Annotated in this window: 40 protein-coding genes; 20 read left to right on the plus strand and 20 right to left on the minus strand. The window is 64.4% G+C overall.

What is annotated here, in order from left to right:
- Nucleotides 1-178: 178 nt before the first annotated feature.
- Nucleotides 179-1,228, minus strand: coding sequence for a substrate-binding domain-containing protein (locus ACREBX_RS10330; RefSeq protein ID WP_431561659.1), 1,050 nt, complete (start codon nt 1,226-1,228; stop codon nt 179-181).
- 331 nt (nt 1,229-1,559) lie between these two features.
- Here ACREBX_RS10330 and ACREBX_RS10335 point away from each other — a divergent pair, with 331 nt between their 5' ends.
- The 3 genes from ACREBX_RS10335 (at nt 1,560) to ACREBX_RS10345 (ending at nt 4,733) form a co-directional block, all read left to right on the plus strand.
- A complete protein-coding gene (locus tag ACREBX_RS10335) occupies nt 1,560-3,251 on the plus strand; it encodes a retron Ec67 family RNA-directed DNA polymerase/endonuclease (protein WP_431561660.1) in 1,692 nt (563 codons plus the stop codon).
- 27 nt (nt 3,252-3,278) lie between these two features.
- A complete protein-coding gene (locus ACREBX_RS10340) occupies nt 3,279-3,587 on the plus strand; it encodes a putative quinol monooxygenase (RefSeq protein ID WP_431561661.1) in 309 nt (102 codons plus the stop codon).
- A gap of 597 nt (nt 3,588-4,184) precedes the next feature.
- Complete coding sequence (locus ACREBX_RS10345) at nt 4,185-4,733, plus strand: hypothetical protein (RefSeq protein WP_431561662.1); 549 nt, start codon at nt 4,185-4,187, stop codon at nt 4,731-4,733.
- A gap of 1 nt (nt 4,734) precedes the next feature.
- Here ACREBX_RS10345 and ACREBX_RS10350 read toward each other — a convergent pair whose 3' ends face one another.
- From ACREBX_RS10350 to uvrA, 3 genes are all read right to left on the minus strand, one after another.
- The gene (locus ACREBX_RS10350; protein ID WP_431561663.1) at nt 4,735-5,205 is read right to left on the minus strand and encodes a nuclear transport factor 2 family protein; all 471 of its coding nucleotides are present in this window, start codon (nt 5,203-5,205) and stop codon (nt 4,735-4,737) included.
- 122 nt (nt 5,206-5,327) lie between these two features.
- Nucleotides 5,328-6,083 carry a hypothetical protein gene (locus ACREBX_RS10355; RefSeq protein ID WP_431561664.1) on the minus strand — a complete coding sequence of 252 codons (756 nt, stop codon included), beginning with the start codon at nt 6,081-6,083 and terminating at the stop codon, nt 5,328-5,330.
- Between the two features lie 92 nt (nt 6,084-6,175).
- Nucleotides 6,176-9,064 (minus strand): excinuclease ABC subunit UvrA, encoded by a 2,889-nt coding sequence (gene uvrA / locus ACREBX_RS10360; protein WP_431561665.1) that lies wholly within the window; start codon nt 9,062-9,064, stop codon nt 6,176-6,178.
- 284 nt (nt 9,065-9,348) lie between these two features.
- Between uvrA and ACREBX_RS10365 the strand changes: the two genes are divergently transcribed.
- Entirely contained in the window at nt 9,349-11,427 is a 2,079-nt protein-coding gene (locus ACREBX_RS10365) for a M13 family metallopeptidase (RefSeq protein ID WP_431561666.1), read from the plus strand.
- A 16-nt stretch (nt 11,428-11,443) separates the two neighbouring features.
- Here ACREBX_RS10365 and ACREBX_RS10370 read toward each other — a convergent pair whose 3' ends face one another.
- Entirely contained in the window at nt 11,444-12,940 is a 1,497-nt protein-coding gene (locus tag ACREBX_RS10370; RefSeq protein WP_431561667.1) for a BCCT family transporter, read from the minus strand.
- Between the two features lie 169 nt (nt 12,941-13,109).
- Here ACREBX_RS10370 and ACREBX_RS10375 point away from each other — a divergent pair, with 169 nt between their 5' ends.
- Nucleotides 13,110-13,508 carry a hypothetical protein gene (locus tag ACREBX_RS10375; protein ID WP_431561668.1) on the plus strand — a complete coding sequence of 133 codons (399 nt, stop codon included), beginning with the start codon at nt 13,110-13,112 and terminating at the stop codon, nt 13,506-13,508.
- Between the two features lie 33 nt (nt 13,509-13,541).
- On the opposite strand, the gene ACREBX_RS10380 is transcribed toward ACREBX_RS10375, so the two are convergent.
- A complete protein-coding gene (locus tag ACREBX_RS10380) occupies nt 13,542-13,949 on the minus strand; it encodes a hypothetical protein (protein ID WP_431561669.1) in 408 nt (135 codons plus the stop codon).
- A 295-nt stretch (nt 13,950-14,244) separates the two neighbouring features.
- Between ACREBX_RS10380 and ACREBX_RS10385 the strand changes: the two genes are divergently transcribed.
- Nucleotides 14,245-14,595: a UrcA family protein gene (locus tag ACREBX_RS10385; protein ID WP_431561670.1), complete on the plus strand. Its 351-nt coding sequence runs from the start codon at nt 14,245-14,247 to the stop codon at nt 14,593-14,595.
- Between the two features lie 65 nt (nt 14,596-14,660).
- Here the strand turns inward: ACREBX_RS10385 and ACREBX_RS10390 are convergent, their stop codons facing one another.
- The 5 genes from ACREBX_RS10390 to ACREBX_RS10410 all read right to left on the minus strand — a co-directional run bounded on the left by ACREBX_RS10390 (nt 14,661) and on the right by ACREBX_RS10410 (nt 23,660).
- A complete protein-coding gene (locus ACREBX_RS10390) occupies nt 14,661-15,392 on the minus strand; it encodes a LytR/AlgR family response regulator transcription factor (protein WP_056374183.1) in 732 nt (243 codons plus the stop codon).
- Nucleotides 15,393-15,395: 3 nt separating this feature from the next.
- The gene (locus ACREBX_RS10395) at nt 15,396-16,568 is read right to left on the minus strand and encodes a sensor histidine kinase (protein WP_431561671.1); all 1,173 of its coding nucleotides are present in this window, start codon (nt 16,566-16,568) and stop codon (nt 15,396-15,398) included.
- Nucleotides 16,569-16,663: 95 nt separating this feature from the next.
- Entirely contained in the window at nt 16,664-18,022 is a 1,359-nt protein-coding gene (locus tag ACREBX_RS10400) for an MATE family efflux transporter (protein WP_431561695.1), read from the minus strand.
- 259 nt (nt 18,023-18,281) lie between these two features.
- On the minus strand, nt 18,282-21,416 hold the full coding sequence (locus ACREBX_RS10405) for a valine--tRNA ligase (RefSeq protein WP_431561672.1): 3,135 nt from the start codon (nt 21,414-21,416) through the stop codon (nt 18,282-18,284).
- Between the two features lie 174 nt (nt 21,417-21,590).
- Nucleotides 21,591-23,660, minus strand: a complete 2,070-nt coding sequence (locus ACREBX_RS10410; protein ID WP_431561673.1) for a prolyl oligopeptidase family serine peptidase — start codon at nt 23,658-23,660, stop codon at nt 21,591-21,593.
- A 174-nt stretch (nt 23,661-23,834) separates the two neighbouring features.
- Here ACREBX_RS10410 and ACREBX_RS10415 point away from each other — a divergent pair, with 174 nt between their 5' ends.
- Nucleotides 23,835-24,536 (plus strand): HPP family protein, encoded by a 702-nt coding sequence (locus ACREBX_RS10415; protein ID WP_431561674.1) that lies wholly within the window; start codon nt 23,835-23,837, stop codon nt 24,534-24,536.
- 6 nt (nt 24,537-24,542) lie between these two features.
- Here the strand turns inward: ACREBX_RS10415 and ACREBX_RS10420 are convergent, their stop codons facing one another.
- Both ACREBX_RS10420 and ypfJ read right to left on the minus strand, forming a co-directional pair.
- Entirely contained in the window at nt 24,543-25,817 is a 1,275-nt protein-coding gene (locus ACREBX_RS10420; RefSeq protein ID WP_431561696.1) for an amidohydrolase family protein, read from the minus strand.
- Nucleotides 25,799-26,707, minus strand: a complete 909-nt coding sequence (ypfJ, locus tag ACREBX_RS10425; protein WP_431561675.1) for a KPN_02809 family neutral zinc metallopeptidase — start codon at nt 26,705-26,707, stop codon at nt 25,799-25,801. The genes ACREBX_RS10420 and ypfJ overlap by 19 nt, the downstream gene beginning before the upstream one ends.
- Nucleotides 26,708-26,858: 151 nt before the next feature.
- Here ypfJ and ACREBX_RS10430 point away from each other — a divergent pair, with 151 nt between their 5' ends.
- The 4 genes from ACREBX_RS10430 to ACREBX_RS10445 all read left to right on the plus strand — a co-directional run bounded on the left by ACREBX_RS10430 (nt 26,859) and on the right by ACREBX_RS10445 (nt 30,899).
- Complete coding sequence (locus ACREBX_RS10430; protein ID WP_431561676.1) at nt 26,859-28,016, plus strand: patatin-like phospholipase family protein; 1,158 nt, start codon at nt 26,859-26,861, stop codon at nt 28,014-28,016.
- A gap of 27 nt (nt 28,017-28,043) precedes the next feature.
- The gene (locus tag ACREBX_RS10435; protein WP_431561677.1) at nt 28,044-28,829 is read left to right on the plus strand and encodes a 3-hydroxybutyrate dehydrogenase; all 786 of its coding nucleotides are present in this window, start codon (nt 28,044-28,046) and stop codon (nt 28,827-28,829) included.
- 75 nt (nt 28,830-28,904) lie between these two features.
- Nucleotides 28,905-29,549 carry a DUF4893 domain-containing protein gene (locus ACREBX_RS10440; RefSeq protein WP_431561678.1) on the plus strand — a complete coding sequence of 215 codons (645 nt, stop codon included), beginning with the start codon at nt 28,905-28,907 and terminating at the stop codon, nt 29,547-29,549.
- Nucleotides 29,550-29,585: 36 nt separating this feature from the next.
- Nucleotides 29,586-30,899 carry an amidohydrolase gene (locus ACREBX_RS10445; protein ID WP_431561679.1) on the plus strand — a complete coding sequence of 438 codons (1,314 nt, stop codon included), beginning with the start codon at nt 29,586-29,588 and terminating at the stop codon, nt 30,897-30,899.
- 12 nt (nt 30,900-30,911) lie between these two features.
- On the opposite strand, the gene ACREBX_RS10450 is transcribed toward ACREBX_RS10445, so the two are convergent.
- Both ACREBX_RS10450 and ACREBX_RS10455 read right to left on the minus strand, forming a co-directional pair.
- A complete protein-coding gene (locus ACREBX_RS10450) occupies nt 30,912-31,787 on the minus strand; it encodes an alpha/beta hydrolase family protein (RefSeq protein ID WP_431561680.1) in 876 nt (291 codons plus the stop codon).
- 1 nt (nt 31,788) lies between these two features.
- Nucleotides 31,789-32,553 (minus strand): crotonase/enoyl-CoA hydratase family protein, encoded by a 765-nt coding sequence (locus ACREBX_RS10455; protein WP_431561681.1) that lies wholly within the window; start codon nt 32,551-32,553, stop codon nt 31,789-31,791.
- A gap of 241 nt (nt 32,554-32,794) precedes the next feature.
- Between ACREBX_RS10455 and ACREBX_RS10460 the strand changes: the two genes are divergently transcribed.
- Nucleotides 32,795-32,989, plus strand: a complete 195-nt coding sequence (locus ACREBX_RS10460) for a DUF465 domain-containing protein (RefSeq protein WP_431561682.1) — start codon at nt 32,795-32,797, stop codon at nt 32,987-32,989.
- A 68-nt stretch (nt 32,990-33,057) separates the two neighbouring features.
- Nucleotides 33,058-34,044 (plus strand): TerC family protein, encoded by a 987-nt coding sequence (locus ACREBX_RS10465; protein ID WP_431561683.1) that lies wholly within the window; start codon nt 33,058-33,060, stop codon nt 34,042-34,044.
- A gap of 144 nt (nt 34,045-34,188) precedes the next feature.
- Here ACREBX_RS10465 and ACREBX_RS10470 read toward each other — a convergent pair whose 3' ends face one another.
- Complete coding sequence (locus tag ACREBX_RS10470; protein ID WP_431561684.1) at nt 34,189-35,781, minus strand: isocitrate lyase; 1,593 nt, start codon at nt 35,779-35,781, stop codon at nt 34,189-34,191.
- Nucleotides 35,782-35,918: 137 nt separating this feature from the next.
- Here ACREBX_RS10470 and ACREBX_RS10475 point away from each other — a divergent pair, with 137 nt between their 5' ends.
- From ACREBX_RS10475 to ACREBX_RS10485, 3 genes are all read left to right on the plus strand, one after another.
- Entirely contained in the window at nt 35,919-37,307 is a 1,389-nt protein-coding gene (locus ACREBX_RS10475; protein WP_431561685.1) for a helix-turn-helix domain-containing protein, read from the plus strand.
- A gap of 87 nt (nt 37,308-37,394) precedes the next feature.
- Nucleotides 37,395-38,744 carry an HD-GYP domain-containing protein gene (locus tag ACREBX_RS10480; protein WP_431561686.1) on the plus strand — a complete coding sequence of 450 codons (1,350 nt, stop codon included), beginning with the start codon at nt 37,395-37,397 and terminating at the stop codon, nt 38,742-38,744.
- Between the two features lie 212 nt (nt 38,745-38,956).
- The gene (locus ACREBX_RS10485) at nt 38,957-39,910 is read left to right on the plus strand and encodes a L,D-transpeptidase family protein (RefSeq protein WP_431561687.1); all 954 of its coding nucleotides are present in this window, start codon (nt 38,957-38,959) and stop codon (nt 39,908-39,910) included.
- A 14-nt stretch (nt 39,911-39,924) separates the two neighbouring features.
- On the opposite strand, the gene ACREBX_RS10490 is transcribed toward ACREBX_RS10485, so the two are convergent.
- The 4 genes from ACREBX_RS10490 to ACREBX_RS10505 form a co-directional block, all read right to left on the minus strand.
- Complete coding sequence (locus ACREBX_RS10490) at nt 39,925-40,167, minus strand: hypothetical protein (RefSeq protein WP_431561688.1); 243 nt, start codon at nt 40,165-40,167, stop codon at nt 39,925-39,927.
- A 127-nt stretch (nt 40,168-40,294) separates the two neighbouring features.
- Complete coding sequence (locus ACREBX_RS10495) at nt 40,295-40,783, minus strand: DUF885 domain-containing protein (RefSeq protein WP_431561697.1); 489 nt, start codon at nt 40,781-40,783, stop codon at nt 40,295-40,297.
- Nucleotides 40,668-42,116: a DUF885 domain-containing protein gene (locus ACREBX_RS10500; protein WP_431561689.1), complete on the minus strand. Its 1,449-nt coding sequence runs from the start codon at nt 42,114-42,116 to the stop codon at nt 40,668-40,670. Before ACREBX_RS10500 ends, ACREBX_RS10495 begins: the two co-directional genes overlap by 116 nt.
- 102 nt (nt 42,117-42,218) lie before the next feature.
- On the minus strand, nt 42,219-43,265 hold the full coding sequence (locus ACREBX_RS10505) for a mannose-1-phosphate guanylyltransferase (RefSeq protein ID WP_431561690.1): 1,047 nt from the start codon (nt 43,263-43,265) through the stop codon (nt 42,219-42,221).
- Nucleotides 43,266-43,383: 118 nt separating this feature from the next.
- Between ACREBX_RS10505 and ACREBX_RS10510 the strand changes: the two genes are divergently transcribed.
- The 4 genes from ACREBX_RS10510 to ACREBX_RS10525 all read left to right on the plus strand — a co-directional run bounded on the left by ACREBX_RS10510 (nt 43,384) and on the right by ACREBX_RS10525 (nt 50,395).
- Nucleotides 43,384-44,772: a TIGR03013 family XrtA/PEP-CTERM system glycosyltransferase gene (locus ACREBX_RS10510; RefSeq protein WP_431561691.1), complete on the plus strand. Its 1,389-nt coding sequence runs from the start codon at nt 43,384-43,386 to the stop codon at nt 44,770-44,772.
- Nucleotides 44,773-45,020: 248 nt separating this feature from the next.
- The gene (gene prsK, locus ACREBX_RS10515) at nt 45,021-47,162 is read left to right on the plus strand and encodes an XrtA/PEP-CTERM system histidine kinase PrsK (RefSeq protein ID WP_431561692.1); all 2,142 of its coding nucleotides are present in this window, start codon (nt 45,021-45,023) and stop codon (nt 47,160-47,162) included.
- Nucleotides 47,159-48,547 carry a PEP-CTERM-box response regulator transcription factor gene (gene prsR, locus ACREBX_RS10520; protein ID WP_431561693.1) on the plus strand — a complete coding sequence of 463 codons (1,389 nt, stop codon included), beginning with the start codon at nt 47,159-47,161 and terminating at the stop codon, nt 48,545-48,547. The genes prsK and prsR overlap by 4 nt, the downstream gene beginning before the upstream one ends.
- Entirely contained in the window at nt 48,548-50,395 is a 1,848-nt protein-coding gene (locus ACREBX_RS10525) for a tetratricopeptide repeat protein (RefSeq protein ID WP_431561694.1), read from the plus strand.
- The last annotated feature ends 149 nt before the right edge of the window (nt 50,396-50,544 follow it).

Here is a 50,544-nt window from a genome sequence, read left to right on the forward strand (position 1 = left end):
ACCTTGCCATCGTCATTTCACATTTGTCATCGCGAGCCGCGCAGCGGCGTGGCGATCCATCGTGCGTCTCGGCGGGTGATCGCCTGGATTGCCGCGTCGCTGCGCTCCTCGCAATGACGATCTCAAAAAGACGGTGGCCGGATCAGGCGAACCCGCTCGGCCACGAGCGAGAGGAAACTTACTTCAGCACCGAACCGTCGAGCACAGTCATGCCCTTGCCGTTCGCCGCGGCGGTCGCCGCGATGTCCTTCGGCGACACGATCAGGCCCTTGGCGGCCAGATAACCGCCTTCGCCCGCGCCCTTCAGGAACTCGGCGACATATTCGGCGAGGCCGGGGACGACGCCGACATGCGCCTTCTTCACATAGATGAACAGCGGACGCGAACCGGGATAGCTGCCGTCGGCGATCGCCGCGTAAGTCGGCGACACGCCCTGCACCGGGACCGCCTTGATCTTGTCCTTGTTCGCATCGAGATAGCTGAAGCCAAAGATGCCGAGGCTGGTCGGGTTCTTGTCGAGCTTCGAGATGATGAGGTTATCATTCTCGCCCTGCTCGACATAGAAGGGCGCGCCGCGCAGCGTGGTGCAGGTCGCCTCGTGCTTTTCCTTGTCGCTGTCCTTCAGCGCCTTCATCTCCGCATTGGCGTCGCAGCCCTTGCCGAGGATCAGTTCCTTGAACGCATCATAGGTGCCGCTGGTCGACGGCGGGCCAAAGACCGAGATCGCGACGGCAGGGAGAGCCGCGTTCACGTCCTTCCACGTCTTCGCGGTATTGGGCTTGCCATAGGGGTTCGCCGCCAGCGCCTTGTAGACATCTTCTTCCGACAGCTTGAAGCCGGGGCCGCGCTGCGCTTCGCCCAGCGCGATGCCGTCGATGCCGACCTGGATTTCGACGATGTCCTTGACGCCGTTCGCGGCGCAGGTGTCGAATTCCTTCTTCTTGATGCGGCGCGATGCGTTCGCGATGTCGGGGGTGTCGCCGCCGACGCCCGAGCAGAAACGCTCAAAGCCGCCGCCGGTGCCCGTGCTGTCGATCTTGGGGGTCTTGTTGCCCGTCGCTTCGGCGAACTTTTCGCCGACCGCGGTCGCAAAGGGATAGACGGTCGAGGAACCGACCGCGCTGATATAATCACGCGCACCGCCGCCCGAAGACGCCTGATCCTGGCACGCGGAAAGCGCCAGCGCGCACGTCGCGGCACCGGCGATAAGGGCGAATTTCTGCAGCATGGGATGATCCTGTGGTGGGGGTCGTTACCGATCCAAGCCACCACCCCCGCGGCGACTCGCTGAGTGGCCAATGGGGGATGTGTGTGACGTGTTTGTGACAGGGAGTGTCATATAAGTGTCACTGACGCTGGATCGCTTCATCGACTGCTTGACAAACAAGCTAAAAATGCGACCAAGGAATAAGGACCTGTGAGCAGAACCTTCTGCTGAAGTTTCGCGGCAGTTGAATAGTACGCGAGGATTTCTTGCTACTGGATAAATCGACAATGATGATCCGAATAGGACAATCGATGCGGATTCATCGGAATCGCATGAGAGTGCTCACAGGTCCATGTTAATTGATCTAAAGGCTTGCAAGGACAAGCGTGACTTGGCTCACCTCTTGGGATTCAAGCTGAAGACGATAACCTATCAGATTAATGTCGCATCTGACTCCGAAAAATATACAAAAATTTGCATTAGCAAAAAAAACGGAAAATCAAGAGAGATTTTCTCTCCAAACTCAACTTTAAAAGCTATACAAAAAAGTCTGTTAGAGATTTTGACTTCTTGCTATAGTCAAATTCACGGAGGAATGAAATATCCCGTAAACTTTGGATTTGTACCTGATTTGAATATATATGAAAATGCCAAGCGTCATGTAAATCGGCGGTGGGTTTTTAATGTTGATATAGAAAATTATTTCGATTCAATAAATTATGGTCGCGTCTGGAATTTCTTGCAGAAAAACAAGAACTTTCTATTGAATCCAGAAATCGCAACAATGATTTCCCAGATTGTCTGTTTTGATAGTCGTCTTCCACAGGGCGCTCCTACATCGCCAATGATGGCGAATCTGGTGTCGGGATCATTGGACTACCGACTGCGAACCTTGGCGGCGGAGCACAAATGCACATATTCTAGGTACGCCGATGATATCACTTTTTCTACAAATTTGCGGGATTTTCCTGCTGCGATAGCCTGTCACGACGAGGTTTCCGATGGCTGGTTGCCCGGCGAGGATCTTTTGTTGAGCATAAAGAGGGCGTGGTTCAGTTTAAACGATACCAAGACGAGAATGTCTTATCGCCGAAGCAAGCAAATGGTTACAGGGCTAATTGTAAACAAGAAAGTCAACGTGGATAGAGAGTATTTTAGGCTTGTTAGGTCTAACATACATCGTCTTCTGGCTGGACGCGATGTTGTAATCAAAGAATTCTGCGATCCGTATGGAGACAGCTGCGGCGACGGGGAGGTTGATAAAAAGAATGCGATGAGCCTCATCGAGGGAAGGATAAACTTCTGTTTTGACGTCGGAAACAGGGGCGATAATAGGACGGACAGCGCGAAATTCTTTAAACCTACTTCAGTTAGAAAAACTTACAGAGATTTTCTTGTATACAAGTATTTTGTCAATGGAGACAGGCCAATAATTGTTACGGAGGGAGAAAGTGATGTAATTTACATCACGGCGTACTTGAAATCTCGAAATTCCTCTTTGGCAAACTTAGTCAATGTATCGTTGCCGGACGATCGTGATATTTTGGTGGACTTCTATCGCTTCCCTAAGCGGCCATCGAAAATCCTGGGATTGACGGGTGGCACGTCGGGGGTGGCGTTCGCTCTCAAGTGGCTTGGAGAGCTTTTGCCACGTTTGGGTAAGGCTGTTCCGCGCAGGAAAGTTCTGGTGCTTTTGGACAATGACGACGGTCTGAAACCGATAACAGAAACGTGTAAATCCGTTTTCTCCAAAGAGGTGTTATCGGATAACAACGACGACTATGTGGAAATTGATCGTTTCATTAAGATCGTTAAAACCCCGCATATTGGCAATAAAAAGAAGACATGCGTCGAGGGTTTTCTTCCGAGTGATGCAAAAAAGGATTTGCAAAGCGGAAAAACCTTTAGTCCAAAAGACGATTTTGACGTTACTAAGCACTTTGGAAAAATTGTTTTTTCACACCGAGTCTATGATCAGCGAGATGTATTGGATTTTTCGAAGTTTGACAAAGTTTCTGACCGAATGTCGAAAGCTCTAAGTTAGTATGGGTACGCTTCCTGTGAAGACGCAATGATCCTCATCACCGGCCACGTCATCCTCACCCCCGAGCATCGCGACCGCATGATCGCGCTCGGCGCCGAGCATAGCGCGCGGTCGCGCGACGAGCCGGGGTGTCTGGCGCATAATTGCTATGTCGATGTCGAGAACGAAATGCGCCTCGTCTTTGTCGAACATTGGGAGAGCATCGACGCGGTGCGCGCCCATTTCGCGGTGCCCGAATCCGCCGCCTTCGTCGCCGAAATGCGCGCGCTGTCGCCGCAGCCGCCGGTGATCCGCATCTTTGCGGGTGAGGATGTCACCGCAAAGCTGATGGGATAGGGCTGTTCTCCCCTCCTGCTTGCGGGAGGGGCATTGAGACTTGCGAGCTTGCTCGCTAGGACCAATCGACATTCAGCCCATGGCGGTCTGCAAATGGCAATTTCCCGTGCTTCCGGTGCTCACGTACCAGATAGACTTGCGAGCTTGCTCGCTAGTCGCAGCGGGGTGGGCATCTGGAACGGTGCTGGCCCACCCCAAACCCCTCCCGCAAGCGGGGGCTTTCCCATCTTTCGTCATGCCGGACTTGATGCGGCATCCATTTGCGCGACGTCGATAGACCCTGGATCAAGTCGGTGACTGTCCCTTTCGAACAGCCGCTTGCATGTCGCAAGGGGATAATCGCCGATCAAGTCCGGGGGGACGAGGCGGCGGGCGGGGAGGGGCTTCGGAAAAAAGCCGCTTTCCTACATTGTCCGGTCGTGCAAGCCTCCTTGCCGCTCTTTCGCATCGCCGGTTTCCTCACCCCGCCTCGCTCCATCCGCAAGTCGCTGTTCTCGCGTGTGTAGAGGTGACAAGTTTGACAAGTTCCGCGCGTCCCCGGCTTGTCCGCCGCACCGCTTTTTGCCACAGCATCGGCGGGGCACATGCGGGGGGCATATGAGCGGGTTCGAATTCATCTTTTCGCTGTTCGGGCTGATCCTCGGCCTCGCGCTCGCCGAGGGCCTCGGCGGGCTGGCGAAGGCGCTGAAGGCCAGCCACCGTGTCCGCGTCGGCTGGCCGACCGCGCTGCTCGGGCTGTTCGTGTCGGGCGACGTCGTCACCTTCTGGATGTACGGCTGGTCCTTGCGCGACCTGTTGCCGCTGAACTGGCCGGTGCTGTTCGGCGGCTTCCTCGTCACCGCCATCTATTTCATCGCCGCGAGCCTTGTCTTTCCCGACGATGCCGAGGCGTGGGGAGACCTGGGCGCCCATTTCGACAAACATTATCGCAAGGTCCTCGGCGGAATCCTGCTCTGCAACGTCGCGCTGCTCGCCACCCTTGTGGCGCTCGCGAAATCGCCGCCGTTCGATCCGCGCAACATCGTGGTCACCTGGAGCTTTTTCCCCGTCGCACTGCTCGCAATCGCGGCAAAGGACCGGCGCGTCGTGTGTGCCTGCCTCGTCTGGCTGATCGCGCTCTACCCGCTCTCGGCGGTATGGCATTGATTTACCGGACCGCGGTGATCGCGGTGGTCTTGGCGACGACGCGCCACCCGGCATCGGTGCGATAGAGCAGGAGCTGGTCGACGTACCGGTCGCCGCCGAAATGCAGTTCATAGGTGACCGCGCTCATCGACGGCGTCGCGTCGCGGCGGTCGAGAACGCGCCCGGTCGCGGCGGGATCGGGCTGCGCCGTCCAGCCGCCGAGTACCTCGGCGAAGCGCTTGCAATCGACTGGCGCCGCCGCGCCGTCTTCGGCCAGCGTGCAGAATTGCCCGTCGGGCAGGAACAGCGCCTGCAGGCGCGCGACCTGCCCCGTGCGCAGCCCGTCGACATAGGCTTCGAGCGCGGCTTCGGGCGAAGATGGGGCGGGCGAAGACGGGTCGGGCGAAGACGGGGCGGGCGCCGCCAATGCGGGTCCCGCCGCCAGCAGCGCCGCGATGAAGGGAAGGGCAAGGCGTACAGGATCGATAGGCATCGCATGAAACTCCGCCGCAAATCATGCGCGTAGCCTAGCCGTCCCGGCGCGGTTTATCCAGCGGGAGTCGCGAAGGAAGAGGGCCCCGAAATGTCGTTCGGGACCCCCGTCCTTCGGCGCGTTCAGTCGGTGGTCGGGGTGCTGCCGGCCACGGGCGCGGCCGGGGCTTCGGCTGCGGGCGCCACCACGGCGGCGGGCGTCACCACCGCAACGCTGGCGGCGGGGGCCAGCTGCGCGGTCGGGATGACCACTGCGCCCGCCGGGATCGAATAGGCCAGCGTCTCGTTCGTCCGCGCCATCAGATGCTGGCCGTTCGGGATGATCGCCGACCTGCCGGTGACGAACGCGCCGAACACGCCGACCGCGATCGCCGCGCCGACCGCGGCGCCGGTGTTCCCTTCGCCTTCCTGCCGGTGCATGCCCGCCAGCGGCAGGCGGTGGCCGTTGGGCAGCGTCAGTTCGTTGAAGGTGACCTCCATCTTCGCCGACTTGCCGAACGCGCCCTTGCCGGTGCGCCAGGTCACCGTGCCCATGCCGCGCGTGCCCTTCGGGATCACGACGACGCCATTGTGCATCACGTCAAAGACGGTGTGCATCGGCACCGTATGCCCCTCGCGCAATTTCTTGCTGCTCGCCTCGGCATCGGGCGTCAGGATCACTTCGGTATAGGATGGCAGCATCAGGCCGGGCGCCGGCGCCGCGACGGCGAGCGTGGGTGCGGCGACGACGGCCGGGATTGAAGCCGGCGTGGCGGCAGGTTCGGCGACGGCGGCGGGCTCGGCCGCGGCGGCTGGTGCCGCGGCTTCCTGCGCCTGAACCGAAATCGAAAGCATGGTAAAAGAGACCGCAAAAGCGGCCGCGCCCCTCAGGTAATTCATTCATTTTCCCCCAAGCCGCAGAGTGCGGCCGGAAGTTATTTGCAAGGCTGTCAGTGCCTTGTCAATCGGGCCGCTACCGGGGGGCGCGGCAACTACTTCAACAATGGCGCCAGATACTGGCCGGTGAAGCTGCGCTTCTCCTTCACCACGTGCTCGGGGGTGCCCGCCGCGACGATTTCGCCGCCCTTGACCCCGCCTTCGGGGCCAAGGTCGAGGATGTAATCGGCGGTCTTGATGACATCCAGATTATGCTCGATCACGATCACGCTGTTGCCCTGATCGACGAGCGCCTGCAGCACTTCGAGCAGCTTGCGGACATCCTCGAAATGCAGCCCGGTGGTCGGCTCGTCGAGGATGTACAGCGTCTGTCCGGTCGAGCGCCGCGACAATTCTTTGGCGAGCTTGACGCGCTGCGCCTCGCCGCCCGACAGCGTCGTCGCCTGCTGACCGACCTTGATGTATCCCAAGCCCACGCGGACGAGCATCGCCATCTTCTCGCGGATCGACGGCACCGCCTTGAAGAATTCCGCCGCATCTTCGACCGTCATGTCGAGCACGTCGGCGATGCTGTGGCCCTTGAACTTCACCTCGAGCGTTTCGCGGTTGTAGCGTTTGCCGTGGCACGTCTCGCACGTCACATAGACGTCGGGCAGGAAGTGCATCTCGATCTTGATGAGGCCGTCGCCGGTGCAGGTCTCACACCGCCCGCCCTTGACGTTGAAGCTGAAGCGCCCGGGCTTGTAACCGCGCGCCTGGCTTTCGGGCAGCCCCGCGAACCAGTCGCGGATGATCGTGAAGGCGCCGGTATATGTCGCAGGGTTCGACCGCGGGGTTCGGCCGATCGGCGACTGGTCGATGTCGATGACTTTGTCGCAATGCTCCAGCCCCTTCAGGCTGTCGTGCGGCCCCGCGATCATCCGCGCACCGTTGAGCACGCGCGCGGCGCTGGCGTAAAGCGTGTCGATGATCAGGCTCGACTTGCCGCTGCCCGACAGGCCGGTGACGCAGGTGAAGGTGCCGAGCGGGATCTTCGCGGTGACATTCTGGAGATTGTTCGCGCGCGCGCCCTTGAGCACGAGGTCGAAGCCATTGCCCTTGCGGCGGTGCTTCGGCACTTCGATCTTCTTCGCGCCGGTGAGATAGGCGGCGGTCAGGCTGTTCTTGTTCGCGAGCACCTGTTCGAGCGTGCCCTCGGCAACGATCTCGCCGCCGTGCAGCCCCGCGCCGGGGCCCATGTCGACGACATAATCGGCATGGCGGATCGCATCCTCGTCATGCTCGACGACGATGACGGTGTTGCCGAGATCGCGGAGGCGCTTGAGTGTCGCGAGCAGCCGGTCGTTGTCGCGCTGGTGCAGGCCGATCGACGGCTCGTCGAGGACGTAGAGCACGCCCGACAGCCCGCTGCCGATCTGCGAGGCGAGGCGGATGCGCTGGCTCTCGCCGCCGGACAGCGTGCCCGAGGTGCGGTTGAGGTTCAGATAGTCGAGCCCGACATTGTTGAGGAAGCCGAGCCGCTCGTTGATCTCTTTCAGGATCGCCTTGGCGATCTGGCGCTGCGTGTCGTTCAGTTTCTCGTCGAGCGTACTGAACCAGCCCAGCGCGTCGGCGACCGACCGCTGCGCCGACATGCTGATGTCCTCGCCCGCAATCTTCACCGCGAGCGGTTCGGGGCGCAGGCGCGCGCCGTGGCACGTCTCGCACGGATGCGGCGCCTGATATTTGCTCAATTCCTCGCGCATCCACGCGCTTTCGGTCTGGAGCAGGCGGCGGTTGAGGTTGCCGATCACCCCCTCGAACGCCTTGTGCGTCGTGTAACTGCGTTTGCCGTCCTTGAAGGTAAGCTCGACGGGTTTGCCGCCACTGCCATAAAGGATGATCAACTGCACCTCGCCGGGCAAATCCTGCCACGGCGTCGTCAGGTCGAAACCATAGGCTTTGCCCAGGCTTTCGAGCACCTGCATATAATAAGGCGAGGGCGGGTTCGATTTCGCCCATGGCACAACCGCGCCCTTTTTCAGGGACAGCGCATGATTGGGGACGACGAGGTCGGGATCAAACTCCTGCCGTTCGCCAAGCCCGTCGCACGCGGGGCACGCACCCTGCGGCGCGTTGAAGCTGAACAGTCGTGGTTCGATCTCGGCGATCGTGAAGCCCGAGACGGGGCAGGCGAATTTCTCGGAGAAGATCAGCCGGTTCGCGGGAATGCCCGCGCCCTTCATCGCGCCGCCGGTGTCTTCCTCTTCGCGTCCGGGCACGGGGCCGTCGGCGAGATCGACATAGGCAAGCCCTTCGGCGAGCTTCAGCGCGGTCTCGAAGCTGTCGGCGAGCCGCGTGCCGAGGCCCTCGCGCACCGCGATACGGTCGACCACCACCTCGATGTCATGCTTGTATTTCTTGTCCAGCGTCGGCGCCTCGCCGATCTCGTAGAATTCTCCGTCGATGCGGACGCGCGTGAAGCCGTCCTTCTGCCATTGCGCGAGTTCCTTCTTATACTCGCCCTTGCGCCCGCGCACGACGGGGGCGAGCAGATAGGCGCGCGTGCCCTCGGGCAACGCCATCACGCGGTCGACCATGTCGGTGACCGTCTGCGCCGAAATCGGCTCGCCCGTCGTAGGCGAATAGGGAATGCCGACGCGCGCCCATAGCAGGCGCATATAGTCGTAGATTTCGGTGACGGTGGCGACGGTCGAGCGTGGGTTCCGCGATGTCGTCTTCTGCTCGATGCTGATCGCCGGCGACAGCCCGTCGATATGCTCGACGTCGGGCTTTTGCATCATCTCGAGGAACTGGCGCGCGTAAGCCGACAGGCTCTCGACATAACGCCGCTGACCCTCGGCATAGATGGTGTCGAACGCGAGCGACGATTTGCCGCTGCCCGACAGGCCGGTGATGACGATCAGCGCATCGCGCGGCAGGTCGACGTCGACGCCCTTGAGATTATGCTCGCGCGCGCCGCGAACTTTGATGTGGGTCAGCATTGGGAAAACCCATGCTGACGGGAAATATGGGTGAGACTCATGGGAGGGGTTTGTTCCAGATTTGTTCTATGGGCGCAAGTGCGGTTTTGCGCGGTTGCACATTAGATAGGGCGGTAAGAGCTGCACCGCAATGCAAGGCGGGATGTTGTGCCCTTTCCACCAACTTCCCAAAGACTTCGACCAAGCGTCGTATCGCTTGTTGACCGCTTGGCGTCACGGGCGGACAAGTCGGTATGAACCACCGTTTCCGCGGGGCGGTGCGGGGAAGATCAGGAGACTGGGGAATGAGGAAATTTTTTGGAGGGGTTGCGAGCCTTGCGATTGCCGCCGTCTTGGTTGGCGTACCGGCGCTGGCAACGGAAGGAACGCCGTCCGCACCGTTGACTGCGGTAGCCGACGAAGCGGCGGGCGGCACCGAGAGTGGATCGCTGAAAGCGCTGACCTTTGGTAAATGGGGCGTAGATCTCGACGCGCGCGATCCGTCGGTAAAGCCCGGCGACGATTTCGACCGCTATGCCAATGGCAGCTGGTTCGCGCGGACCGAGATTCCGTCGGACCAGGCATCGGCGGGCGTCGATTACGACGTTTATAACCTGACCCAGCGCCAGCTCCGCGCGGTCGTTGCGGGTGCGCGCGCGGAGAGCCAGGTTGGCGGGCTCTATCAAAGCTTCATGGACGAGGCGCGCGTCGAAACACTCGCGGCCAAGCCGCTGATGGCCGACATCGCTGCGGTCGCGGCGATCAAGGACAAGAGCGAAATGGCGCGCTTCATGGGCGCCACCCAGGGCACCTTCGGGTCGACGATCGTCGGCGGCGGTCCCTATGCCGATACCGCCGATCCGACCGTTAACGTCCTGTGGCTGGGGCAGGGGGGATTGGGACTTCCCGAGCGCGACTATTATCTGAGCGACAGTTTCAAGCCGCAGCGCGACGCGTACCGCGCCTATATCGCGCGGACGATGAAGATGGCGGGCAATGCCGACCCCGAAAAGGCGGCCGATGCTATCATGGCATTCGAAACCGAGATTGCGAAGGTCAGCTGGGCAATCGCCGACCGCCGCGACATCGGCAAGATCAACAACCCGATGTCGGCGGAAGAACTCGCCGCCTATGCGCCCGGGCTCGACTGGAAGGCTTGGTTCGAAGGCTCGGGCATCGAGCCGCAAAAGCGCATCATCGTCAACGAGAACAGCGCGATCCGCGACATCGCAGCACTCTATGCCAAGACGCCGCTCGACACGATCAAGCTGTGGCAGCAGTTCCACGTCGCCGACAATGGGGCGCCCTATCTGTCCAAGGCGTTTGTCGACAGCCGCTTCGAATATACCAAGGCGCTGAGCGGTGTTGGCGAACTCCGCCCGCGCTGGAAACGCGGGCTGACGTTGGTCGATGGCAGCCTCGGCGAACTCGTCGGCGAAACCTATTCGAAGCAATATTTCCCGGCGAGCGCGAAGGCGAAGATGGAGGTGCTGGTCACCAACCTGAAACTCGCGATGGGCGACCGCATCCGGAACAACGGCTGGATGGCGCCCGCGACCAAGGAAGCCGCGCTGGCGAAGCTCGCGAAGATGGACGTGATGGTCGGCTATCCCGACAAATGGCGCGACTATTCGGGGCTGAAGATCGACCCCGCCGACCTCTACGGCAATGTGAAGCGCAGCGCGGCGTTCGAATATGCCTATGCGCTGTCGGACCTGGGCAAGCCCGTCGACCGCAAGAAATGGTCGATGAACCCGCAGGAAGTGAACGCCTATAACGGCGGGCTGGAGAACAAGATCGTGTTCCCGGCCGGCATCCTTCAGGCGCCTTATTTCAGCGAGAGCGTCGACGACGCGGTCAATTATGGCGCCATCGGCGCGGTGATCGGCCACGAGATCACCCACGGTTTCGACGATCAGGGCCGCAAGATCGACGCCGAAGGCGCGGTGCGTGACTGGTGGACCGCCGAGGATGCGGCGCGCTTCGATGCGCAGGCGAAGGCGTTCGGCGCGCAATATGCGACTTATGAAGCGGCGCCGGGGTCATTCATCAACCCCGAACTCACGATGGGCGAGAATATCGCCGACCTTGCGGGGCTGGAGGTCGCTTATGACGCCTATCGCCGGTCGCTGGGCGGCAAGCCCGCGCCGGTGATCGACGGGCTGACCGGCGACCAGCGCTTCTTCCTCGCCTTTGCGCAAGCCTGGCGGACCAAGCAGCGCGAGGATGCGATCAAGCAGCAGGTCGCGAGCGATCCGCACAGCCCGGCGCGCTGGCGCATCATCGGGCCTGTGCGCAACGTCGATGCGTGGTATAAGGCGTTTAGCGTCGCCGCAGGCGCCAAATATTATCTGAAGCCCGAGCATCGCACGCGGATCTGGTAGTCCTGAGACCCCTTTCTCAGGATTGGGCGGGGGCGGCCTTGTGTCGTCCCCGTACCGCCATCACGGCCAGCGACAACGCCGCGCCGACAATGACGAACAGCGCGGGGAAGCCGCCCAGCACCGACATCATGCGGATGCCGTCGATACCGCCGCCGGCGACCAGAACGATCGCGACCAGGCCGACGGTGATGCCCCACACTCCCTGAACCCAGAGCGGTGCTTCGGGCGCGTCAGGCGAGATGCCATGCGTCGACAGCGCGCTCATCGCCGAAACATTGGCGTCGGCGCCCGCCACATAAGAGAGGAAGATCGCGAACAGCACAATCGCCGCCACGACGGAGCCACCGCCGAGCGCGCTGAACAGCCGGAACAGCACCGGATCGGGGCCTTGCGCGGTCAGGACGGCGTAAAGGCTGGCGCCGCTCTGCTGATCGAACGCGATCGTCGCGCCGGCGATCGCCGTCATCCACACCGCACCGAACAGCGACGGCAGGATCAGATTGTACAGGATGAAGGCGCGGACGCTGTATCCGACCGCAAGGCGGCCGAGGAACAGCGCGGTCACCGGCGCCCAGGCGAACCAGTTGGCCCAGTTGAAAATCGTCCATTGCCGATGCCAGCCGGTATCGACGTCGAGGCCGAGGTTGCGCGGGATGAAGGTCTGGAAATAATCGGCCGCGCCGTGCAGCGACAGGCCGAGCATCTCGGCGGTCGGACCCGCAATCAGGACAAAGGCGATGATCGCGAAGAACAGCCAGGTGTTGAGCACCGAAAGACCCGCGATACCCTTTTGCAGCCCCGTGGCGGCGGAAATCAGGAAACTGGCGACGATCGCCGCTGCGATCGCCCAACGTAGCGGCGCGCCGCCATCGAAGCCGCCGATCCCCTCGACCCCGCCCGCGAGCGCGAGCAAACCGGCGCCGAGCGACGCCGCCATTCCCGCGACCAGCGCGTAGAGGCAGACGATGTCGATCCCGGTCCCGACGGGGCCATGCGCGCGCTGACCGATCAGCGGAACGAACAGCGACGACAGGCTGAAGGGTTCGCTGCGGTTATAGTAGACAAGCGCGAAGGCGAGGCCCGCAACGGTATAGATGGCGTAGGGCGTCAACGTCCAATGCAGGAACATCGTCGACATGGCGAAGGTCGCCGCCGCATCGCTGCCCGGTTCGAGCCCCAGCATCGCGGGTGGGTCATTGAGGTGGAAGAGCGGTTCGGCGGCGCCCCAGAAGAGGATGCCGGTGGCGATCGTCGTGCAAAGCGTCACCGCGAACCAACGCCATCGGGTCAAAATGGGTTTCGCGGACGGTCCGCCGATGACCCGCCCGCCGAGGGGCGAAACAGCAATGCCGGCCAGAAGGGCGAGAAAGCCGATCCCCGCCCACGCGAAGAGCGGCGAAAAATTGCTCAATATCCAGTCGTTGATCGCCGTCTCGGCCGCGACGACAGCGGGCCCCTGCCAGAGGCTGAGGATGACGGCGGCGAGAAGCACCGCGAGGGGCGTGAAAAACACCGGGCGATTGAGGGGATGCTTCGGAGACGCTGGCAAATGATCGGCCGATCGGACATGGTCAGAATGATCAGCATGACGTTTGCCCCGCTCAAGGTCAATTCGGGGCGGGAACGGCCCATCGGGCAAAGCGTTGGATCGGCAGAGATGTGGATGTGAAGGAGAAGCTTCGATGACCAGAAATTTGATGGCGGCCACCGCCGCGCTTGCGCTGCTCGCCTCGGGTCAGGCTGTGGCTTTCCAGACGCAGACCGATACGACGACGGCGTCGAAACCGGCCAAGGACGGCACTACGCCCGAAGAACGGTCGAACACGGCGCGGCTCAATGCCGAACAGGCGGCGCGCGCCAAGGCCGACAACACGACCTACGCGCAGGAAGTATCCGCTGCGCAGCAGCAGGTTGCGCACGACCAGACGGTGTTCACAGAGGAAACCGCCACTTATGAGGCCGAGAAAGCGCGCGTCGCCGCAATGTCGGCCGAAGAGCGGATGAAATGGGAAGCCGACGCCGCTGCATGCAAGGCCGGCGACACGACCCGCTGTGCCGCGCCGACAACGCCGCCGCGCTAAGGCGTCAATATTCTGCGGGCACCGGTGCTGCTGTCATGTCGGGGGGCGGGGGTCGCCCGCCGGCATGTCGGCGAGCGGGTCTTCGTCCATCTCCGCTGCGCCGGTGGCCGGATCGGGAAAGCGGCCGCCGTACCGATAGTCGTCGCTCGCATCGGCCAGGATCGGCGGATCGACGTCGACCGTCCCCAGTTCACGAAAAGCGTCATCACTTATCTGGTCGTCGCGATGCGCCCGCAGCCGTATCGCGACGCCGTAGCTGTCCGCGCAGTCGAGGCATGGCGCAGCCCCGCCGCCTTGCGGCGCCAGTGCGTCGGGATTGGCGCTGAGGCGCGAATAGGATGCCGGCTCGCCGCTTCCGCCACCCAATCGCGTCCCGGTGGCCATTTCGCCCAGCAAAGCCCCGCCGGTGACACCGGCGAGCGCGATCGCCGACCAACGCATCAGACGCGCGCCGGTGCGGCGACTCGCAGCGAAAGATAATTTCCTCGCCATCGGTCAAATTGGCCATGAACATACGCCGGATGCAAGCCCGGCGTCATGATATTGCCCTGCGGTCGGCCATTCGTCGACGGATCGACGCGCTTCGTCTGTCAATCGAGCGGCTGTCCGCCCCGATCGATCCAAAGGCGATTCTCATGACGTCCAGGGGGTATCACTTCCCTTGCGGGATATCGGAAGACGGTCTCCCCGGTCCGCCAGCCGGTATCCCGCATCCTTTTGAAGAGAGGACTCCCCCATGGCGAAATTTTCTTTCCTGCTGGCAGCGCCGGTTGCGCTGGCCGGCTTTTCGGTTCCGGCCGCGGCCGAAGACGATGGCGAGCGGCATACCGTCGTCGTGCGATACGACGACCTGAACCTGTCGAGCGTCGACGGCCGCGAGCGGCTGACCACCCGCATCAAATTTGCCGTCCAGAAAGTGTGCGGCACCCGGCTGCACTACCGGCAGGGTCTTCGCGAACGGGCGGTGGCCAATCGCTGCGAGGACAGCGCGATGGCCGACGCCGATGTGAAACTGGCTGGCCTGTTCAACGGCGAAAGCGCCCGCTTGGCCGATCGCGGCCGGATTGTCGTCGCCGCTGCTCCCTGACCAACCCGCCGTATGTTGATCCCGAAAGGCGGCCATGCCCCGACGGCATGGCCGCCTTTTCCTGTTCAAGCGTGCATGATCGCCTTTACATCGTGGAGATAGGTGCGCCCGATGCGGTGCACGCCGCCTTCGCCCAGGTCGACGCTCCACGCCCCGTCGCCATGGTGCTTCAGTCCGACGATGCCTTCGCGGCGGATCATTTTCGACCGGTGGATGCGCATGAACTGATCGGGGTTCATGCGCGCTTCCAGCGATTTGATCGTCTGATGGATCAGCCAGCTGCGGCCGCCGACATGCAGGCGCATATAGTCGCGCTCGGCTTCGATCAGATCGACCTGGCCCGCGTCGATACGCAGCATCTCGCCGCGGTTCTGGACCCAGAATTCATTGATCCATCTGCTTTTTTGCGCCGGTGCGCGCTCGGTCGCGCGCCATTCGCGCACGCGCGACAGCGCGCGGGCGAGGCGGTCGGGTGACACGGGCTTGAGCAGATAGTCGACCGCCGCCACGTCGAACGCCGCGACCGCATAACGATCGAAGGCGGTGACGAAGACAACCGCCGGCGGATTGTCCAAGCCCTCGATCGCCGCCGCGACCTCCAGCCCGTTGAGGTCAGGCATGGCGATGTCGCAGAGGACGAGGTCGGGCGCGAGCGCATCGACCATGCGCAGCGCCGAGGCGCCATCGCTAGCGGTGCCGACGAGCGAGACGCCGTCCTGCTGCCCGGTAAGGATCTGCAATCGTTCGATCGCCAGCGGTTCGTCGTCGACGATCAGAGTGCGAAGCGTTTGAATCATCGGTCAGCAAGCCTCCCGTGCCAGTGGCAGCCACAGCGATACGACAAAACCGCCGCTGTCCGAAGGGCCCCATTCGCATCCCGCGGTGGGGCCATAGCGGGTCAGCAGGCGTTCGCGGACATTGCCGAGGCCGAGGCCGGTTCCCGAAGCGGGGACGGGGGCCTTCGGATCGATGTCGTTTTCGATGCGCAGCACCAGCAGCCCGTATTCGGCGCTGGCGGCGAGGCGGATCGCGATCTTCCCCTTGCTGGGCGCGACGCCATATTTGATCGCATTCTCGATGATCGGTTGCAGGATCAGCACGGGAACGCAAGCGTTATCAAGCTCTTTCGGCATGGTAACTTCGACTTGCAGGCGATCGGGGAACCGGGTCTGTTCGATATCGAGATAGAGGCGCTGGAGCGCGATTTCCTCGTCGAGACTGACGAGCTGCTCGGGATCGACCGCCAGGCTCGAGCGAAGGAAGGACGCGAGATTCATGATCATCGTCTCGGCCTCGCTCTTCGATCCCTTGAGCACGAGGGTCGACAACGAATTGAGCGTGTTGAACAGGAAATGCGGATTGAGCTGGTAATGCAGCGCGCGAAGCTGCGCGGTCTGCGCCTCCATGCGGAAATGGTTGGCGCGGCGTTCGAGTGCGCGCATCTCGTTGGCATAGCCGAACGCGACATAGAGCGCGGCCCAGACAGCGAAGAAGAAATACCAGCGGATCGAGCTGTCGAGGATCAGCATCGTTTCCCACGCGACCGAGTATTTCGATTGCATTTCCTCGATGATCTTGGCGCTGTCGGAAACGGGGAACCAATAGTAAAAAACCAGAAGATTGACCGTCGCGTAGATGATAACGAGCGGAACCGCGGCGCCGAGGGCCGCCGCCAGCCGCGCGCCGAAACTCTGGGGCTGGGCGCGCTGGAGCAGCTGATAGAGGACGAAGGTGCACAAGATTCCGGCGACCACGACGATCGCGCGGCGACCGGCGGACGGCCATTGCTCGGGCACGCCGGTCAGCATTGCGAGCCCCGAGGTGATCAGGAAATAGATCGCCCACATGGCAATGATCGATCCGATCGCGACCCGGGGGTTCACGCGGGCGTCGGAGGCGCGCCAATCGGGCGCCGCCGCCAACATTTTTGCGCGCTGATCGCGCAGCGCATCCTTGCGGTTTGAGATGTTCATTATGCCTGCTTTAGCGCCAAATACCGACCGATGGCTAGCGGGCACCGGACCGCCAGTCGAAGCTGCGGGCGCCTTGGTCGAAAGCAGAAGGCCGGTCAGCCGGCCGGTTGCGGCAGCGCGCGGCGCCAGTTGCCGCGCCGGTAGATCGCCCACGCCATCGCCAGCGAGGCGAGTGACGACAGCGGAAAGCTCCACCAGAGAATGTCGCTGCCGACCGCCGGATAACCGAAATAATAGATGCCGAGGCGGATCGGGAACATCGACAGGAACAGGATGACGAGCGGCGGCACGACCGAGCCATTGGCGCGCAGCGTGCTGATCAGCACGATCGTCGTGCCGAAGGGCAGGAAGGTCCAGGTCGCGATCAGCTGGATATTGCGCGACACCTCGATCGCCGGGCTTTCGCTGCCGAGGAAGAGCGCGAGCGCGGCGCGGTCGAAAGCCAGGAGGAGGGCGATCAGCACGCCGGTCATCGCGAGATTGATCGCGACGCCAGCGTTCGTCACCGACGCCACGCGATCCCAGCGCCCGGCGCCGATATTCTGCGCCGCCATCGAACTGACCGCAGCGCCGACCGCGAGCGCGGGCATCTGGATATAATTCCACAGTTGCAGCGTCGCGCCATAGGCGGCGGCGGTGACGAGTCCCTCGCGGTTGACGAGCCCGACCATGACGAGCCCGGCGCCCGAGATCACGAGCATCTGCGCGCCCATTGGCAGGCCGCGGCCGATGATGAAACGCAGCTCCGACCATTTGGGAAGCAGGTACGACAACTCATGCCCGCGCAAGCGCAGCACATGGTTCTTGGCGTAGAACCAACCGATCATGCCCGCGAGGCTGATCGTCCCTGCGATCGCGGTCGCGAGCGCACTCCCCGCAATGCCAAGGCGCGGGAAGGGGCCGAGGCCGAGGATCAGAACGGGGTTGAAGACGATGTCGAGCACGACCGCGAGGATCATGAAGCGCAGCGGCGTCACCGCGTCGCCGGCGCCGCGCGAGGCCATCATCAGCGTGACGCTGAGCATGCTGGCGGGAACAGCAAGGAAGGTGACACGCAAATAATCATGCGCCAGCGCGAAGGCTTCGGACGGGGTTTCGAGCCAGTGCAATATCTGGTCCGACGCGAACCAGCCGACGATCGCGATGATAACCGAGAAGATCAGCGCGAGGCCGATCACGCCGCCGGTCGCACGGCGCGCGGCGTCGATGTCGCCGCGCCCCATCGATTGGCCGATGAGGACGGTCGCCGCCATGCCGAAGCCGAAGAAGGCGCCGAACATCAGGAACATGATGATGTTCGCGTTGGCGGTCGCGGCGAGCGCGCTTTCGCCGAGGAACTGCCCGACCCAGATCGCGTTCACCGACCCCGATAGCGTCTGAAGGATGTTCGACGCGAGCGTCGGCAGCGCGAAGAGGATCAGCGTCTTGGTGATCGGCCCGTGGGTGAGGTCCATCCGCCCGCCGCCACGCGCGGTCTGGCGGGGCGGAAGCGGGCTGGCGGCGGGGTCGGCGGCCGCCGCAACCGGCGTCGGCGTGACGGGGGGGGCGCCGTCGGTCACAGAGAGATCCTCCCCGGGACGGGGAGGGGGACCATGCGAAGCATGGTGGAGGGGGTTTGCGTGCGTAAGCGGCGCCGCGCAAGGACGCCGCCCCCCTCCGTCAGCCGTCCCGGCTGCCACCTCCCCGCGAGCGGGGAGGATTTGGCGCCATCTATCACCCCAGCCGCGCCAGTGCGGCGGTGAGGCGATCGGCTTCGGCGTCCTTGGCGGCGTGGTCGGCGCGCGCCTTTTCGACGGCTTCGGGTTTGGCGCGCTCGACGAACGACGGATTGTTCAGGCGGCCGGCAAGGCCGTCGCGTTCCTTCGCGGCGGCAGCGAGCGCCTTGGTCAGGCGGTCGCGTTCGGCGGCGATGTCGATCACGCCTTCGAGCGGAATCAACAATGAACCACCCATGAGTGGCATTGCTATGCTGGGTCCGGCTGGACGGGCGGGATCATTCGGACGACCGAACTTCCCGCTTAGCGGGCGGTGAATTGTTTCCAATCTAGCGAGGCGCTTCAGTAGCCCTTCGACGTGAGAGAAGGTTTCTTCGCCAAAATCTGTTTCTGCCAGAAACCAAGCGGTAAGCTTCTCCCCCGGCGAAATGGACAGTTCGGTTCGCGCTGACCGAATTCTACTCACGGCGTCGATGAGCCATCCGATCTGGCGACTTGCAGTTTCGTCGATCTTTGCCTTCGGCGCGGGCCATTTCGCGGTGATCAGCGGATAGTCGGCGCGGTCGCCGAGCCCGGTCCACAGCTCTTCGGTGATGAAGGGCATGAAGGGGTGGAGCATGACGAGGATCTGGTCGAGCACCCAGCCGGCGACGGCACGGGTTTCGGCGACATCGTCCCCCTCCCGCTTGCGGGAGGGGTTAGGGGAGGGCATGTCGTCAGCCGCTCCATCTTCCGAAACAGGCCCTCCCCCGACCCCTCCCGCCTGCGGGAGGGGAGAAAGAACCGGCTTGATCAGTTCGAGATACCAGTCGCAGAAGCGGTCCCACGCAAAGCTGTAGATCGCGTTCGCGGCTTCGTCGAAGCGATAGTCGGCGAGCGACTTGTCCATCGCGGCGACCGTGGCCGCAACTTCGCCGATGATCCAGCGGTTGACCGGCAGGGTCGCGGCGGGGGCTTCGATGCTGGTCGAGGCCACAATGCCATTGGCTTCGCAGAAACGCGCGGCGTTCCACAGCTTGGTTGCGAAGTTGCGATAACCCGCGAGGCGCGCGTCATCCATCTTGATGTCGCGGCCCTGGCTTTCCATCGCCGCCATGAAGAAACGCAGCGCGTCGGCGCCATATTGGTCGATCAGCCCGAGCGGATCGACGACATTGCCCTTCGACTTCGACATCTTCGCGCCGTCGGGCGCGCGGACGAGGCCGTGGAGATAGAGCGTCTTCCACGGCACATCGCCCATGAACTCCATGCCCTGCATCGCCATACGCGCATCCCAGAAGAACAGGATGTCGAAGCCGGAGATCAGGACGTCATTGGGGTAGTGGCGGGCGAGCAAATCCTCCCCGGAACGGGGAGGGGGACCGCCCGCAGGGTGGTGGAGGGGGTTCTCGGCCTCAAGCGACATCGAAGGCGGCGAACCCCCTCCGTCAGCCGTTCCGGCTGCCACCTCCCCGTTCCGGGGAGGATCTTGGGGCCAGCCGAGCGTGGCGAAGGGCCAGAGAGCGGAGGAGAACCAGGTGTCGAGGACGTCTTCGTCTCGATAGAGATGAACCTTGTCTCGATGCAGAAGGTCTTCCGAAATGCCGCTGGAAAGGGCCGAGTCCCATTCCAGATACGCTTCCATGGTGTCGTGTATGAACAGCTCACCATTTGGATCGCCGTAATATTCACGGACGCTTTGGAGCAGTTGCGCTTCATCTTCAGCGACGAAAGCAACCTCTTCAAGTGACAATTCAAGGTCGGATTTGCCAGCATCACTTGGTCCGTCTGGCCTGATCTTCGGCCCATACCAAGCCGGAATCCGGTGCCCCCACCACAGCTGGCGCGACACGCACCACGGCTGGATATTCTCCATCCAGTTGAAGAAGGTCTTTTCCCACGTCTTGGGGACGATGTTGATCCGCCCGTCGCGCACCGCCTGCATCGGCGGCTGTGCGAGCGTTTCGGCGTCGACATACCATTGGTCGGTCAGCCACGGCTCGATCACCACGCCGCCGCGGTCGCCGAAGGGGGTCTGGATCGTGCGCGGCTCGGCGTCATGCTCGATGACGTCGCCCTCTTTCGAAGTCACGACATGCGCGATCAGGAAACCCGCTTCCTTCATCCGCGTCACGACCAGTTCGCGCGCGCCGTCCTTGCCATCGCGCTTGAAACGGTGGAGGCCGAGATATTCTTGCGGGATCAGCCCGTCGCTCGTCTGGATGACGTTCGCATCGCCATCGAGCATGTTGAGCATCTCGCCGGCCTTGAAGCCCGCGCGCTTGCCGACGTCGAAGTCGTTGAAATCATGCCCCGGCGTGATTTTCACCCCGCCCGAACCCAGCTCGGGATCAGCATGTTCGTCGGCAACGATCTTGAACCGACGACCGGTGATTGGCTGCAATATGTCCTTGCCGATCACGCTCTGGTAGCGCGCATCGCCCGGATGCACCGCGACCGCCATGTCGGCGAGCATCGTTTCGGGGCGCGTCGTCGCGACCACAATATAATCGCGCCCATCATCGAGCTTTACGCCGTCGGCGAGCGGATATTTGAAGTGCCAGAAGCCGCCCTGAATCTCGTGCGTCTCGACCTCGAGGTCCGAAATCGCGGTCCTGAGCTTCGGGTCCCAGTTCACGAGCCTTTTGTCGCGGTAGATCAGTCCCTTTTTGTGCAGGTCGACGAACACCTTGACCACGGCCTGCGTGAAATGCGGGTCCATCGTGAACTGCTCGCGTGACCAGTCCATCGAGCAGCCGAGGCGGCGGAGCTGGCCGGTGATCTGGCCACCGCTTTCGGCCTTCCACTGCCACACCTTGTCGATGAAGTCTTCGCGGCTGTAGTTGGTGCGCTTGTCCTGCCGCGCCTCGAGCTGGCGCTCGACGACCATCTGCGTCGCGATGCCGGCATGGTCCATGCCGACGACCCACAAGGCGTCCTTGCCGCGCAGGCGTTCGTAGCGGACGAGCACGTCCTGCAACGTGTTGTCGAGCGCATGGCCGATATGGAGCGCGCCGGTGACGTTCGGCGGCGGGTTGACGATCGTGAAGGGTGTCGCGTCGGGACGCGCGGGGCGAAACAGCCCGCGGCTTTCCCATTCATGGGCCCATTTCGCCTCGATAGCGGCGGGATCGAACGTTTTTTCCATCGGCATAATGGCCGCGCTTTGCCAGCCATGGTGCGATGCGGCAAGGGGGAACCGGCTCCGGGCGAACCCCATGCCTACGTTGTGGCTGTTCCCCGGCGAAAGCCGGGGTCCAGATGTCCTGCGCGAGGTGCGCTCTCCAATACTCCGGGCCCCGGCTTTCGCCGGGGAACAGCACGCAGCTTATTTCTTCAAATAGCTGCCCAGCCAGTTGAACACCGTCTGGTGCCATTGGACGCTGTTCGCGCCCTTCAGCACCCAGTGATTTTCGTCGGGGAAGACGAGCAACTGCGACGGCACGCCGCGGCGCTGGAGCGCGGTGAACGCGGCGAGGCCCTGCGTATAGGGGATGCGGAAATCCTTCTCGCTGGTGATCACCAGCATCGGGGTTTTCCATTTCGCGACATGGTTCACCGGGTTCCATTTTTCAAACTCTTCGGGAACCTCATAATAGGGGCCGCCATGCTCCCATTCGTCGAACCATAGCTCCTCGGTTTCATACGCCATCGCGCGCGCGTCGAAGACGCCGTCGTGCTGGACGAGGCATTTGAAGCCGTCGGTCCACTGGCCGGCGATCCAGTTCATCATATAGCCGCCATAGGAGGCGCCGAGCGCGCAGGCGTTGTTCAGGTCGAGCTGCGGGTCCTGCTTGCCCGCGGCGGCGAGGCCGAGCTTGAGGTCTTCGAGCGGCTTGCCGCCCCAATCCTTGTTGATCGCGTCGGTGAATGCCTGGCCGTAACCCGTCGAGCCGTGAAAATCGACGCTGACGACGCCATAACCCTGCTGCGCGAAGAGGCGCGGGTTCCAGCGTGTCGACCAGCTGTTGCCAAAGCTGCCTTGCGGGCCGCCATGGACGATGAAGGCGACCGGCAGCTTCTGGACCGGGCTGACGGGTTTGAGGATGATGCCCCATACCTTGTCACCGTTCGCACCGGCGAACTGGACGCGGTCGAGCTCGACGGGATCGAACTGGGCCAGCGCCGCGGCGTTGACATTGGTGAGCTGGCTGACCTTGCCCTTGGCGTCACGCACGAACAGGTCGGTCGGCAGCAGCGCGCTGTTGCGCGAATAGAGCAGTGCCCCGCCCAGGAGCGGCGTGACATCGCCGATATTGCCTTCGAATGCTTCGGTCGTCGCCTTCAGTTTCTCGACCTTGCCCGTGGCGGCGTCGACGCGGAAGACCGGATGTTCGAGCGTGTCCTGCGCGGTCACATAGAGCGACTTGCCGTCCGCCGCCCATGCGATCGAGGCGACCGAACGATCCCACGCGTCGGTAAGCTTCTTCGTCTCGCCGCTTTCGAGATTGCGCAGCATCAGCACCTGACGGTCGGCTTCGTAGCCGGGCCGCGCCATCGCCGCATAGGCGAGCCATTTGCCGTCGGGCGAGGGGGTGGGCAGGGTGTCGGTCGCCTGATTATCCTGCGTCAGGTTGGTCGGCATCATCCGGCTGTCGACCAGCCAGCTATAGATATCGAGATTGGTTGAGGTCGGCTCGTTCCGATCGGCCTTGCGCAGCGTGAAAAAGACGGTGCGGCTGTCGGCGCCCCATGCGAGTTCCTCGCCGCCGCCGAATGGCTTCGACGGGCTGTCGCCGATCAGGCCGGCGTCGACCGGGCGCGCGATGCTCGCCTTGCCGTCTGCAAGGTTGAAGATGAACGGACGGCTGTAAGTGCCCGGCGTTTCCCACTCATCCCAGTGGCGAACGAAGCCCGCGCCATCTTTGTAGAGGCGACCGCTGCCGGGGCCGGTGAGCGCGCCCTTGTCCTTGGCGTCGCAGCCGAAGTCGGTGCATTCCTTCGCAATGTCGCCCCACGCGAGCAATTTCGTCGCATCGGGCGAAATCTTGAAGCCCGACACATCGGCCTTGGTGTCGGTCACTTGCGTCGCGGCGCCACCTGCATTGGGATCGATCCGCCAAATCTGGCTTTTGCCCGAGGCGTTCGAGAGGAAATAAAGGACGCCGTCCTTGTCGAAGGCCGGCGCGGTTTCATTCTTGCCCGCGGTGTCGGCGATCGCGACAGGCTTTGCGCCCTTCGCCTTGCGGTCGACGAGCCACAGCCCGGTCGCGCGCTTGTAGGTTTCGGCCTCGGTCTCGGTCATCTGGAACACGACCCAGCGCCCATCGGACGAGGCGGTCGGCGCGGCGACGCGCTTGAGCGTCGCCAGATCGACCTCGGTCATCGGCCGGGCGAAGGCGGGGGTGGAGAGGGCGGCGGCGAGCGCGATCGCGCTGGACAGGATATGGTTTCGCATGAAAGCGGTTTAGCGATGCAGCGCGCGGGTTCAAGGCGGAACCTTTTCCAGTTCGTTATGCTGCCCCATCGGCGGGCACCGCGATATTCTGGCTTGCCGATGCGCAAATAAACCTCTCTGGCCCGGCGGCTCCAAAGATCGCATCGCGCCGATCGTGCAGCGAGAAGGTAATCGATGTTCCGCGCCCTGTTGAACGGCACCCGCCTATTCGTTCCCCTGCTTGCGGGGGCGAGCCTGCGCGACCGCGTGATCGCCAGTGTCGGGGCGGTGCTGGGCATCGGCTTTGTCGGCCTGTCCTGCGCCGCGCTGTTCCCGTCGTCGATCCCGTGGATCGTCGCGCCGATGGGCGCATCGGCGGTGCTGCTGTTCGCGGTTCCGGCGAGCCCGCTCGCCCAGCCCTGGTCTATTGCCGGGGGCAATTTCGTTTCGGCGGTCGTCGGCGCGGTGGTCGCGCAGCTCATTCCCGATCCGGCGATTGCCGCGGCGGTCGCCGTTTCGCTGGCGATCCTCACAATGTCTCTCCTGCGCTGCCTGCATCCGCCCGGCGGCGCCGCGGCCTTGAGCGCGGTCCTCGGCGGCTATGCGCTCCTGTCCGAGCATGTCGTCGAGTTCCTGTTCGTTGTGCTCGTCAATTCGCTGCTGCTAGTGGCGATCGGCTGGTTGTTCCATCGTTTTTCGGGGCATAGCTACCCCCACCGCGCCAAGCCCGTCGAAGGCAAGGCGCTTCCTCCCGCGCCGGCGTCGGGGCTGTTGATGGACGATATCGACAAGGCGCTCGACGACCTTGGCGAAACCTTCGACATCAGCCGCGAGGATCTGGCCTTGTTGCTCGAACGCGCCGAGGTCCACGCCGCGGCGCGGAGCGGCACACGATAGGCGGCGCTATCGCACCAGCGCGCCGCCCTTCATCACATGATCGATTTTTTCGAGGACGGTGACGTCGGTGAGCGGATCGGCCTTTACCGCGACGAAGTCGGCATAGCGGCCTGGAACGATCGCGCCAACATCGTCGCGGCCCATTTCGATCGCGGCGCGCCCGGTGGCGGACTGGATCGCCTGCATCGGCGTCATCCCGTACTTCACCATATTACGAAACTGGCGCGCGTTGAGGCCGTGCGGATAGACGCCGGCGTCGGTTGCATAACCGATATTGACGCCAAGCTCGACCGCGCGGCGGAAAGCGGCGCGCTGCGCGTCGGTCGTCTCGCGATTCTTGCGCAGATACTCCTCGGGCCAGCCTTCCTTGGTGCCGACGTCGTCGATGTAGGTGCCGTTATAGATGTCCATCGCGAGCCAGGTGCCGTGCTTCTTGGCGAGTTGCAGCGTCGCCTCGTCGGCAAGGCTCGCATGTTCGATACTGTCGACCCCCGCGTTGATCGCGTTCTGGATGCCGATCGCACCGTGCGCGTGCGCGGTGACCTTCTTGCCGCGGGCATGGGCGACCTTCACGACCGCGCGCAGTTGCTCGACGGTCATTTCGGGCGCGCCGGGCTCGGTGCCGATCGCCAGCACCGCGCCGGTTGCGATCGCCTTGATGAAGTCGGCGCCATGATCGAGCAGGTAAGTTGCCTTCGCCGCCGCTTCCTCGGGCGTCGCGGCGACGCCGAGGCGCATGTCGGGCGGAAGCTGCTCGTTCGGGACGACGCCGTTCAATTCGCCGCCGCCCTTGGGTATCGTCAGATAAGCGCCCGCGACCCACATCCGCGGCCCCGGTACGTCGCCGCGCTCGATCGCGTTGCGCAACGTTACGTCGGTCAGGCCGCGATAGGTGCCGACATCGCGGACGCTGGTGAAGCCTGCCTCCAGCGTAACCCGCGCATTGCGCGCGCCGACAAGCGCCGTTTCGGCGGGCGACGCTTTCATCGGCGCGGCAAGGTCGGCGCTCTGGCCGAGATCGGCGAGATGCGTGTGGACGTCGATCAGGCCAGGAAGGACGGTCAAGTCCGACCAGTCGACGACCCTCGCGCCATCGGGTGCCTTTCCGCACGGCGCGACGGCCTTGATGCGCTCGGCCTCGACGGTGATGCACTGGCCCGTGCGCACCGTATCGGCGACGCCGTCGATCAGCCGCCCGGTCTGGACGTAAAGGGTTTCGGCCGATGCAGGCGCCGCGGCAAGCGCTGCCGCGAGCGCCGTCGTCAGGTAGCCGAGCCGAATGCGTCGCACTGGCGCGGATCCCCCGATTGCAGACCGCGGCGAAGCCAGCTCATGCGTTGCTCGCTCGTGCCGTGGGTGAAGCTTTCGGGCACGGGTCGCTGCCCCGCCGACCGCATCAGCGTGTCGTCGCCGATCGCATTGGCGGCGCGCATCGCTTCTTCCATATCGCCCGCTTCCATGACCGGCTGGCCCGCGCTGTTCCTGGCGCGCGCGGCCCAGACGCCGGCGTAGCAATCGGCCTGAAGCTCCATGCGGACCTGCAGCGCATTGCCCTCGGCCTGCGAGGCGCGTTGTTGCGCCTGACGCACCTTATCGGAAATGCCGCTGACCGTCTGGATATGGTGACCGACCTCATGCGCGATCACATAGGCTTGTGCCGCGTCGCCCGCCGCGCCGAACTTCTGTTCGAGCTCGCGGAAGAAGCTGGTGTCGAGATAGACGCCCTGGTCGGCGGGACAATAGAAGGGACCCATCGCCGATTGGGCGGCGCCGCAGCCCGATCGATTAGATTCCGTGAAGAAATTGAGCGTCGGTTTGCGATAGCCGCTGACCAGGCCCTCCCACACAGTGTGCGTCGATCCGAAGACGTTGCAGGCGAAGCGTTCGCTTTCGGTATCGCAGGCGACATTGGCGCCGCCGCGACTATCGGCTGCCGGATCGGCGGTGCCGCCGCCGCTGCTGAGCATATTGGCGCCGGGGCCGAGCAGGAAAAAGGCGGCCGCACCGATCAGCAGGATCGTGCCGCAACCCATCTTGCGCCCGAGCAGCATCGGAAGAAATCCGATGAGAAGCCCACCGAGACCGCCGCCTCCGCCGCCGCCAAATCCACCGCCACTACCGCGGCCAAGGTCGCGGATGTCGTCACCGGGATCATAGTCGTCGAGGCGCATGGGGCTTCTCCACCGGTAAAATGCTCGTTCCACTGCGATAGTTACAGCAGCGCCGGGTAATTGGAAGGGGCTTCGCATATAATCGAGCCATTGCAATAGCCTGTGTTGCGGTGCACAAATCTTGGCTCGCCAATCAAGGATCCCCGAGTCCATGCCCCGCCGCGCCACCCGAGCCGCCCTCCCGCTTCCCGACCTCGTCGTGCTCGTCCTGCAGGGCGGCGGCGCGCTCGGCGCGTTTCAGGCGGGGGTGTACGAGGCGCTGATCGATCTGGGCATCGAGCTCGACTGGGTTGCGGGGATTTCGATCGGTGCGGTCAATGCAGCGATCATCGCCGGAAACGAACGCGACCAGGCCGTGGGCAAGATGCGCGAGTTCTGGGAAGGCGTGTCGTCGGCGCTGCCCTCGCTGCCGACGGTCGATAACGACTGGGCGCGCGAGTGGACGCATATGGCGGCCGCCGGCCAGGTCGCGGCGTTTGGCGTGCCCGGCTTCTTCATTCCGCGTTTCCCGCCGCCTGCTTTTGCCGAGCGACAGACGCCCGAAGCGGTCAGTTTCTATGATACAGCACCGCTGGTCGCCACGCTCGACCGGCTGGTCGACTGGGACCGCGTGAACAACGGCAAGGTGCGGCTGTCGGTCGGCGCCGTTGCGGTCGAAACCGGCAATTTCCGTTATTTCGATACGCAATGCGACACGCTCGACGCGCGGCATATCCTCGCCTCGGGCGCACTCCCGCCGGGGCTCCCGCCGGTCGAGATCGACGGCATCTGGTATTGGGACGGTGGGCTCGTGTCGAACACGCCGCTCGAACATGTCGTCGAATCGGCGAACGAGGACATGCTGGTGTTCCAGGTCGACCTGTTCCCCGCGCGCGGCGATCGCCCGCACGACATGGAAGAAGCCTGGTCGCGCGAAAAGGATATTCGCTTTTCCAGCCGCACACGCCGCATTTCGGACGGTCTGGTGCGGCGGCGCAAGGAGCACCGGCTGATTGACCGGATGCTCAAGAAGCTGCCGCCCGAGTTCGCCGACCTGTCCGAGGTCAAGGCGGTCCGCAAGATGGTCGATTGCAAGGCGCTCAACGTCGTTCAGCTGATCCACGAGCCGCCGCCATGGCAGACGGGCGCGCGCGATTTCGAATTTTCGCGCTCGACGATGGAGGTCAATTGGGCGCTTGGCCGCGACGCGGTCGAGTCCGCGATGAAAGACGGCCATCTGCTCGCCGACAGTATCGCCGAAGGACGGTCGGACAGTTTTGCGGTGCAATCGAATGCGTTGCGACCAAAGACCGAGCCCGACGTTTCCTGAAACTCTCCCCGCCGAAAGGACCCAATCATGCGCCTCACAGGAAAGACCGCCCTCGTCACCGGATCGACCTCGGGCATCGGGCTCGGCATTGCCAAGGCATTTGTCGCCGAGGGTGCGTCGATCATCATCAACGGGTTCGGCGACGCCGACGCGATCGAAACCGAACGCAAGGGGCTGGAAGCGATCAGCGGCGGGAAGGCGGCCTATGATGGCGCCGACCTGACAAAGCCCGAGCAGATCGAGGATATGTTCAAGCGTGCCGACAAGGATTTCGGCGGGGTCGACATCCTCGTCAACAACGCGGGCATGCAGTTCGTCGCGCCGGTCGAGGATTTCCCGGTCGAGAAATGGGACATGATCATCGCGCTCAACCTGACCGCGGCGTTCCACACGATCCGCCACGCCGTGCCCGGGATGCGCAAGAAGAAATGGGGACGCATCATCGCCACCGCGTCGGCGCACTCGCTCGTCGCCTCACCGTTCAAATCGGCCTATGTCACCGCCAAGCACGGGCTTGCGGGCCTCACCAAGACCGTCGCGCTCGAAGTCGCCGACGCGGGCATCACCGTGAATTGCATCAGCCCGGGCTATGTCTGGACGCCGCTGGTCGAGAACCAGATCCCCGACACGATGAAGGCGCGGAATATGACGCGCGAGCAGGTGATCAACGATGTGCTGCTCGCCGGACAGCCGACGAAGCAGTTCGTGACGGTCGAGCAGGTCGCGGCAATCGCGTCCTTCCTGACCCGCGACGAGGCGGCAAACATCACCGGCGCGAACCTCAGCGTCGACGGCGGCTGGACGGCCGCCTGATCGGCTGCGCCCTTGAGCAATCTTCTTCGCCCTCCTAAGGTTAACGGCAGAGGGATCGGGGAGAAACAGAGAATCATGGGTCGCACCATCTGGGTTTTGGCGGTGGCGCTTGGCGTCACCTTGGGGGCTTGCCGTACCGTGCCGCCGGTGCCGCCGTCGGCGGCCGACGCGCCGCCGGATGCCACGGGCACGTGGCGCGCGACGGCGACCGATGCCGACAAGGAGCGCATTCGCGGCTGGCATAGCAGCTGGCAGACGGCACTGACCGACGCCCGCACGAAAGGCTTCGACGCCGACATCGACCGCGAAGGCGTGCTGCTGCAACCGATGGCGGCATTGCCCAACCCGCATTTGCCCGCGGGCGATTACCGGTGCCGGACGATCAAGGTCGGCGCGCAGGGGCGCAGCGGCCTGTCCTATGTCGCTTATGGCTGGTTCCGGTGCCGCGTGGCGCCCGAACAGGGATTGTCGAGCCTGACCAAGATTTCGGGGTCGCAGCGGCCCGTGGGCCTGATCTTTCCCGACAATCTGAAACGCCAGATTTTCCTGGGAACGCTCGAACTCGGCGACGAGAAGATGGCGGTCAATTACGGCAGCGACCGGATGCGCGACATGGCGGGGCTGGTCGAACGGATCGGCGACAATCGCTGGCGGCTGGTGCTGCCCGCGCCGGCTTATGAATCCTTGCTCGACGTGATCGAACTGGTCCCGGCGGGCTGACAAGAACGACAGGGGATTAGCATGCGAATTTTGTGGATGAGCGTCCCCCTTCTGGCTTTTGGGGCGCTGGCTTTGGCTGCGCCTGCGGCAGCGCAAACGCTTGGCAGCGAGGTCGAAAAGCAGATGCCGTCGCTGATGGCGATATACAAGGATTTGCACGCCAATCCCGAACTCAGTTTCATGGAGGTGCGCTCGGCGGGCATCCTCGCCGCCGAAGCACGCAAGCTGGGGTTCAAGGTGACCGAAAAGGTCGGCGGCACGGGTATCGTCGCGGTGATGGAAAACGGCCCCGGTCCGGTGGTGCTGGTGCGCGCCGATATGGACGGCCTGCCAGTGACCGAGCAGACGGGCCTCGCCGGCGCATCGAAAGTGCGTGTCACCACAAAGGAAGGTGTTGAAACCGGCGTGATGCACGCGTGCGGCCACGACACGCATATGACCGCGTGGGTCGGCGTCGCGCGGCTGATGGCGGCGAACAAGGCGAAATGGTCGGGCACGCTGGTAATGATCGGCCAGCCCGCCGAGGAACGCGGCGCGGGTGCGCGAATGATGCTCGCCGACGGGCTCTACACGCGTTTTCCGAAGCCGCAGTACGCGCTGGCGTTCCACGACGCGGCGCAGTTCCCGGCAGGCAAGATCGGCTACACGCCAGGCTATGCGCTCGCCAACGTCGACAGCGTCGACATATTGGTGAAGGGGGTTGGCGGTCACGGCGCCTATCCGCAGACGACCAAGGACCCGATCGTGCTCGCAAGCCGCATCGTCGGCGCGCTCCAGACGCTCGTCTCGCGCGAAATCAGTCCGCTCGACAGCGCGGTGGTGACCGTCGGCAGCTTCCATGCCGGGGCGAAGCACAATATCATTTCGGACGAAGCGAAGCTGCAATTGACGGTGCGCAGCTACTCGGACGAGGTGCGCGATCATCTTCTCGACGGCATCGCGCGCATCGCGAAGGGCGAAGCGATCGCCGCAGGGATGCCCGACGACAAGATGCCCGTCGTGAGCGTCGACAAGAATGAATATACGCCCTCGACCTTCAATACGCCCGAATTCACCGAGGAGATGGCGGCGTATCTGAAAACGAGCTTCGGCGAGACACGCGTCGTGCAGATGCCGCCGGTGATGGGCGGCGAGGATTTCAGCCGCTTCGGGCGCGAGGACAAGAGCATCAAGAGCCTGATCGTCTGGGTCGGTGGGGTGCCGCAGGCCGAATATGACGCGGCCAAAAAGGAAGGCCGGACCTTGCCGAGTCTCCATTCGCCCTTCTGGGCACCCGATGCCCCCGCGGTCATCTCGACCGCGACCGAGGCGCTGACCGCGATGACAATGAAGCTGATGGCGAAGAAATAGCCGGCGGCGGCGCTACTTCAGCGTCGCCAGCCAGTTCAATATTTCGGTCTGGAGCCGGATACGCGCGTCCGACCAGCTATGGTCCGTCGCGACGTGGATGGTCTTCACCCCGGCTCCGCCGGCTTTGGCGATCGCGGCCGACAGCGCATTGCTCATCGGTGCCAGCCCGTCGTCGGATGTCAGGACGAACAGGTTCGTCTTCGCCAGTTGTGGCGCGGCTTTCACGAAGTCGAAGCGGTCGGTGTTGGCGATGATTTCATCCGCCATGAGTTCGGGTGTCGTCCCGGCGAGGGCTTCCGTCCCGTTGCTGCGCAGCGCCTTTACCGCCTGATCGCGCGGCAATTTGCCGAGCCAGCCCATATTGCCCGCCGAAATCATCGCCGCGCCGAGCAACTGCTTGTCTTGCGCGGCGGTGAGCGCGGTAACCCAGCCGCCCATGCTGTGGCCCATGATGACGAGCCGCTTCGGGTCGATCCGCAGCCTGGCGGCATGGGCGGGATCGCGCGCAAAGGCGAGCACCGCGTCGGCATCCTCCAGATTCTGCGCAAAGCGATAATCGCCGGGGCTGCCCCACGATCCGCGATAGTTGAAGGTGATCACGGTCCAACCCGAGCGCCGCATCGCTTGCGCGAGATCGAGGCTCTTCTCGTTGCCCGGGAGGCCGTGACACAGCACGACGGTAGGGTGCGGACCCGCACCCGCGGGGATATAGACGACGCCGTTGATCGCGACCTTGCCGCTGGGGATGTGGACCACCTCCATCGCGGCGGGGTGCGCCTTGTCGGCGGGCGGGTCGGTGTAGATCGCGGCTGGAATATCGGTCGGGCTTGCCGCGACAGCAGGCAAGGGCAGGGCGGCCAGCGCCGCGGCGGCGATCCATATCCTCATGTCATTCTCCCCCGATCGTGAAGCTGCCGCCGCGTCCGGCGCCTTCGGTAAAGCGTTTGGCCCCCGCCGCCGCGCCTTCGCGTAGCGGGGCAACCCCGGCGTGCGCTTCATACGCCAGCGCGGCTTCGATGTCGAAATCCCACTGGCGATACGCGCTGAGCCGGTCGCCGTTCATGCAGATTTGCGGGAAGGCAGCGATCTGTTTTGCCAACTCGATTGCGGCGTCGAGCGCTTCGCCGTCGGCGACGATGCGGTCGGCAAGGCCGATGCGCTGCGCTTCGTCGGCAGCAATGGGCCGGCCGGTCAGGATCATGTCGAGCGCGCGGCCCTGTCCGACGATGCGCGGCAGGCGTACGGTGCCCCCGTCGATCAGCGGCACGCCCCAGCGGCGGCAATAGACCCCGAACACCGCGCTGGCCGCGGCGACGCGCAGGTCGCACCAGAGCGCGAGTTCGAGCCCGCCGGCGACGGCATGCCCTTCGACCGCGGCGATCACCGGCTTGTCGAGCAGCATGCGCGTCGGCCCCATCGGGCCGGGGCCGTCGGGGTCGTAGCGCGACGTGCCGACGGCATGGAGGTCGAAACCCGCGCAGAAATGCCCGTCGCTACCGGTCAGGATCGCGACCCGTGCGCTGTCGTCGGCGGCGAAGGCCGCGAAGGCGTTCCGCAATGCGACGGCGGTTTCGGGATCGACTGCGTTACGGCGGTGAGGGCGGTCGATGGTGACGATCATGACGGGGCCATCGCTCCGGGCAAGCACGCTCATTCGAACCCTCCTCCTTGTTTCATCACAGCGTGCCGGGACGCCGGGGGACTTGCAAGCGGCGTGGCGGCACCCTAGATAAAAGAAATGCGGGCCGGGCCCCTCTGGCGTCGGCGGGACATTTCCCGCCACGTGATGTCGGACCGCATCGGGTGACCCCGATGCTCTGGCCCTATCTCCCCCCTGTTTCCGGGGTCCCGGCATCGGCGTCACCTGCTTGATTTCTCAATCAGGAGGCCCTTTTATGACTTTGAATCCCAATCTTTATCGCCTGACCGTGCTGCATAGCCAGCTCGACGATGCCGAGCGCCGCGAGGTGCGCCGGCGCGGCGCCGACCCGTTCCGCCTGCTGCGCCTGAAAACGCTCAAGCTCGCGGTGAAGGAACGGCTTGCGGCCCTGACGTTGCGGCCTGCCCTGCGCCCGGCGCTCGCGCGTTAATCCATCATAACTAACAACCGAGCACGCTGCCGAAAGGCGGCGCGCTTGGCATATCCAGGGAAATCACCATGGAATTTCTGTTTGCCGACTGGCTGGGCACCCCGGCCTGGTTCTGGCTGTCCTTCATCGCACTCGTCATCGCGCTCACCGCCTTCGACCTTGGCGTCCTCAATAAGGAAAACAAGGAGATGGGTATCGGCGAGAGCTTGAAGCTCTCCGCGCTCTATATCGGTATTGCGACCGCGTTCGGCGCGTGGGTCTGGGCCGCGAAGGGCGGCGAGGCCGGCCTTCAATATTATACCGGCTTCTTCATCGAGAAGGCGTTGTCGATCGACAATATCTTCGTCATCTCGCTGATCTTCACGACCTTCGCGATCCCGCCGCGCTACCAATACCGCGCGCTCCTCTGGGGCATCGTCGCGGTGATCGTGCTGCGCGGTATCATGATTGCGGGCGGCGCGGCGCTCGTCACCGAATATGGCTGGCTGCTCTATATCTTCGCCGCGTTCCTGGTGTTCACTGGCGTAAAGATGCTGTTCGCGAGCGAAAAGCCGATGGATGTGGCTGGCAATCCGGTCGTCAAATGGCTGTCACGCCGGATGCCGATCACCAACGAACTGCACGGCGAGAAATTCTTCGTGCGTGTACCCGACACAAAGACCGGCAAGATCGTGCTCGCCGCGACGCCGCTCTTCCTCGCGCTGGTCGTGATCAACCTCGCCGACCTTGTCTTTGCGGTCGACAGCGTGCCGGCGATCTTCGCGATCACGACCGACACCTTCATCGTCTATACGTCGAACATCATGGCGATCCTCGGCCTGCGCGCGCTCTATTTCGCGCTGTCAGCCATGGTGCACCGTTTCCATTATCTGAAATATGCACTCGCGCTGGTGCTGGTGTTTATCGGGTCGAAGATCTTCGTCGCCGATTTCATACTCGGCGGGGCGAAATTCCCGCCGCTGATCAGTCTTGGCGTGACGGTCGCATTGATCGCGGGCGGAGTCATCTGGTCGCTTGTCAAGACGAACGACGAGGAAGCGGCGCTACCTCAATAAAAATGTCCGCCGGAAGCGCAAAGGCTTCCGGCGGACAGGCTTTCCTCCCCAGGAAAGCTCGGTAGGCGCGGAGGTCGGGTCGCTGGCCTCCGCGCCAAGAGGGTGACGCGAGGGGTTGCAACGGGCCCCTCGCGCCGAACTCGTTTAAGCGGCGAACTGGTTCATCGTGTTGTCCTTGCCCGCGGCCTTGAGCGCCGCTTCGCCGGCGAAATATTCCTTATGATCGTCGCCAAGGTCGCTGCCCGACATATTCTGGTGCTTCACGCAGGCGATGCCCTGGCGGATCTCGGCGCGCTGGACGCCCTTGACGTACCCCAGCATCGCTTCGTCGCCGAAATATTCCTTGGCGAGATTGTCGGTCGACAGCGCCGCGGTGTGATAGGTCGGCAGGGTGATGAGGTGGTGGAAGATGCCCGCCCGTTTCGCCGAATCGCGCTGGAAGGTGCGGATGCGGTCGTCGGCTTCGTCGCCAAGCGCGGTGCCGTCATAATCGACGCTCATCAGGCGAGCACGATCATAGGCGCTGACGTCCTTGCCGTCCTTTTCCCACGCATCGAACACCTGCTGGCGAAAGTTCAGCGTCCAGTTGAAGCTCGGCGAATTATTGTAGGCGAGCTTCGCGTTGGGGATGACTTCGCGGATGCGGTCGACCATCGAGGCGATCTGTTCGATGTGCGGCTTTTCGGTCTCGATCCAGAGGAGGTCGGCGCCGTTCTGCAGGCTGGCGATACAATCCATGACGCAGCGATCCTCGCCGGTGCCGGCACGGAACTGATAGAGGTTCGAGGGTAGCCGCTTCGGGCGCATCAACTTGCCGTCGCGGTTGATCAGCACGTCGCCGGGGTTGCCCGCGCCGTCGACCTCTTCGCAATCGAGGAAGCCGTTATACTGGTCGGCGAGGTCGCCGGGCTCTTTCGAGAAAGCGATCTGCTTGGTGAGGCCTGCGCCGAGGCTGTCGGTGCGCGTCACGATGATGCCGTCCTCGACGCCGAGTTCCATGAAGGCGTAGCGGCAGGCGCGGATCTTCGCGATGAAATCCTCGTGTGGCACGGTGACCTTGCCGTCCTGATGGCCGCACTGCTTTTCGTCAGAGACCTGGTTTTCGATCTGCAACGCGCAGGCGCCGGCTTCGATCATCTTCTTGGCGAGCAGATAGGTCGCCTCGGCGTTGCCGAAGCCCGCGTCGATGTCGGCGATGATCGGCACGACATGCGTTTCATGATTGTCGATCGTGGCCTGGATCTGCTTCGCCTTGAGTTCGTCACGCTCGGCGCGCGCGGCGTCGAGTTCGCGGAACAGGCCGCCGAGTTCGCGGGCGTCGGCTTGGCGGAGGAAGGTGTAGATTTCCTCGATCAGCGCCGGGACGCTGGTTTTTTCGTGCATCGACTGGTCGGGCAGCGGGCCGAATTCGCTGCGCAGCGCGGCGATCATCCAGCCCGACAGATAGATGTAGCGGCTCTTGACGGTGCCGAAATGCTTTTTGATCGAGATCATCTTCTGCTGCGCGATGAAGCCGTGCCAGCAGCCGAGCGACTGGGTGTAGTTCGCGGGGTCGGCGTCATAGGCGGCCATGTCGGCGCGCATGATGCGCGCGGTGTAGCGGGCGACGTCGAGGCCGGTGCGGAACTTGTTCTGGGCGCGCATGCGGGCGATGCTTTCACCGCTGATGCCGTCCCAGGTGCCGTCGTAGTCGCGGATGAGGCGGCCTGCCTGCGCCATGTCTTCCTGATAACCCATCGTCTTATCCTTGTGCGGAGGTGATGGGTGGAAGTTGGCGAAAGTGCCGCGGAAAGTGAAAAGCTTTGTCAATAATATTTGTGAATTATGGGTAATCGGTGTAAATCAGACTGTAAATTAGTAAAGAAAGTTACAAAATGGCGGAGCGGCGGGTGTTCGCGGGGCCGGCGGTGCGTAAGGTGCGACGCGAGGCGGCAATGACGCAGGCGGCGATGGCCGAGGCGCTCGCCATCTCGCCAAGCTACCTCAATTTGATTGAGCACGGCCAGCGGCCGCTCAGTGCGACAGTTATCGTCAAACTGGCCGAACGCTTTGGTTTCGACGCGGCGAAGCTGGGTGCGGAGGATTTGCCCGGCGGGCTCGCGGGGTTGCGGCGGCGGCTCGCCGACCCGCGCTTCGCCGACCTCGGCATCGGGGCGCAGGAGGTCGAGGAGTGGCTTCAATCCGCACCGGCGACAGCTGCCGCCTTCGCACGCCTGTTCGACGCAGCGCCCGAAGCGCGCGGCGAGGCGCAGGAGGAGGCGCCCGAAGTTGCCGCCGTCCGCCGCGCGATCGAGAAATGGCGCAACCATTTCCCCGATCTCGATGCGCGTGCCGAAGAGCTGGCCGACGAATTGCGGCTCGCGGGGGGCGACCTGTACGGCACGATTTCCGAGCGTTTGCGTACGCGGCACCAGCTCGGCATCCGCATCTTGCCGAGCGATGTGATGCCCGACCGGCTGCGCTGGCTCGACTGGCACGCGCGGCAATTGATGCTGAACGAGCTGCTGCGCCCGGCCTCGCGTACCTTTCAGGCCGCTGCGACGCTGGCGCAGATCGAGGCGAAGGCCGAGATCGATGCGCTTGTCGCGGGCGCTGAGTTTGCCGAGAGCGCGGCGGCGCGGCTGTTCGAGCGGCATCTGATCCAGTATTTCGCGGCGGCGCTGATGATGCCGTACAGCCGCTTCCTGCGCGCGTGCGATGCGACGGGCTATGATTTGCTGCTGCTCCAGCGTCGCTTCGGCGCGGGCTATGAACAGGTCGCGCACCGGCTGACGACCTTGCAGCGCGTCGGCGCGCGCGGGCTGCCCTTCTTCATGCTGCGCATCGACCGCGCGGGGCAGGGGAGCAAACGCTATGCCGGCGCGAGCCAGTCGCCGCTGGTCGACGGCGACGCCCGATGCCCGCTGTGGAGCGTGCATGCCGCCTTCGCGCGGCCGGGCGAGGTGGTTGCCGACCTGGTCGAGTTGGAGGACGGGTCGCGCTGGTTCACCCAGTCGCGCTCGGTCGCCGCGCCCGGCGCGACGGGAAGCGGTACGCCCGCGCGCTTCGCCGTGTGCGTCGGAGTCGATGCGAAGGTCGCGGCGCCGCTGATCGCGGCGCGCGGACTTGACCTGATGCGCAGCCCCGCGACGCCGATCGGGCTCGGATGCCGGCGCTGTACGCGCACCGGCTGCGTCCAGCGCTCGATGCCGCCGCTCGGTCGCCCCTTGCGCTTCCGCGAAGGCGAACGCGGGGTGAGCGCATTCGATTTCGCGGGCGACTGACCCAAATTCCCGCTGCGCGGCTTAAATTGACACGCGGCATGCCGTATTTGGAAGGTGGCGCGGGGATCGGCCGCGACGGGACCGAAAATGCTTGTTCGAATAAGACCAGAAGACGTCGAGATCGGCATGTTCATCCATGCCTTTGAAGGGTCGTGGTTCGACCACCCGTTCTGGCGCCGCTATTTTCGGATCGAGACGCAAGATCAACTCCGGCGAATCCGCCATTCGGGGATCGATGGCATCGTGATCGACGACGGGCGCGGCCTGGGCGCGCCCGAAGATCGGACCGCGGCCGAAATCAAAGAAAAACTGCAGAGCAAGCGTCCGCCAACGTCGGAACGGGCAGGGGACGACGCCATGCCGTTCCGCGCCGCCGTCACGTTTGCGCCGCCGCCGCCGTCAGCGCGCGCCGCGCCGCGCCGCCGCCGCGGCTATGCGGGGGAGTGCCGCCGCGCCAAGCGGGCGATCGAACGGACGCGCGAGGCCGTGGTCGACATGTTCGACGCCGCGCGGCTGGGCCGGGCGGTCGACGTTCGCCGGATGGTCCAGCTTGCCAGCGCGATCGGCGCCTCGATCGAGCGCGATGCCAAGGCGCTGATCAACCTCGTCCGGCTGAAAGAGAAGGACGAATATACCTATCTCCATTCGGTCGCAGTCTGCGCGCTGATGATCAACTTCGCGCGCCACATGGGGCTCGATCCGCAGGAGGTCGAGGATCTGGGCGTTGCAGGACTGCTGCACGACGTCGGCAAGGTCGCGGTCTCCGACGCGATATTGAACAAGCCCGGCGCGCTGTCGAAAGTCGAAATGCGGTCGGTGCGGAGCCATCCGGTCGCCGGTCATCGCCTGCTTGCAAGCTCGCCCGGCGCCCCCGATCTCGCGCTCGAACTCTGCCTCCGGCATCATGAAAAGATCGACGGGAGCGGTTATCCGGGCGGCCTGAAGGGTGATGACCTGTCACTCGCCGCGCGCATGGGGGCGATTTGCGACGTGTATGACGCGGTGACGTCGAACCGCCCATACAAGGATGCGTGGAAGCCGTGCGAAGCGCTGACCGAGATGCAGAAATGGACGGGCCATTTCGACCCCGTGCTGCTCGACCGCTTCGCCGACAGCCTGGGCATATTCCCGGTTGGCACATTGGTCCGGCTGTCGACGGGCGAGCTGGGGATCGTCGCCGGAAGCGCGGGCGAGGCGGACGAAGATGTCGTCGTTCGCGCCTTTTTCGACTGCGAGAGGCTGTCCGAGATCGAACCCATCGACCGCGCGATCGCGCCGGCCGCCGAACATCCGCGGATCATCAGCCGCGACAGCCCGAGTTTCTGGCGCTTTCAGGACTGGGATGTCCTGCGCGTTCGCATCCTCGCGTCGGGCACGGCCGCCGCCGCCGTGCCCGATACCGGTCATCCGATCGGCCCGCGCGGCGCGGCGCAATGAGCGCGTCCAACTGACTGACAGGCAGGTGATCGCCCGCTGCGCGCGCATCCTTTCGGGGGGAGGATCGTTGATCCTGCTCCTAACCAAAGGACCAGCGCTTGAAACTTTCCCAGTTTTTGCCGTGCCTTCTCCTGATCGCCGGTTGCAACGCCGCCCCGGACGATAGCTCAAAAAAACCGACATCATCGACGACCGCGGCCGATCCGGCCTCGATGGATTTCGAAGATGCCCCTCCCGCTGCGGTTTCGTTCAGCGAACCACCGGCGCTTCGCGCGCAAGTCCTGCTCGATCGTCTCGGCTTTTCGCCGGGGGTGATCGATGGAAAGGAAGGGCAGTCCTATACGGCGGCGCTCCGCGGTTTCCAGGAAGCGCATGACCTGAAGGAAAGCGGCAAACTCGACGCGGCGACCTCGCAGGCGCTGCAACAATGGGAAGAGGTTCCCGCGACACGGCGGGTGACCATTCCCGCCGCCTTTGCCGCGGGGCCGTTCGTTCCAGCCTTTCCGAAGGATGCGGCGGAACAAGCCAAGCTGCCCGCGCTGGGCTATCGCAATCTGACCGAAGCGCTCGCCGAACGCTTTCACACGACGCCCGAAACGCTCGTCGCGCTGAACAGCCCGTCGACGCTGGTGGGCGCGGGCCGGCCGTTCCGCGTCCCCAACATCCCCGATATCGACCGGGCGACATTGGGCGAGGACGCGCGCGGCTGGAACGGCACGCTCGAACGCCTCGGGGTCGCGCCGACCCAGGTCGCGGCCGCAAAGCTGGTGGTCGACAAATCCGAAGGCGTGCTCAAGGTTTATGGCGAGGGCGACAAGCTGGTCGCCCAATTCCCCGCCACGATGGGCAGCAGCCGCGACCCGTTACCCATCGGCAGGTGGACGATTCAGGGGGTCAGCCGCAATCCCGACTTTCACTACAATCCGAAACTGTTCTGGGACGTGAGCGACAGCAAGGCGGCGGTGTTGCTGCAGCCCGGCCCGAACAGCCCGGTCGGCGTCGTGTGGGTCGACCTCAACAAGCCGCACTATGGCATTCACGGAACGAGCGAGCCGCATACGATCGGGCGCGCCGAGAGCCACGGCTGCGTCAGGCTGACCAATTGGGACGCCGCGCGTCTGGCGCAAATGGTAAAGCCCGGAACGCCGGCGATCTTCCAGAATTAGAACCTTGGGCGCGCTCAGCTCAGGAAATTGACGATCTGTTCGATGACGACGTCCATCGCGGGCTCGTTCGACCGCAGGATATTGCCGAACAGGTCGAGGAAGGCGGCGGCATTGTCGGAAGAGACCGTCTGCCTCTGGAAATCGTTGAACCAGGTGAGTTCGTCGGCGGTCGCCGACGGAGTGAAGCTTTGCGAGAAGATCTGGCGATCGATCGGCGTGCCCTTGCCAAACGCCATGGGCGCCAATGCGAACCTCATGACCGACGTAATTGAATCGGAGTCGCTCAGTGCCGAGGAAGACGCGTTTGCAGGCGGGCTGATCCCCAGCAATCAGCCACGAAAACCCTTCGCCTGCCCAACAGGCGAAGGGTTTTTCGTTTGTGGCTCAGGCTTTTTGCGCGGCCACCCAGCGGTCGATCACCGATGCGAGCACCGAGATCGGCATCGCGCCCGCCGACAGCGCGGTGTCGTGGAAGCCGCGGATATCGAATTTGTCGCCGAGCGCGGCCTTCGCCTTTTCGCGGATCGCGACCCAGCGCGTCTGGCCGACCATATAGCTCGTCGCCTGCCCCGGCCACACGCAATAGCGCTCGATCTCGGTGACGTTCGATCCTTCGGGGGTGCCGAGCGAGTCGTTGTAATAGGCGATCGCCTTCTCGCGGCTCCAGCGGAAATGGTGCAGCCCGGTGTCGACAACAAGGCGCGCGGCGCGGAACATATAGCTTTGCAGATAGCCGAGCTGGCCCCACGGGTCGTTTTCATAGACGCCCATTTCGTCGGCGAGCTGCTCGGCATAAAGGCCCCAGCCCTCGGTATAGACCGAGTAGGCGGGCAGGCGGCGGAGGCGCGGGATGCCCTCGGCCTCTTGCGCCAGCGCGATCTGGTTGATGGCCGGGTGTCGCCTCGTGATAGGTCAGCGACGGCAACGTCCACGACGGGTTTTCGGCGGTATCGCGCAGGTTGATATAATAAGCGCCGGGGCGTGAGCCATCGAGCGCGGGCATCTGGTAATAGCCGCCGGGCGCGCCGGCCTCGATTTCGGGGGGCACGCGGCGGATGTCGCACTTGGCCTTCGGCAGACGGCCGAAGGCTTCGGGCAGGCGGCGCTGCATTTCCTGGATCTGCTCGTTCAATTTGGCGATCAGGTCGGCCTTGCCCTTGTCGGTGTTGGGATAGAGGAAGCGCGGATCCTTGCCGAGCGCGCGCATGCGTTCGGCGACCGTTCCCTTGGACATGCCCTGCGCCTTGAAGACCGCATCGGCGCGCGCCGTCAGTGCGGCCATGCGTTCGAGCCCGAGCTTGTGCACCTCTTCGGCCGACATGCCCGTCGTCGTCGCGAAGCGCAGCGCATAGGCGTAATATTCGTCGCCTTTGGGCAGGCGCCAGACGCCCGCGTCATGCGTCGCACGCGGGCGTCTGGCGGTGAGTTCGGCGGCTTGGCGGCGCATCGCGGGATAGATTTTGCCCTCGACGATGGCGGCGCAACGCTTCGCCCAGTCGCCGGGGATGTCGACGGTCTTGGTCCTGAGGTTGGTGGTCAGGATATTCGCGTCGGGCGCGGGCGCTATGATGCTTTCGAAGAGGTTCAGCGTGCGGTCGATGACAAAATCGGGCGGAATGATGCCCGCGGCGTGGTCGGCCTTGATTCGCCCCGTCTCATTGTCGAGCTGGACCGCGAAATCGGCGCAGCGCGAGAGATAGGCTTCGGCATCGGCGGCGTTCGCGATGCTATGCTGATTGACGAGGAAATCGGGGATCGAGCGATAGGTGCCGCTCAATTGCGTCACCGGATGCGGTTCAGGCCAGCTGTGAAGTCCGTAGCTGAAGGTGTCGTAAGCTTTGACATAACCTTCCCACGGACCGCGGAACGTCTCGTAATTGACGAGATCCATGCCCGAGAGTTTCTTCGGGTCGATCGTCTTCAATTCCTTGAGCCCGGTGCGATAGAGGTCGTGGCCCTTCTTGATCCCGGCGGGCGAGCGGTCGGCGAGTTTCGCCTTGGCGGCGGCGCGGTCACCCTTGTCGGCGCCGAGCGAGGTCGCGAATTCGGGATCCTGATCGAGCAGCATGTCGTAAATGCGCTCGTAGATCGCGGTCAGCCGCGCGCCTTCGCTGTCGGTCGCCGCAGCGAACGCGGCGCGCGGGCGGACGCCGGCGAGCATCGAGGAAGCCGCGGCGGCGGCGAGCAGAGTGCGACGGTCGAACATAGGGAATCTCCAGAACAGCTTTGGCGCACTCCTGCGGAGCGCCTCATAGGTGTACTGTTATCGCAAGTCACCGCCGACGCAAGTGCCTGATGTGGCTCAGCTCTATTCGCGTGCCTTTGCCGCCGCGCGCACCTCTTGCGAGCGTTCCAGCGGGATGATCAATATGTCGTCGCCGTCGACGATCACCGCGATATTGTCCATGCCGAGGATCGAGACGCGCTTGTCGCCCGCGCGGACCAGATTGCCGCGGCTTTCGTGGAGAAAGGCGTCGCCGGTGACGGCATTGTCGGCGTCGTCCTTTTCCGCGAGTGTGTGGATCGTGTGCCAACAGCCGAGGTCGGACCAGCCCATCGCCACGGGGACGACGGCGACGCGATCATCCTTTTCCATCACCGCATAATCGATCGAGTCCGACGGCGCCTTTGCGAATTCGATCGCGTCGGCATAGAGCGCGTCGCCGTCGTGCATTCCCGCGGCGATGGCTCTGTCGGCGGCTTCGAAGATCGGGCGGCAATGCGTCAGCATCGCATCGCGCATCCGCGCGGCGCGGAACAGGAAAATGCCGGCGTTCCAGCTGTATCCCCCGGCCGCGAGCATCGCCTCGGCATCGGCGAGCGGGGGCTTTTCGACGAAGCGGTCGACCGCAAAGCCCCAAGATACGTCGGCGCCGCCGAGCGGACGGCCGGCGGCGATATAGCCGAAACCCGTTTCGGGGCTGTCGGGGGCGATGCCGAAGGTGACGAGCCAGTCCTGCTGCGCGAGGCGCGCACCCTTGCCGATGGCGGCGTGAAAAGCGTCGACATCGGCGATGACATGATCGCTCGGCATAACGAGCAGCAATGTGTCGGCGTCGGCCCGTGCGACGGCCATAGCGATCGCGGCGGCGGTGTTGCGCGGCATCGGTTCGACGAGCAGCAGTTCCTCGCGGTCGCTCATCTGTTCGCGGACCATCGCGACATGGCCGTCGCCGCAGAGCACGATCGGGGGAAGGAAATCGGGACCCGCGGGGGTGCGCTCGACCGTCTGGCGGAACAGGCTGCGCTGGCCGTGGAGCAGCAGGAATTGCTTGGCGCGGGTGCCGCGCGATTCGGGCCAAAGCCGCGTTCCGGCGCCGCCGCACAGGATAACAGGCTGGATCATCAGCGTCATGACGTCCGGTCTATCCTGTTGGATGCGGTGGGTCACCCTGTCATTGCCGATATATCGAGTGTAAAATTAACCGACAGTTGACGCCTCGGCTGTAGTATCGCGCGAGCGAAAGGTGCCCATGTTCCGGCTGTTTAAACATTATGTTCCGCACGCGGTCGTCTGGCTGGCGCTGATCGAATTTTTCGCTCTGCTCGGCTCGGCCGAGGGGGCGTGGCATCTTTACGCCCATCAGGCGGGGTTCGACGCCGGGCCGCTCGCTGGCCGCTGGCTGCCGCTGCTGACATTCGGCCTTTCCAATTCGCTCGCGATGATGGCGACCGGAATGTACGGGAACGAGGGGTTGCGCTCGATGCGTTTCGCCACCGCGCGCCTGCTCGCGGCGATTTCGCTCGGCGTGATTTTCCTTTCGGTGCTCGGCTTCCTGTTGCCGACCGCGACGCTGTGGCGCGCCAACAGCCTGTACGCGATGGTCTTTGCCATCGCGGTGCTGTTCGTGATCCGCCTCGCGCTGACCCAGTCGGGGGGAACCGAGGCATTTCGGCGCCGCATCCTGGTGCTGGGCGCGGGGCCGCGGGCCGCCCGATTGGCCGCCTTGGCCGACGCGCCCGGAAGCGGGCTCGAGATGGTCGGCTTCGTGGCGATGAGCGCGGCCGAAAAGACCGTGCCGGGTGCCATACCGCGCGAAGCCCTCGACAATCTGTCGGACCATGTCGTGGCGCTGCGCGCCGGCGAAGTCGTGCTCGCGCTGGAGGAACGGCGCAACGCGCTGCCGCTGAACGACCTGCTGCGCGTCAAGACGACAGGCGTGCATGTCAACGACATCGCGAGCTTCATCGAGCGCGAGACGGGGCGCGTCGACCTGGCGACGACGAACCCCAGCGGGCTGATCTTTTCCGACGGCTTTTCGGCCGGGCAGCGCATTTCGAAGGTCGGCAAGCGCCTGTTCGACATCCTCGCCAGCCTGATCGTGCTTGTAATCGGCCTGCCGCTGATCATCATCGCGGGGATCGCCGTGATGCTCGATAGCCGCGGGCCGGTCTTTTACCGCCAGCCGCGCGTCGGCCTGTTCGGCGAACCTTACGACATCTTCAAGATCCGGTCGATGCGCACCGATGCCGAGGCGGCGGGCAAGGCGGTGTGGGCGAGCGAAAACGACCCGCGCGTCACGCGCGTCGGCCGTATCATCCGCAAGCTGCGCATCGACGAACTGCCGCAGCTCTGGTGCGTGCTGAAGGGTGACATGAGCTTTGTCGGCCCGCGCCCCGAACGGCCGAGCTTCGTCGAGGAACTCGAAAAGAAGCTGCCCTATTATGCCGAACGCCACATGGTGAAACCGGGCCTGACGGGCTGGGCGCAGATCAACTATCCCTATGGCGCCTCGGTCGAGGATGCGCGCGTGAAGCTCGAATATGACCTCTATTACGCCAAGAATTACTCGCCCTTTCTCGATCTGCTGATCCTGCTCCAGACGGTGCGCGTCGTGCTGTGGCCGGAGGGGGCGCGGTAAAGGGTCAGGACCTGCCACTGGCACGTTCGAGGTTTGAAGCGATTTTGTTCAGGGCAAGGAGGCGAGGCGCAGGCATATGAATATATTACAAGGCTCGCTGACGCAGCCATGGACAAAATCGGTCAAATCGCGATGCGACGTCGAAATGGATTCGATCTCGCCTCCGCGCGGCCTTGCAGATGGAACCACCATCCGCAGCGGCCACGCGAAGGCGATATCTCCGCCATTTCGACGCCTCGAACGCGCCAGTGGCAGGTCCTGACCCTCTCGTGTCGACGCTGACCGGCCTGTCCCAGATCCTGTCGGGCCTTGCGCTGGCGGGCTTTGTCGGCGTCACGCTGTGGCTGCTGATGCGGCCGCGCGTGCGGATGGCGGCGTTGATGCCGGCGCCGCGCCTGCTCGCCGCGACCGCCGCCGCCACCGCGCTGTGGTGCGCGGCCCTGACCGTCTATGGTCCCGGATCGTCGCAATCGCTGGTCGTGCAGACGGTGCGCGACCTCGCCATGCTCGTCTGGTTGGGGGCGACCTTCTGGTCGCCGCGCGCGCCGATGTCGCGGCCGCTGCGCCTGATCGCGCGCATGCTCGCGACGATCTGCCTGTTGACGCTGCTGCTCGGCGCGGCGGCGCATTTGCGCGCCGGTGCGGCGGCCGAGCCATGGATGGCGCCGACGCTGGGCTTTGCCGCGACGGTCGTGGCGATCGGCGGACTGCTGATGATCGACGCCGGGGTTCGCCATGCGAGCGCGGGCCAGCGCATGCCGGTGATGGCGGTCGCCGGCGGGTTTGCCATGCTGTGGGCCTATGAGCTCAACGTCCAGCTGATCGGCGCGCTGACCGGCGAAATCGCATCGACGCTGATCGCGCTGCTTCCGGCGATCGTGCTGCTCACGCTGCCGGTCTATGTGGTCGCCGCGATGGACATCGGGCGCGAGAGGATGCGTTTGTCGCGCACCGCCGCGACGCGCACGCTGATCCTGCTGGGTGCCGCTGCCTATCTGATCGTGATCGCGCTGACCGGTGCCGTCGCGCGCGTCGCCGGCGGCGATTATGCCGAACTGGCGCAAGCGATCTCGTTGCTGGTCGCGCTCGGCACCGGCGGCCTGATGCTCGCATCGGCGCGATCGCGGGCGTGGCTGTCGGTCATGATTTCCAAGCATTTTTTCGAGCACCGCTACGACTATCGCGCCGAATGGATGCGTTTCACCGCGACGTTGGGGCAGGGCGCCAAGGGGGATGGGGGCGAGGACGACCGTAACCTTCACCGCCGCGTCGCCAAGGCCCTCGCCGAACTGACCGGAAGCCCCGGGGGGCTGCTGATGCTGCCCGGCGCCGCGGGCGGCTTTCGCATTGCCGAGCATTGGCATTGGCCGGACGGCGCGAGCGAAGAGGCAATGCTGTCGTTGCGTTCGGCCTTCATGCTGCAGGAAACGCAGCATATCGTCGACCTCGATGCCGAGCGCCGGGGGCATCCCGGCGAGGATCTGGCGATCCCCGAATGGCTGATCGCCGATACGCGCGCGTGGGTCGTCGTGCCGGTGCTGCATTTCCAGCGGATGATCGCGATCGTCGTGCTGCACCGGCCCGCGGTGTCGCGCGCGCTCGACTGGGAGGATCTCGACGTGCTGCGCATCGCGGGGCAGCAGGCGGCGAGTTATCTGGCAGAATCGCAGAGCCAGCAGGCTTTGTCGGAGGCGCGGCGGTTCGACGAATTCAACCGGCGCTTTGCCTTCATCATGCACGACATCAAGAATCTGGCGAGCCAGATCGGCCTGCTCGCACGCAACGCCGAGCGCCACGCCGACAAGCCCGATTTTCGCGCCGATATGGTCGAGACGCTGAAGATTTCGGCGGGGCGGCTTTCCGACCTGCTTGTCCGCCTGTCGCCGCGCGAACGCGGGCCGGCGGCCGAGGCGGGGCGGACGTTGGTCGAGCCGGTGCTGAACGAGATCGCGGCCGAGATGCGGCCGCGCCGTGCGCTGTTCGTCGGCTGCCAGGCCGGATTGTCGGCGTGGGCCGATGCGGGGGCGATCCGGCAGATTGTCCAGCATCTTGTCGCCAACGCGATCGACGCGTCGGCGCCCGACACGTCGGTGCAGGTCGTCGCGGTCGCCGAGCAGGGACGCGTGCGGATCGACGTGATCGACCAGGGGTGCGGCATGACGCGCGACTTCATCCGCGACGAGCTGTTCAAACCCTTTGTGTCGACGAAGGAATCGGGTTTCGGACTGGGCGCGTTCGAAGCGCTGCAGGTCGCGCAGGCGATCGACGGCGCGATCGAGGTCGCGAGCGAGCCGGGCAAGGGCAGCAGCTTCACGCTGTGGCTGCCGCTTGCCGATGCGCGGGGCGACGCGGGTGTCGATGCGCGCGTGATGAAAGTGGGACATAAATGACCGAGGGTGGGACCAATCTGCGCAAATTGCTCGTGGTCGAGGACGATCCCGGGCTGCAGACGCAGCTCAAATGGGCGTATGAGGACTATCAGGTGCTCGTCGCGGGCGACCATGACGCGGCGATCGAACTGCTGCGCGCCGAGGAGCCCGACGTCGTGACTCTCGACCTTGGCCTGCCGCCCGATCCCGACGGGACGCGCGAGGGGTTCCGGACGCTCAAAACGATCCTCGAGATCAAGCCCGACACCAAGGTGATCGTCGTGTCGGGGCACGGTGAGCGCGCCAGCGCGCTGACCGCGATCGCGAGCGGCGCATGGGATTTCTACCAGAAGCCGATCGACATCGACGAACTGGGGCTGATCGTCCGCCGCGCCTTCCATGTGCGCGAGCTCGAGGTCGAGAACGCGCGGCTGGCGAGCCAGGGCGCGAGCGACAATCGCGTGCTCGGCGGGATGATCACCGGCGCGCCCGAAATGCTGAAGGTCGCGCGCACGATCGAGCGCGTCGCGAACCTCGACGTCAGTGTGATGCTGCTCGGCGCGAGCGGCACCGGCAAGGAATTGCTCGCGCGCGGATTGCATGAAGCAAGCGGGCGCCGCGACGGCGCGTTCGTCGCGATCAACTGCGCCGCGATCCCCGAAAATCTGCTCGAAAGCGAGCTGTTCGGGCATGAGAAGGGGGCGTTCACCGGCGCGGTCAAGACGACCGAGGGCAAGATCGAACTCGCGCATGGCGGCACGCTCTTCCTCGACGAAGTCGGCGACATTCCGCTGCCGCTCCAGGTCAAGCTGCTGCGCTTTCTGCAGGAACGGACGATCGAGCGGATCGGCGGGCGCAAGGCGATTGCGGTCGATACAAGGATCGTGTGCGCAACGCACCGCGACCTCGACACGATGATCGCCGAACAGAGCTTCCGCGACGATCTCTACTACCGGCTCGCCGAGATGGTGGTGAAGATCCCGTCGCTCGCCGAACGACCGGGCGACGCGGTGCTGCTCGCACGCCATTTTCTCCACCAATATGCGCCCGAGATGAACCCCGGCGTCCGCGGCTTCGCGCCCGACGCGCTGCAGGCGATCGACGAGGGGCGTTGGCCAGGCAATGTCCGCGAGCTCGAAAACCGCATCAAGCGTGCCGTGATCATGGCCGACGGAAAGCTGGTGATGCGCGAGGACCTCGACATGGCGGGCGGCGACGGCGCCAACGGGGAGGGGGGCGAGGAGGCGTGGCTGAACCTGCGCAGCGCGCGCGAAGCCGCCGACCGCGTCGCGATCCGCCGCGCGATGACGCAGAGCGAGGGCAATATTTCGGCCGCCGCCAAGCTGCTCGGGATCAGCCGACCGACGCTCTACGACCTGCTCAAACAATATCGGATGCAGGTCTGAATGGATTTTCGCCGCGTCTGGACAAGGGCGCTGCTGCTGGCGGCGCTGCTGCTGGGGGCGTGCGGCGACGGGGCTTCGTCCGCGCCGCGCAAGGCGCTCGAGGTGCGCCGCGCCGCCCTCCAGAACGCCATCGCGAGCGACCCCAAGGTCATCGCCGAGCGGGTCGAGCTGGCGCGCGTCGCGATCGAGCTGGGCGACGGCGTCGGAGCTGAAGCGGCGGTCAAGGGCGCGCTGGGGGCGGGGGCCAAGGAAGCGGCGCTGCGCCCGGTGCTGGCCCGCGCCTATGCGATGCAGGATGAGGGGAGCCGCGCGCTTGAAACGCTCGACGGCGGCCCGATCATCCCCGAGATGATCGGCGAAGCGGCTTGGGTCGCGGGCGATGTGCACCTCGGCAATGGCGATCTGGACGCGGCGCGCGAAGCCTTTGACCGCGCGGTGCACGAACTGCCGCGCTCGTCGGCGCTCTGGGTCGACGTTGCGCGCTTTCGCGATGCCAATGCCGACACGCTCGGCGCGCGCGACGCGGTCGACTATGCGATCGAACTCGACAAGACGAACAGCGCGGCGCTGGCGTTCAAGGCAAATCTCGTGCGGATCGAGGATGGTCTCAAGGCGTCGCTTGCCTGGTACGAAGACGCGCTTGCCGCCGATCCCGACAGTGCGGATGCGCTGATCGAGCAGGCGGCGACGCTCGGCGATCTCGGCCGTTACCGCGACATGCTCGCATCGCTGCGCCGCGCCGCGGCGATGGTGCCGCGCGATCCGCGTCTCTTTTATCTGCAGGCGGTGCTCGCGGCGCGCGGCGATAACTACCGGCTCGCGCGCAGCCTGCTCCAGCGCACGCGCGGCGAACTCGACGAGCAGCCGTCTTTCATGCTGCTGAGCGCGATCGTCGAACTCGAACTCGGCGGCGAGGCGGTTGCCGCGACCTGGGCCGACCGGCTGCTGGCCGAGCAGCCCGAGAATTTTACCGCACGCCGTATCCTCGCGGCGGCCGAATGGGCCGATGGCGACGCCGATGCGGCGCTCGAAGCCTTGCTGCCGCTGGTCCAGCGTTCCGACGCCGATAGCTGGTCGCTGCTGCTCGCGTCGCGCTCGGCGGCGGAACTTGGCCGGCGGATCGAATCGGCGGACTATCTTGGACGCGCGGCGGCGCTGGCACCCGGCGAAGCGGTGCCCTTTGCCGCCGACAATGATTATGGCCTGCTGACGACGGCGGCCGATACCGAGCCGCTCAATCCGGCCTACGCGATTCCCGCAATTTCGGCCGACTTGTCGAGTGGCAACAGCGCGCGGGCGATCGCGCGTGCCATGCGGCTCCGCGATGCGAATCGCGGCGTTGCCGACGCGCATATCCTGCTGGGCGACGCGGCGCTGGCGGGTAGGCGCACCGACCTTGCGGTGCAGGCGTATCGCGCCGCGCGCGAACTCGATGCGAGCGAGCGCACCACCTTGCGGCTTGCCAATGCGCTGTTCCGCGCGGGGGATGCCGCGGGTTCGGGCGCCGCGATCCTCGCGCTGCAGCGCAGCCAGCCGTCGAGCATCGCCGCCGACCGATTGTCCGGCCATCTTGCGATGGACATCGAGCATTGGGATCAGGCGATCGCGCATTTCGAGCGCGTGCGCCGCCGGATCGGCAATCGCGACGTCGTGGTGCTTCGCGAACTCGCGCGGGCGTGGGCGGCAAAGGGCGACGATGCGCGCGCGCTGCCGCTGATCGACCGCGCCTATCGGTTGCAGCCGCTCAATGCCGGGATCATGGAGTTTTACGCCGACCTGCTTGAGAGGCGTGGCAGTACACAAGCCGCCGCAGATCTACGCGACAAGGCGGCGCAGATCGGGCGATAGGTTGAGAAGAAATGGCGGCTGTCGACCGGTTGCGGCCGTAAAGGTCCTCCCCGCTTGCGGGGAGGGGGACCGCCGAAGGTGGTGGAGGGGGTTGGCGGCCTGAAGCGACGTTGCGGGCGGGCGCCAGCCCCCTCCGTCAGCGCTTCGCG

Origin of the sequence: Sphingopyxis sp. (assembly GCF_050725655.1) — a bacterium.
Taxonomy (GTDB): Bacteria; Pseudomonadota; Alphaproteobacteria; order Sphingomonadales; family Sphingomonadaceae; genus Sphingopyxis.

What these genes read in the sequence shown, in the direction of transcription:
- ACREBX_RS10350 (WP_431561663.1), bottom strand. Translation starts at nt 5,205, where the DNA reads ATGCCTATCGATCCTGTACGCCTTGCCCTTCCCTTCATCGCGGCGCTG.
- ACREBX_RS10340 (WP_431561661.1), top strand. Translation starts at nt 3,279, where the DNA reads ATGATCCTCATCACCGGCCACGTCATCCTCACCCCCGAGCATCGCGAC.
- ACREBX_RS10505 (WP_431561690.1), bottom strand. Translation starts at nt 43,265, where the DNA reads ATGACGCTGATGATCCAGCCTGTTATCCTGTGCGGCGGCGCCGGAACG.
- ACREBX_RS10440 (WP_431561678.1), top strand. Translation starts at nt 28,905, where the DNA reads ATGGGTCGCACCATCTGGGTTTTGGCGGTGGCGCTTGGCGTCACCTTG.
- ACREBX_RS10475 (WP_431561685.1), top strand. Translation starts at nt 35,919, where the DNA reads ATGGCGGAGCGGCGGGTGTTCGCGGGGCCGGCGGTGCGTAAGGTGCGA.
- ACREBX_RS10445 (WP_431561679.1), top strand. Translation starts at nt 29,586, where the DNA reads ATGAGCGTCCCCCTTCTGGCTTTTGGGGCGCTGGCTTTGGCTGCGCCT.
- ACREBX_RS10450 (WP_431561680.1), bottom strand. Translation starts at nt 31,787, where the DNA reads ATGAGGATATGGATCGCCGCCGCGGCGCTGGCCGCCCTGCCCTTGCCT.
- prsR (WP_431561693.1), top strand. Translation starts at nt 47,159, where the DNA reads ATGACCGAGGGTGGGACCAATCTGCGCAAATTGCTCGTGGTCGAGGAC.
- ACREBX_RS10500 (WP_431561689.1), bottom strand. Translation starts at nt 42,116, where the DNA reads ATGTTCGACCGTCGCACTCTGCTCGCCGCCGCCGCGGCTTCCTCGATG.
- ACREBX_RS10395 (WP_431561671.1), bottom strand. Translation starts at nt 16,568, where the DNA reads ATGAACATCTCAAACCGCAAGGATGCGCTGCGCGATCAGCGCGCAAAA.
- ACREBX_RS10330 (WP_431561659.1), bottom strand. Translation starts at nt 1,228, where the DNA reads ATGCTGCAGAAATTCGCCCTTATCGCCGGTGCCGCGACGTGCGCGCTG.
- ACREBX_RS10415 (WP_431561674.1), top strand. Translation starts at nt 23,835, where the DNA reads ATGTTCCGCGCCCTGTTGAACGGCACCCGCCTATTCGTTCCCCTGCTT.
- ACREBX_RS10385 (WP_431561670.1), top strand. Translation starts at nt 14,245, where the DNA reads ATGGCGAAATTTTCTTTCCTGCTGGCAGCGCCGGTTGCGCTGGCCGGC.
- ACREBX_RS10390 (WP_056374183.1), bottom strand. Translation starts at nt 15,392, where the DNA reads ATGATTCAAACGCTTCGCACTCTGATCGTCGACGACGAACCGCTGGCG.
- ypfJ (WP_431561675.1), bottom strand. Translation starts at nt 26,707, where the DNA reads ATGCGCCTCGACGACTATGATCCCGGTGACGACATCCGCGACCTTGGC.
- ACREBX_RS10485 (WP_431561687.1), top strand. Translation starts at nt 38,957, where the DNA reads ATGGATTTCGAAGATGCCCCTCCCGCTGCGGTTTCGTTCAGCGAACCA.
- ACREBX_RS10380 (WP_431561669.1), bottom strand. Translation starts at nt 13,949, where the DNA reads ATGCGTTGGTCGGCGATCGCGCTCGCCGGTGTCACCGGCGGGGCTTTG.
- ACREBX_RS10470 (WP_431561684.1), bottom strand. Translation starts at nt 35,781, where the DNA reads ATGGGTTATCAGGAAGACATGGCGCAGGCAGGCCGCCTCATCCGCGAC.
- ACREBX_RS10490 (WP_431561688.1), bottom strand. Translation starts at nt 40,167, where the DNA reads ATGAGGTTCGCATTGGCGCCCATGGCGTTTGGCAAGGGCACGCCGATC.
- ACREBX_RS10400 (WP_431561695.1), bottom strand. Translation starts at nt 18,022, where the DNA reads ATGGACCTCACCCACGGGCCGATCACCAAGACGCTGATCCTCTTCGCG.
- ACREBX_RS10510 (WP_431561691.1), top strand. Translation starts at nt 43,384, where the DNA reads ATGTTCCGGCTGTTTAAACATTATGTTCCGCACGCGGTCGTCTGGCTG.
- ACREBX_RS10435 (WP_431561677.1), top strand. Translation starts at nt 28,044, where the DNA reads ATGCGCCTCACAGGAAAGACCGCCCTCGTCACCGGATCGACCTCGGGC.
- ACREBX_RS10335 (WP_431561660.1), top strand. Translation starts at nt 1,560, where the DNA reads ATGTTAATTGATCTAAAGGCTTGCAAGGACAAGCGTGACTTGGCTCAC.
- ACREBX_RS10455 (WP_431561681.1), bottom strand. Translation starts at nt 32,553, where the DNA reads ATGAGCGTGCTTGCCCGGAGCGATGGCCCCGTCATGATCGTCACCATC.
- ACREBX_RS10405 (WP_431561672.1), bottom strand. Translation starts at nt 21,416, where the DNA reads ATGCCGATGGAAAAAACGTTCGATCCCGCCGCTATCGAGGCGAAATGG.
- ACREBX_RS10460 (WP_431561682.1), top strand. Translation starts at nt 32,795, where the DNA reads ATGACTTTGAATCCCAATCTTTATCGCCTGACCGTGCTGCATAGCCAG.
- ACREBX_RS10465 (WP_431561683.1), top strand. Translation starts at nt 33,058, where the DNA reads ATGGAATTTCTGTTTGCCGACTGGCTGGGCACCCCGGCCTGGTTCTGG.
- uvrA (WP_431561665.1), bottom strand. Translation starts at nt 9,064, where the DNA reads ATGCTGACCCACATCAAAGTTCGCGGCGCGCGCGAGCATAATCTCAAG.
- ACREBX_RS10430 (WP_431561676.1), top strand. Translation starts at nt 26,859, where the DNA reads ATGCCCCGCCGCGCCACCCGAGCCGCCCTCCCGCTTCCCGACCTCGTC.
- ACREBX_RS10355 (WP_431561664.1), bottom strand. Translation starts at nt 6,083, where the DNA reads ATGAATTACCTGAGGGGCGCGGCCGCTTTTGCGGTCTCTTTTACCATG.
- ACREBX_RS10365 (WP_431561666.1), top strand. Translation starts at nt 9,349, where the DNA reads ATGAGGAAATTTTTTGGAGGGGTTGCGAGCCTTGCGATTGCCGCCGTC.
- ACREBX_RS10345 (WP_431561662.1), top strand. Translation starts at nt 4,185, where the DNA reads ATGAGCGGGTTCGAATTCATCTTTTCGCTGTTCGGGCTGATCCTCGGC.
- ACREBX_RS10480 (WP_431561686.1), top strand. Translation starts at nt 37,395, where the DNA reads ATGCTTGTTCGAATAAGACCAGAAGACGTCGAGATCGGCATGTTCATC.
- ACREBX_RS10410 (WP_431561673.1), bottom strand. Translation starts at nt 23,660, where the DNA reads ATGCGAAACCATATCCTGTCCAGCGCGATCGCGCTCGCCGCCGCCCTC.
- ACREBX_RS10525 (WP_431561694.1), top strand. Translation starts at nt 48,548, where the DNA reads ATGGATTTTCGCCGCGTCTGGACAAGGGCGCTGCTGCTGGCGGCGCTG.
- ACREBX_RS10375 (WP_431561668.1), top strand. Translation starts at nt 13,110, where the DNA reads ATGACCAGAAATTTGATGGCGGCCACCGCCGCGCTTGCGCTGCTCGCC.